Annotated in this window: 50 protein-coding genes and 1 riboswitch (2 of these 51 only partly in view); of the genes, 14 read left to right on the top strand and 36 right to left on the bottom strand. The window is 74.7% G+C overall.

Going from position 1 to position 56,222, the window contains the following annotated elements:
• Together ACGFI9_RS13345 and ACGFI9_RS13340 are read left to right on the top strand one after the other, a co-directional pair.
• Nucleotides 1-3,336: the 3' portion of an ATP-dependent helicase gene (locus ACGFI9_RS13345; RefSeq protein ID WP_393178213.1), read on the top strand. 1,278 nt of this gene lie to the left of the window's left edge; only the last 3,336 of its 4,614 coding nucleotides appear in the window; its start codon lies beyond the left edge, outside the window; its stop codon occupies nt 3,334-3,336.
• 541 nt (nt 3,337-3,877) lie between these two features.
• Nucleotides 3,878-4,399: a GNAT family N-acetyltransferase gene (locus ACGFI9_RS13340; protein ID WP_393178212.1), complete on the top strand. Its 522-nt coding sequence runs from the start codon at nt 3,878-3,880 to the stop codon at nt 4,397-4,399.
• Here the strand turns inward: ACGFI9_RS13340 and ACGFI9_RS13335 are convergent.
• Nucleotides 4,369-4,917 (bottom strand): hypothetical protein, encoded by a 549-nt coding sequence (locus tag ACGFI9_RS13335; protein ID WP_393178211.1) that lies wholly within the window; start codon nt 4,915-4,917, stop codon nt 4,369-4,371. The two genes, ACGFI9_RS13340 and ACGFI9_RS13335, sit on opposite strands and share 31 nt — an antisense overlap.
• 98 nt (nt 4,918-5,015) lie before the next feature.
• On the opposite strand from ACGFI9_RS13335, the gene ACGFI9_RS13330 reads away from it, so the two are divergent.
• From ACGFI9_RS13330 to ACGFI9_RS13320, 3 genes are all read left to right on the top strand, one after another.
• Nucleotides 5,016-5,810: an S-adenosyl-l-methionine hydroxide adenosyltransferase family protein gene (locus ACGFI9_RS13330; protein WP_393178210.1), complete on the top strand. Its 795-nt coding sequence runs from the start codon at nt 5,016-5,018 to the stop codon at nt 5,808-5,810.
• A 70-nt stretch (nt 5,811-5,880) separates the two neighbouring features.
• Nucleotides 5,881-6,843, top strand: coding sequence for a zinc finger domain-containing protein (locus ACGFI9_RS13325; protein ID WP_393178209.1), 963 nt, complete (start codon nt 5,881-5,883; stop codon nt 6,841-6,843).
• A 183-nt stretch (nt 6,844-7,026) separates the two neighbouring features.
• Complete coding sequence (locus ACGFI9_RS13320; RefSeq protein ID WP_393178208.1) at nt 7,027-10,644, top strand: fibronectin type III domain-containing protein; 3,618 nt, start codon at nt 7,027-7,029, stop codon at nt 10,642-10,644.
• Between the two features lie 8 nt (nt 10,645-10,652).
• On the opposite strand, the gene ACGFI9_RS13315 is transcribed toward ACGFI9_RS13320, so the two are convergent.
• The 7 genes from ACGFI9_RS13315 to ACGFI9_RS13285 form a co-directional block, all read right to left on the bottom strand.
• Entirely contained in the window at nt 10,653-11,423 is a 771-nt protein-coding gene (locus tag ACGFI9_RS13315; protein ID WP_393178207.1) for a hypothetical protein, read from the bottom strand.
• Between the two features lie 21 nt (nt 11,424-11,444).
• Nucleotides 11,445-12,305, bottom strand: coding sequence for a PspA/IM30 family protein (locus tag ACGFI9_RS13310; protein ID WP_393178206.1), 861 nt, complete (start codon nt 12,303-12,305; stop codon nt 11,445-11,447).
• A 173-nt stretch (nt 12,306-12,478) separates the two neighbouring features.
• Entirely contained in the window at nt 12,479-12,928 is a 450-nt protein-coding gene (locus ACGFI9_RS13305; protein ID WP_393178205.1) for a helix-turn-helix domain-containing protein, read from the bottom strand.
• A 226-nt stretch (nt 12,929-13,154) separates the two neighbouring features.
• A complete protein-coding gene (locus tag ACGFI9_RS13300) occupies nt 13,155-13,736 on the bottom strand; it encodes a CinA family protein (RefSeq protein WP_393178204.1) in 582 nt (193 codons plus the stop codon).
• A gap of 71 nt (nt 13,737-13,807) precedes the next feature.
• Nucleotides 13,808-14,386, bottom strand: coding sequence for a CDP-diacylglycerol--glycerol-3-phosphate 3-phosphatidyltransferase (pgsA, locus tag ACGFI9_RS13295; RefSeq protein WP_393178203.1), 579 nt, complete (start codon nt 14,384-14,386; stop codon nt 13,808-13,810).
• A gap of 47 nt (nt 14,387-14,433) precedes the next feature.
• A complete protein-coding gene (rimO, locus tag ACGFI9_RS13290) occupies nt 14,434-15,933 on the bottom strand; it encodes a 30S ribosomal protein S12 methylthiotransferase RimO (protein WP_393178202.1) in 1,500 nt (499 codons plus the stop codon).
• Between the two features lie 121 nt (nt 15,934-16,054).
• Nucleotides 16,055-16,978: an ornithine cyclodeaminase family protein gene (locus ACGFI9_RS13285; protein ID WP_393178469.1), complete on the bottom strand. Its 924-nt coding sequence runs from the start codon at nt 16,976-16,978 to the stop codon at nt 16,055-16,057.
• A gap of 95 nt (nt 16,979-17,073) precedes the next feature.
• Nucleotides 17,074-17,138, top strand: a riboswitch (guanidine-III (ykkC-III) riboswitch).
• 53 nt (nt 17,139-17,191) lie between these two features.
• Here ACGFI9_RS13285 and ACGFI9_RS13280 point away from each other — a divergent pair.
• Nucleotides 17,192-17,506, top strand: a complete 315-nt coding sequence (locus ACGFI9_RS13280; protein ID WP_393178200.1) for a DMT family transporter — start codon at nt 17,192-17,194, stop codon at nt 17,504-17,506.
• Between the two features lie 115 nt (nt 17,507-17,621).
• The gene (locus ACGFI9_RS13275) at nt 17,622-17,861 is read left to right on the top strand and encodes a hypothetical protein (RefSeq protein WP_393178199.1); all 240 of its coding nucleotides are present in this window, start codon (nt 17,622-17,624) and stop codon (nt 17,859-17,861) included.
• 65 nt (nt 17,862-17,926) lie between these two features.
• Here the strand turns inward: ACGFI9_RS13275 and ACGFI9_RS13270 are convergent, their stop codons facing one another.
• Nucleotides 17,927-20,383, bottom strand: coding sequence for a DNA translocase FtsK 4TM domain-containing protein (locus ACGFI9_RS13270; RefSeq protein WP_393178198.1), 2,457 nt, complete (start codon nt 20,381-20,383; stop codon nt 17,927-17,929).
• A 113-nt stretch (nt 20,384-20,496) separates the two neighbouring features.
• Between ACGFI9_RS13270 and ACGFI9_RS13265 the strand changes: the two genes are divergently transcribed.
• Both ACGFI9_RS13265 and ACGFI9_RS13260 read left to right on the top strand, forming a co-directional pair.
• On the top strand, nt 20,497-20,976 hold the full coding sequence (locus tag ACGFI9_RS13265) for a YbjN domain-containing protein (RefSeq protein WP_393178197.1): 480 nt from the start codon (nt 20,497-20,499) through the stop codon (nt 20,974-20,976).
• Entirely contained in the window at nt 20,973-22,553 is a 1,581-nt protein-coding gene (locus ACGFI9_RS13260) for a YbjN domain-containing protein (protein ID WP_393178195.1), read from the top strand. Before ACGFI9_RS13265 ends, ACGFI9_RS13260 begins: the two co-directional genes overlap by 4 nt.
• A gap of 78 nt (nt 22,554-22,631) precedes the next feature.
• Here the strand turns inward: ACGFI9_RS13260 and ACGFI9_RS13255 are convergent, their stop codons facing one another.
• The 6 genes from ACGFI9_RS13255 to ACGFI9_RS13230 form a co-directional block, all read right to left on the bottom strand.
• A complete protein-coding gene (locus ACGFI9_RS13255; protein ID WP_393178194.1) occupies nt 22,632-23,816 on the bottom strand; it encodes a S1 family peptidase in 1,185 nt (394 codons plus the stop codon).
• A gap of 184 nt (nt 23,817-24,000) precedes the next feature.
• Entirely contained in the window at nt 24,001-25,689 is a 1,689-nt protein-coding gene (locus tag ACGFI9_RS13250; protein WP_393178193.1) for a ribonuclease J, read from the bottom strand.
• 52 nt (nt 25,690-25,741) lie between these two features.
• Nucleotides 25,742-26,668, bottom strand: a complete 927-nt coding sequence (dapA, locus tag ACGFI9_RS13245) for a 4-hydroxy-tetrahydrodipicolinate synthase (RefSeq protein WP_393178192.1) — start codon at nt 26,666-26,668, stop codon at nt 25,742-25,744.
• A 53-nt stretch (nt 26,669-26,721) separates the two neighbouring features.
• Entirely contained in the window at nt 26,722-27,459 is a 738-nt protein-coding gene (gene thyX, locus ACGFI9_RS13240) for an FAD-dependent thymidylate synthase (protein WP_393178468.1), read from the bottom strand.
• A gap of 77 nt (nt 27,460-27,536) precedes the next feature.
• Nucleotides 27,537-28,136 (bottom strand): DUF2752 domain-containing protein, encoded by a 600-nt coding sequence (locus ACGFI9_RS13235; protein ID WP_393178191.1) that lies wholly within the window; start codon nt 28,134-28,136, stop codon nt 27,537-27,539.
• Nucleotides 28,126-29,355, bottom strand: a complete 1,230-nt coding sequence (locus ACGFI9_RS13230) for a winged helix-turn-helix domain-containing protein (RefSeq protein WP_393178190.1) — start codon at nt 29,353-29,355, stop codon at nt 28,126-28,128. Before ACGFI9_RS13230 ends, ACGFI9_RS13235 begins: the two co-directional genes overlap by 11 nt.
• A gap of 79 nt (nt 29,356-29,434) precedes the next feature.
• On the opposite strand from ACGFI9_RS13230, the gene ACGFI9_RS13225 reads away from it, so the two are divergent.
• On the top strand, nt 29,435-29,986 hold the full coding sequence (locus ACGFI9_RS13225; protein ID WP_393178189.1) for a GNAT family N-acetyltransferase: 552 nt from the start codon (nt 29,435-29,437) through the stop codon (nt 29,984-29,986).
• On the opposite strand, the gene ACGFI9_RS13220 is transcribed toward ACGFI9_RS13225, so the two are convergent.
• Complete coding sequence (locus ACGFI9_RS13220) at nt 29,885-31,195, bottom strand: glycosyltransferase 87 family protein (protein ID WP_393178188.1); 1,311 nt, start codon at nt 31,193-31,195, stop codon at nt 29,885-29,887. The two genes, ACGFI9_RS13225 and ACGFI9_RS13220, sit on opposite strands and share 102 nt — an antisense overlap.
• Before the next feature lie 35 nt (nt 31,196-31,230).
• On the opposite strand from ACGFI9_RS13220, the gene ACGFI9_RS13215 reads away from it, so the two are divergent.
• Complete coding sequence (locus ACGFI9_RS13215; protein ID WP_393178187.1) at nt 31,231-31,809, top strand: GNAT family N-acetyltransferase; 579 nt, start codon at nt 31,231-31,233, stop codon at nt 31,807-31,809.
• A 20-nt stretch (nt 31,810-31,829) separates the two neighbouring features.
• Here the strand turns inward: ACGFI9_RS13215 and ACGFI9_RS13210 are convergent, their stop codons facing one another.
• The 4 genes from ACGFI9_RS13210 to ACGFI9_RS13195 form a co-directional block, all read right to left on the bottom strand.
• Nucleotides 31,830-32,717: a carbohydrate ABC transporter permease gene (locus tag ACGFI9_RS13210; RefSeq protein WP_393178186.1), complete on the bottom strand. Its 888-nt coding sequence runs from the start codon at nt 32,715-32,717 to the stop codon at nt 31,830-31,832.
• 1 nt (nt 32,718) lies between these two features.
• A complete protein-coding gene (locus tag ACGFI9_RS13205) occupies nt 32,719-33,837 on the bottom strand; it encodes a carbohydrate ABC transporter permease (RefSeq protein WP_393178185.1) in 1,119 nt (372 codons plus the stop codon).
• 77 nt (nt 33,838-33,914) lie between these two features.
• Nucleotides 33,915-35,162, bottom strand: a complete 1,248-nt coding sequence (locus ACGFI9_RS13200; RefSeq protein WP_393178184.1) for an extracellular solute-binding protein — start codon at nt 35,160-35,162, stop codon at nt 33,915-33,917.
• A gap of 26 nt (nt 35,163-35,188) precedes the next feature.
• Nucleotides 35,189-36,166: a LacI family DNA-binding transcriptional regulator gene (locus ACGFI9_RS13195; RefSeq protein WP_393178183.1), complete on the bottom strand. Its 978-nt coding sequence runs from the start codon at nt 36,164-36,166 to the stop codon at nt 35,189-35,191.
• A gap of 157 nt (nt 36,167-36,323) precedes the next feature.
• Between ACGFI9_RS13195 and ACGFI9_RS13190 the strand changes: the two genes are divergently transcribed.
• The gene (locus ACGFI9_RS13190; RefSeq protein ID WP_393178182.1) at nt 36,324-38,444 is read left to right on the top strand and encodes a glycogen debranching N-terminal domain-containing protein; all 2,121 of its coding nucleotides are present in this window, start codon (nt 36,324-36,326) and stop codon (nt 38,442-38,444) included.
• Between the two features lie 50 nt (nt 38,445-38,494).
• On the opposite strand, the gene ACGFI9_RS13185 is transcribed toward ACGFI9_RS13190, so the two are convergent.
• The 8 genes from ACGFI9_RS13185 to truB all read right to left on the bottom strand — a co-directional run bounded on the left by ACGFI9_RS13185 (nt 38,495) and on the right by truB (nt 47,668).
• Nucleotides 38,495-38,974, bottom strand: a complete 480-nt coding sequence (locus ACGFI9_RS13185) for a GNAT family N-acetyltransferase (protein WP_393178181.1) — start codon at nt 38,972-38,974, stop codon at nt 38,495-38,497.
• A 177-nt stretch (nt 38,975-39,151) separates the two neighbouring features.
• Nucleotides 39,152-40,078: a helix-turn-helix domain-containing protein gene (locus tag ACGFI9_RS13180; RefSeq protein WP_393178180.1), complete on the bottom strand. Its 927-nt coding sequence runs from the start codon at nt 40,076-40,078 to the stop codon at nt 39,152-39,154.
• Nucleotides 40,079-40,233: 155 nt separating this feature from the next.
• Nucleotides 40,234-41,007, bottom strand: coding sequence for a 4-hydroxy-tetrahydrodipicolinate reductase (dapB, locus tag ACGFI9_RS13175; RefSeq protein ID WP_393178179.1), 774 nt, complete (start codon nt 41,005-41,007; stop codon nt 40,234-40,236).
• 150 nt (nt 41,008-41,157) lie between these two features.
• The gene (locus ACGFI9_RS13170; protein ID WP_393178178.1) at nt 41,158-42,522 is read right to left on the bottom strand and encodes a M16 family metallopeptidase; all 1,365 of its coding nucleotides are present in this window, start codon (nt 42,520-42,522) and stop codon (nt 41,158-41,160) included.
• 188 nt (nt 42,523-42,710) lie between these two features.
• A complete protein-coding gene (locus ACGFI9_RS13165; RefSeq protein WP_393178177.1) occupies nt 42,711-45,077 on the bottom strand; it encodes a polyribonucleotide nucleotidyltransferase in 2,367 nt (788 codons plus the stop codon).
• Between the two features lie 222 nt (nt 45,078-45,299).
• On the bottom strand, nt 45,300-45,569 hold the full coding sequence (gene rpsO / locus ACGFI9_RS13160; RefSeq protein ID WP_393178176.1) for a 30S ribosomal protein S15: 270 nt from the start codon (nt 45,567-45,569) through the stop codon (nt 45,300-45,302).
• A gap of 243 nt (nt 45,570-45,812) precedes the next feature.
• Complete coding sequence (locus ACGFI9_RS13155) at nt 45,813-46,739, bottom strand: bifunctional riboflavin kinase/FAD synthetase (protein WP_393178175.1); 927 nt, start codon at nt 46,737-46,739, stop codon at nt 45,813-45,815.
• A 44-nt stretch (nt 46,740-46,783) separates the two neighbouring features.
• On the bottom strand, nt 46,784-47,668 hold the full coding sequence (gene truB, locus ACGFI9_RS13150; protein WP_393178174.1) for a tRNA pseudouridine(55) synthase TruB: 885 nt from the start codon (nt 47,666-47,668) through the stop codon (nt 46,784-46,786).
• 109 nt (nt 47,669-47,777) lie between these two features.
• On the opposite strand from truB, the gene ACGFI9_RS13145 reads away from it, so the two are divergent.
• Together ACGFI9_RS13145 and ACGFI9_RS13140 are read left to right on the top strand one after the other, a co-directional pair.
• Nucleotides 47,778-48,809 (top strand): hypothetical protein, encoded by a 1,032-nt coding sequence (locus ACGFI9_RS13145; RefSeq protein ID WP_393178173.1) that lies wholly within the window; start codon nt 47,778-47,780, stop codon nt 48,807-48,809.
• A gap of 158 nt (nt 48,810-48,967) precedes the next feature.
• Nucleotides 48,968-50,008, top strand: coding sequence for a hypothetical protein (locus ACGFI9_RS13140; RefSeq protein ID WP_393178172.1), 1,041 nt, complete (start codon nt 48,968-48,970; stop codon nt 50,006-50,008).
• A gap of 64 nt (nt 50,009-50,072) precedes the next feature.
• Here the strand turns inward: ACGFI9_RS13140 and ACGFI9_RS13135 are convergent, their stop codons facing one another.
• From ACGFI9_RS13135 to ACGFI9_RS13100, 8 genes are all read right to left on the bottom strand, one after another.
• Complete coding sequence (locus ACGFI9_RS13135) at nt 50,073-51,395, bottom strand: MATE family efflux transporter (RefSeq protein ID WP_393178171.1); 1,323 nt, start codon at nt 51,393-51,395, stop codon at nt 50,073-50,075.
• 240 nt (nt 51,396-51,635) lie between these two features.
• On the bottom strand, nt 51,636-52,154 hold the full coding sequence (locus ACGFI9_RS13130) for an AAA family ATPase (RefSeq protein ID WP_393178170.1): 519 nt from the start codon (nt 52,152-52,154) through the stop codon (nt 51,636-51,638).
• Between the two features lie 514 nt (nt 52,155-52,668).
• A complete protein-coding gene (locus ACGFI9_RS13125) occupies nt 52,669-52,878 on the bottom strand; it encodes a DUF6186 family protein (RefSeq protein ID WP_172968016.1) in 210 nt (69 codons plus the stop codon).
• Complete coding sequence (locus ACGFI9_RS13120; RefSeq protein WP_393178169.1) at nt 52,878-53,285, bottom strand: hypothetical protein; 408 nt, start codon at nt 53,283-53,285, stop codon at nt 52,878-52,880. The genes ACGFI9_RS13125 and ACGFI9_RS13120 overlap by 1 nt, the downstream gene beginning before the upstream one ends.
• Nucleotides 53,286-53,350: 65 nt before the next feature.
• Nucleotides 53,351-54,397, bottom strand: a complete 1,047-nt coding sequence (locus tag ACGFI9_RS13115; protein WP_393178168.1) for a bifunctional oligoribonuclease/PAP phosphatase NrnA — start codon at nt 54,395-54,397, stop codon at nt 53,351-53,353.
• On the bottom strand, nt 54,394-54,867 hold the full coding sequence (rbfA, locus tag ACGFI9_RS13110) for a 30S ribosome-binding factor RbfA (RefSeq protein WP_393178167.1): 474 nt from the start codon (nt 54,865-54,867) through the stop codon (nt 54,394-54,396). Before rbfA ends, ACGFI9_RS13115 begins: the two co-directional genes overlap by 4 nt.
• A 284-nt stretch (nt 54,868-55,151) precedes the next feature.
• The gene (locus ACGFI9_RS13105) at nt 55,152-55,445 is read right to left on the bottom strand and encodes a DUF503 domain-containing protein (RefSeq protein ID WP_393178166.1); all 294 of its coding nucleotides are present in this window, start codon (nt 55,443-55,445) and stop codon (nt 55,152-55,154) included.
• Nucleotides 55,446-55,478: 33 nt separating this feature from the next.
• Nucleotides 55,479-56,222, bottom strand: the 3' portion of a protein-coding gene (locus ACGFI9_RS13100; protein ID WP_393178165.1) for a TRM11 family SAM-dependent methyltransferase. It continues 312 nt past the right edge of the window; 744 of the gene's 1,056 nt are visible here — the last part of the coding sequence; its start codon lies beyond the right edge, outside the window; the stop codon is at nt 55,479-55,481.

The raw sequence follows: 56,222 nt of genomic DNA, 5'->3' as shown, positions 1-56,222 counted from the left end.
CGGGCCGGGCACCAGGTCGGGGCGGTCTCCCGGGGCGTGGTCTTCCCCAAGCACCGCGGCGACCTGCTCTCCTGCACGGTGGTCGCGGAACGGATGGCCGACGGCGCCATCGAGGAGCTGCACTACCCGCGCAACCCCCTCGACGTGCTGGCCCAGCAGATCGTCGCGATGGTGGCCCTGGAGCCGTGGCGGCTCGGCGACCTCGCGGTGCTGGTCCGCCGGGCCGCCCCCTTCGCCGAGCTGCCCGACTCGGCGCTGCACGCGGTGCTCGACATGCTCTCCGGGCGCTACCCGTCGACCGCCTTCGCCGAGCTGCGCCCCCGGCTGGTCTGGGACCGGGCCACCGACGTGCTCACCGGCCGGCCCGGCGCGCAACGGCTCGCGGTCACCAGCGGCGGCACCATCCCCGACCGGGGACTGTTCGGCGTCTTCCTGGCCGGCGCCGAGCGCGCCGCCCGGGTCGGCGAGCTGGACGAGGAGATGGTCTACGAGTCCCGGGTGGGCGACGTGTTCCTGCTCGGCTCGTCCTCCTGGCGGATCGAGGAGATCACCCCCGACCGGGTGCTGGTCTCCCCCGCCCCCGGCCAGGCCGCCCGGATGCCGTTCTGGAAGGGCGACCAGCTCGGCCGGCCGGTCGAGCTGGGCCGGGCCATCGGCGCCCGGGTCCGGGCGCTGCTGCGCCAGGGCGACGACGACGCCGTCGCCGCGCTGCGGGCCGGCGGGCTGGACGACTGGGCCGCCGGCAACCTGATGGCCTACCTGCGCGAGCAGAAGGCGGCCACCCGCTCGCTGCCGGACGACCGGACGGTGGTGGTCGAGCGGTTCCGCGACGAGCTGGGCGACTGGCGGCTGGCCGTGCACTCCGTGCTCGGCGCCCGGGTCAACGGCCCGTGGGCGCTCGCCATCGGCCGTCGCCTCGCCGAGCGCTACGGCGTGGACGCCCAGGTCATGCCCTCCGACGACGGCATCGTGGTCCGGCTGCCGGACACCGCCGACGAGCCGCCCGGCGCCGACGTGGTGGTCTTCGAGCCCGACGAGATCGCCCAGCTCGTCGAGGAGTCCGTCGGCACCTCCGCGCTCTTCGCCGCCCGGTTCCGCGAGTGCGCGGCCCGCTCCCTGCTGCTGCCCCGCCGCGACCCGCGCCGCCGGCAGCCGCTCTGGCAGCAGCGCCAGCGCGCCGCCCAGCTCCTCGACGTGGCCCGCGAGTACGCCGACTTCCCGGTCACCCTGGAGGCCGCCCGGGAATGCCTCCAGGACGTCTTCGACCAGCCGGCCCTCGCCGAGCTGATGCGCGACCTGGCCGCCCGCAAGGTCCGCCTGGTCGAGGTCGAGTCCGAACGCCCGTCGCCGTTCGCCCGCTCGCTGCTCTTCGGGTACGTCGGCGCGTTCCTCTACGAGGGCGACGCACCGCTGGCCGAGCGCCGGGCCGCCGCGCTCGCCCTCGACTCGGCCCTGCTCGGCGAGCTGCTCGGCCGGGTCGACCTGCGGGAGCTGCTCGACCCGGCGGTGCTCGCCGAGACCGAGCGTCAGCTGCGCTGGCGTACCGAGCAGCGCCGCCCGCGCGACGCCGAGGACGTGGTCGAGCTGCTCCGGGTGGTCGGTGACCTGAGCGAGCCGGAGCTGGCCGAGCGGGGCGTGCCGGGGGCGTGGCTGACCGAGCTGGAGGCGGCCCGCCGGGTGCTGCGGGTCCGGATCGCCGGCGAGGAGCGCTGGGTGGTCGTGGAGGACGCGGCCCGGCTGCGCGACGCGCTGGGCGTGGCGCTGCCGGTCGGGGTGGCCGAGGCCTACCTGGCGCCGGTCGCCGACCCCCTCGGCGACCTGGTCGCCCGGTACGCCCGCACCCACGGCCCGTTCGCGGCGGCCACCTGCGCCGCCCGGTTCGGGCTCGGGGTGTACGTCGTCGAGCAGGCGCTGCGCCGGCTCGCCGGCAGCGGCCGGGTGGTCTCCGGCGAGTTCGCCCCGGACAGCGTCGGCACGCAGTGGTGCGACGCCGAGGTGCTGCGCCTGCTGCGCCGCCGTTCCCTGGCCGCGCTGCGCCGGGAGATCGAGCCGGTGCCGCCGCGGACGCTCGCCGGGTTCCTGCCCCGGTGGCAGCAGGTCGGCTCGACGGCCCGGGGCGTGGAGGCCCTCGCCGCCACCCTCGAGCAGTTGCAGGGCGTCCCGGTGCCCGCGTCCGCGCTGGAACGGCTGGTGCTGCCGGCCCGGGTGGCCGACTACTCCCCCGCCCAGCTCGACGAGCTGTGCGCCAGCGGTGAGGTGGTCTGGGCCGGCTCCGGGGCGATCTCCGGCGGGGACGGCTGGGTCACCCTGGCGTACGCGGACGCCGCCCCGCTGCTGCTGCCGCCGCCGGACGAGGCGCTGGCGCTGACCCCGCTGCACGAGGCCGTGCTGGACGCGCTCGGCGACGGGCAGGCGCTCTTCTTCCGCTCCCTCTCCGACCGGGTCGGGTCAGGCGACGACACCGCCCTGGCAGCCGCGATCTGGGACCTGGTCTGGGCCGGGCACCTGACCAACGACACCCTCGCCCCGCTGCGGGCGGTGCTCGGCGGGGGCGGCGCCCACCGCGCCCGGCCCGCCGCGCCGCGGACCCGCTACCGCCGGCCCGGCCGCGTCGCGCTGCCCAGCCGCGGCGGTCCGCCCACCGTGGCCGGGCGTTGGTCCCGGCTGCCCGAGCGCGACCTCGACCCGACCCGGCGGGCCACCGCCCTCGCCGATCTGCTGCTGGAGCGGCACGGCGTGGTCACCCGGGGCGCGGTCATCGCCGAGCAGGTGACCGGCGGCTTCGCCGCCGTCTACCCGGTGCTGTCCGCACTCGAGGAACGCGGGGCGGCCCGGCGCGGCTACTTCGTCGAGGGGCTGGGCGCGGCCCAGTTCGCGGTGCCCGGCGCGGTCGACCGGCTGCGCGCCCTGGCCGAGCCGTCCGACGAGAGTCGGGGGCGGGGCGGGCCGACCCTGGTGCTCGCCGCCACCGACCCGGCCAACCCGTACGGCGCGGCGCTGCCCTGGCCGGAACGGGTGGTCGACTCGGGCGACGGCACGGCCCCAGCCACCGGCCACCGGGCCGGGCGCAAGGCCGGCGCGCTGGTCGTGCTGGTCGGCGGGGACCTGGTGCTCTACGTGGAACGGGGCGGGCGGACCATCCTCTCCTTCACCGACGACCCCGATGCCCTCGCCGCCGCCGGCAAGGCGCTCGCGGACGCGGTCCACTCCGGGGCGCTCGGCGCGATCTCGGTGGAGCGCGCCGACGGCGAGGCGGTGCACTCCTCGCCGCTGCGCGACGCGCTGACCGCCGCCGGCTTCCGCGCCACCCCCCGCGGCCTCCGCTTCCGCGGCTGACCCCACCTCGCCGCCGCACCGCTCACGCCTCACCCCGCTGGGCCCAGCCCACCTCGTGCGACATCCCATACCCGCACCCCGCCCGGCCACCTCGTGCCACACCCCGTACACCCCGCACCCCGCCCCCGCCCCCGCGCCCCGCGCCGGGCACGGGCACGGGCACGGGCACGGGCACGGGCACGGGCACGGGCGCCGGGAGATCTTGGACGGAAATGGCCCCTATAGGGGCCGATTCCTACCAAGATCTCCGAGCTGTCCTACCACCCGGACAAGCGTCCTGCCAGATGGACGCGCGACGGAACGATGGATGACGCGGAGGGGGGACGCGGAGGGCCGGCACGGAGAGCCGGCGGGGGGCGCGAGGGGGGGGCGGGGAGCCGGCATGGAAAGCGGGCGCGGGGGCGTCGGCGCGAGCTGTTGGCACTCGCCCGGTCCTGGGGCGAGGCCGATCGGGCGGCGGCCGGCTTGCCCGAAAACCGCGCGGAGCGGGCGGGCCGCGGCGGCTAGGGTGTGCCCGGCCGAGGAGGAGGGGGACGGTCCGATGGCCGGGATCCAGGTACGCCCCGCGGAGTCGCGCGACCGCGAGGACGTGGCGGCGCTGCACGACCGGGAGTGGGGCGGCCCGTACGTGGTGGTCCACGACACCCGCTACGACCTGCGGGAGCTACCCACGCTGGTGGCGGTGGACGGCGCGGGCGACCTGGCCGGGGCGCTGGTGCACCGGCTCGCCGACGACGGGCTGGAGGTGGTCAGCCTGGTCGCCACCAGCCCGGGCCTGGGCGTCGGCAGCGCCCTGCTGGCCGCTGCCGAGGCGGTCGCGGTGGCCGCCGGGGCGGCGCGGTTGTGGTTGGTGACCACCAACGACAATCTGGCCGCGCTCCGCTTCTACCAGCGTCGCGGGCTGCGCATCGTGGCGGTGGACGCCGGCGCGGTGGACCGGGCCCGCGAGCGGAAGCCGACCATCCCCCGGATCGGGGAGGACGGCATTCCGCTCCACGACGAGCTGCGGCTGGAGCGCCGGCTGACCCCGGCTCAGGCGAGCTTGGCGAGCACCGCGTCGTAGCGCTTCCGCTCGGTCGCGGAGGTCTTCGTGCCGAGGTAGTTGAGCACCACCGCGCCCTTGCGGTACGCGTCGTTCCCCCAGATCTCGGTCTGATTGCTGGCGGTCGCCTCGTCCGGGAAGACGTACACCGAGACGGCGTCCGTGGCGACCAGTTGGGCGCAGCCGATGCCGACGCCGTCCGGCCCGCACTCCCGGGACCGGTCCCGGATGTTCGGCACCGCGAGGCCGGCCGCCTTGAACGCGTCGACCACGCTGCGGGCGGACGGCGTGCCGGCGGCCTTGGTCGGCATGGTGAACGGCGGGGTGGACGCGCTCTCCGTCGGCCGGCCCGTCGGGCGTGCCGCCGCGGCGCCGCCCGGTGCCTCGGTCGGCGCGGCCGCACTGGTGGCCGGCGCCGGGGACCGGCCGTCCGCCCAGGTGCCGCCGTCCTGATCGGCGGAGTCCTCGCCGCAGGCGGTGAGGCCGAGTGCGATGAGGACGGTGGCGGCGGTCGACAGCAGGCGAAGACGGTTCGTCACCTTGGCAGTCTGCCGAACGGCGGGAGGGGCCGGCACCGGCCGGTCGGTCCATCACGGATGCCGGTCCGTGGCCCACGGCCACCCGCTAGCCTTCCGGCATGGCCCCGACCGCCTGGATCTCGCTGACCACCGACTACGGGCTGACCGACGGTTTCGTGGCGGCCTGCCACGGGGTGATCGCCCGGCTCGCCCCGACGGTCCGGGTGATCGACGTGACCCATCTGGTGCCGCCGGGGGACGTCCGGCGGGGCGCCGCGGTGCTCGCCCAGACCGTGCCGCACCTGCCGTACGCCGTCCACGTCGGAGTGGTCGACCCGGGCGTGGGCACCGCGCGCCGCGGAATCGCCCTGGTCACCCCCGGCGGGCTGCTGGTGGGGCCGGACAACGGGCTGCTGCTGCCGGCCGCCGCCGCGCTCGGCGGCGTCACCTCGGCGGTGGAGCTGACCGATCCGGGCTGGCTGGCGCCCGAGGTGTCCCGCACCTTCCACGGCCGGGACGTCTTCGCCCCCGTGGCGGCGCGGCTGGCCGGCGGCGGGTCACCGGCCGACGCCGGCCCGGCGGTGGACCCGGCGACGCTGGTCCGGCTGCCGGCGCCGGTGCTGCGCCGGGAGGCCGGTGGGTTCACCGCCGAGGTGCTCACCGTGGACCATTTCGGCAACGTGCAGCTCGCCGCCGAACCGGCGCTGCTCGACGAGGTCGGGCCGGCACCGCTCGTCGCCGGCCAGCCGGCCGTACGCGGGCGGACCTTCGGTGACGCGCCCGCCGGTGAGCTGGTGCTCTTCGTCGACTCGGCCGGCCTGGTCGCGGTGGCCGTCAACGGTGGCCGGGCCGCCGACCTGCTCGCCCTCGCCCCCGGCGACCTGCTCACCGTCCGCGCACCCGACGCCGACTGATCCCACGAACGCTCCGACGGGGCGTTTGTCGGGATACCCGGGCATGTCGCGGGTGAGGGAGGATGGACGGGTGCCCGAAGGCGACACCGTGTGGAACACCGCCCGCGTCCTGCAGCGCGCCCTGGCCGGCGCCCGGCTGACCGGGTCCGACTTCCGGGTGCCGCAGCTCGCCACGACCGACCTCACCGGCTGGACCGTCCGCGAGTCGGCCAGCCGGGGCAAGCACCTGCTGCTCCGGCTCACCGCCCCGCCGGGGGCCGCGATGCCGCCCCGGGCCGCCGCCGCGTCCAAGGCCGCCGCACCGCGCGCGGCCACCGCCGGGCCGGCGGCCGCCGCATCGCCCGAGACCGCCGCACCGCGGGTAGCCGCCGCCGGGTCGGCGGCCGCCGCACCGCCGGGCAAGCCCGCCGGCGCGACCGGGTCCGGGCGGGACTGGACGTTGCACTCGCACCTGCGGATGGACGGCGCCTGGCGGGCGTACGCCCCGGGCGAGCGGTGGGCCGCCCGGCCGGCGCACCTGATCCGGGCGGTGCTCCGCTCCCCCGGGGCGGTCGCGGTCGGCTACCACCTGCACGAGCTGGCCCTGGTCCCGACCGCCGAGGAGGCGTCGCTGGTCGGCGAGCTCGGGCCGGACCTGCTCGGGCCGGACTGGGACCCGGACGAGGCGGTCCGCCGGCTGGCCGCGCACCCGGACGAGACCATCGGCGAGGCGCTCCTGGACCAGCGCAACCTGGCCGGGGTGGGCAACCTCTACAAGTGCGAGGTGCTCTTCCTGCGCGGCCTCTCCCCGTGGACCCCGGTCCGCGCGGTGCCCGACCTGGCCGGCACGGTCAGCCTCGCCCAGCGGCTGCTGGCCGCGAACCGGGGGCGCTGGACGCAGAGCACCACCGGCTCCCTGCACCGAGGGCAGACCAGCTACGTGTACGGCCGCCGCGCCCAGCCGTGCCGGCGCTGCGGCACCGCCATCCGTAAGGAGGAGCTGGGCGACCGGGTCACCTACTGGTGCCCGACCTGCCAGCCGGAACGCCCCTGACACCGTCCGGTTCCGTGGAACTTCCACGAACCGGCAAGATCCCCCCGAGATACGGACGATTGGGTACTTCCCTCCCCGCCAACCGGCGTCGCATGCTGCGGTGGAGTGCTCACCGATCGTCAGCAGCGCGTACGCCCGCCACGCCGGGGTGGTGGCCGGCGCGCCCCGATCCCGGGGAGAGCCATGGCCCTGTTCCGCAGATTCCGGCCGGGCTGGGCGGACCGCGCCGCCCGGACCGCCGAGGACCACGCGCCGACGGTGCCCGCCGCCCGGGCGGCGGCGGACGAAACCGGGCCGACCCCGACGCCGACCAGCCTGGACCCGGCGGCCGTGCCCCGCTGCTTCGGCCCGGTGCCCAACTTCGCCGGGTCGCCGCTGCCGGCCCTGGACAGCGACGGACGACCGGTGCCGGGGACCGGCATCCGCAAGTTCGTCGACGCGCTGCCGGTGCCCGGCCCGCTGGGCACCCCCGGGCTCGGGACGCGGCTGCCGGTGGCGGTGCCCGACACCATCACCTGGCCGGGCTGCGACTACTACGAGATCGGGCTGCAGGAGTACACCCAGCGACTGCACCGGGACCTGCCGGCCACCCGGCTGCGCGGCTACCGCCAGCTCAACCTGGGCACCGACCCCGCCGGGCACAACACGGTCAGCCCGCCCGACCGGCCCTGGCACCTCGGACCGGTGATCATGGCGCGGCAGGGGCGGCCGGTCCGGATCAAGTTCATCAACCAACTCCCCACCGGACGGGCCGGCGAACTCTTCCTGCCGGTCGACGAGACCCTCGACGGGGCCGGCGTCGGGCCGCTGGACGGTCCGGCGCCGTACCCGCAGAACCGGGCGGTGCCGCACCTGGCCGGGGCGCAGACCGCCTGGATCAGCGCCGGCAACCCCTGGCAGTGGGTCACCCCGGCCGGCGAGATCACCCCGTACCCGACCGGGGTGGGGGTCACACCGGTGCCGGACATGCCGCCGCCGGGCGCCGGGGCCACCACGCTGTACTTCCCGAACGACCAGAGCGGCCGGCTGATGTGGCTGCACGACAACACCCTCGGCCTGTCCCGGCTCACCGTCTACTCCGGACAGCTCACGCTGTATCTGCTCACCGACCCGGCGGAGGAACGGCTGGTCGAGGAGGGGGTGCTCCCCGCCGACCAGCTCCCGCTGGTCATCCAGGACAAGACCTTCGTGCCGGACGACGCCCAGCTCGCCGCGCAGGACCCGACCTGGGACCGGGAGCGCTGGGGGGCCAAGGGCAGCCTCTGGCACCCGCACGTCTACCAGCCGCGGCAGAACCCGTACCGGAGCACCGGCGGCAACCCCACCGGCCGCTGGGACTACGGCCCGTGGACGCACGACCCGGACGGCGGGGCCAGCCCGTGGGTGGCCCCGGTGCCGAACCCGCACCACGACCCGGTCGCGGAGCCGGACGAGCCACCCTTCGCGCCGGGCGTCCCGCACCCGTCGGCGGTGCCCGAGGCGTACGGGGACACGCCGCTGGTCAACGGGGTCGCCTACCCGTACCTGGAGGTGGCGCCGCAGGCGTACCGGTTCCGCATCCTCAACGCCTGCGCGGACCGCAGCCTGAACCTCCAGCTCTACCGGGCCTGCGCGGACGAGCCGATGTGGACCGACGACGGCGAGCCGGCCGAGCCGGAGGCCGGCGAGGTGCCGATGGTGGAGGCGGTCCGCGCGGCGGGCCGCCCCGCGCACTGGCCCACCGACGGACGCGAGGGCGGGGTGCCCGACCCGCGGGCCGCCGGCCCCGAGCTGATCCGGATCGGCAACGAGTGCGGGCTGCTGCCCGCGCCGGTCGTGCTGACCAACCAGCCGGTCGGCTTCCGGTACGACCGGCAGGACCCAACCGTGCTCAACGTGGACGGGCACACCCTGCTGCTCGCCCCCGGCGAACGGGCCGACGTGGTGGTGGACTTCGCCACCGTCCCGCCGGGCAGCACCCTGATCCTCTACAACGACTGCCCGGCCCCGCTGCCCCGGTTCGACCCCCGCTACGACCACCACACCGACGCCCCGGATCGCACCGCGACCGGCGGGCAGCCCGCCGCCCGGCCCGGGTACGGCCCGAACACCCGCACCCTGCTCCAGTTCCGGGTGGCCGGCACACCGGCCGCGCCGTACGACCGGGATCGGCTGGCCGCCCGCCTCCCCGGCGCGTACGCGGAGAGCCAACGGCCGCCGATCGTGCCGCAGCCGGCCTACGACGCGGCCTTCGGCACCCGTACGCCCCGGGAGACCATGGTGCCGGCGCGTGCCACGTCGGTCACCTTCACCCCGGCCGGGGCGGTCGCCCCGGTGACCCTGCCGCTCCTCGTGAAGTCGGTCGGGCAGGTCTTCGAGCCCCGGCACGGCCGCGCGGTGGGCCGGCTCGGCGTCGGCCATCCACTCGCCGGCCCGGTCACCCCGGGCACCCTGCCGCTCGGGCCGGTGGACCCGGCCACCGAGGTGCTGTACGCGACCGACCCCACCGCACCGGTCGGCGGGCCGACCGACGGCACCCAGCTCTGGCGGATCGTGGGCGACGCGCCGCGTACCCACCCGGTGCACGTCGAGGGCTGCGACCTGCAACTGGTCAACCGGGTCGGCTGGGACGGCACGATCCGCCCGCCCGACCCGGACGAGCTGGGCTGGAAGGAGACCGTCCGGGTCAACCCGCGGGAGGACGTGATCGTGGCGCTGCGCCCGGTCCCGCCCAGCCTGCCGTTCAAGATCGGCGACAGCGTACGGCTGCTCGACCCGGCCCGGCCGGCCGGCGTACGGCTCGACGCCAGCCCGGTGAGCCCGGTCGACGGACGGCCGGCGACCGTGGTCAACCAACTGGCCAACCTGGGCTGGGAGTACCGCTGGCAGACCCGGGCGGCGGGGCTGCGCGACCAGGGCATGAGCCGGCCGCTGGTGCTGCGGGTCGCGCCCAAGGCACCGACCGGGCTGACCGCCACCCCGGCACCCGGGTCGGCCACCGCGCTGCCGGCCATCGCGCTGGCCTGGACCGGCAACGGCAGCCGCCCGCCCGCCACCAGCCACCTGCTGCAACGGGCCACCGACGCGAGCTTCACCACCGGGCTGACCGAGATCACCGTGGCCGCCACCGCCACCCGGTACACCGACGCGACCGTGACGCCCGGGGTCACCTACCACTACCGGATCCGGGCGGAGAACACCGTCAGCTGCTCGGCCTGGTCGAACAGCATCCCGGCCGCGGTGCAGCTCACCTCGCCGACGAGGCTGACCGCGGCGGTGCCGCCGGCCGCGCCGCTGCGGGTCGCGCTGCGCTGGGCCAACCGGTCGTTCGCCACGGGGGTGGACGTGCAGCGGGCGACCAACCCGACCTTCACCAGCGGGCCCGGAACCACGGCGATCGTGGTCGGGGACGTCCACGTCGACCCGGCGGTCGCCCCGGACACCACGTACTACTACCGGGTCCGCACCACCTACCTGGGCGCGGCGTCACCCTGGTCCACGGTGGCCACCGTGACCACCCCGCCCCGGCCGGTGGCGCCGACCGCGGTGACCGCCACCGCCACCACGCCCGCCCCGGACACCGCCACGGTGATCCTCAACTGGTCGGCCGGCACCCCCACCGGCCCGGGCTCCGGCTTCGTCGTGCAGCGGGCCACCGACCCGGCGTTCGGCCGCGGGGTGGAGAGCTTCACCGTCACCGGCCGGGGGTTCACCAACACCGGGCTGGCCCGGGGCGTCACCTACCACTACCGGATCCGCGCGTACAACGTGGTCGGCACCTCCGGCTGGACCGCTCCCGTCCCCGTCACCACCCCGGACTGAGCCGGAGCTCAGGGGGCGCGGAGGGGGGCGCCGGGGGTGCGGAGTTCGGCCAGCGCCGACGCCACACCGTGCAGGAGGTCGGTGGCCTCGGTGAGCCGGGCGGCGGCCGGGTGCTCGGTGGTCGGGCGGGCGTCCTCCGCCACGTAGCCGGCGGCGGCCACCACCAGCCGCTCGTACGCGGCCACCCCGTCTTCGAGCTGGGCGGTCAGGGTGGCATGCACCTGGGCCAGCGGCCCGTGGGGGGCGAGGTTGAGGGCCCGTTCCACGCCGGCCACCCGGGTGGCCAGGTCACGCAGCGAGCGGTCGGCCTCGGCGGCCTCGCGGACCGCCGGCTCGGCCGGCCCGGTGAGCCGGCCGGCCAGCCCGGCCAGGGTGAGCGACGCCCGGTCCAGGCGGGCCCACGCCCGGGAGGCCGTGGTGCCGCGCAACGCCAGGCGGGACCGGACCCGGCGCACCTCGGCGAGGACGCCCGGGCCGATGGGCAGCCGCTCCACGGCGGCGACCAGCCGGGCGCGGGAGCGGGCGGCGGCCTCGGCCGGGTCGAGCGCCGGCGGCGCCGGCACCGCGGCGAGGGCCCGCAGGTCGACCCAGCGCCACGCGGCGATCGCGACGGCGCTGCCCGCGGCGCCGGCCCAGGCCGCGTCCGGCAGGCCGAGCCCGGCGTACGGGGTCAGCACCGCCGCGGCACCGCCCAGCCCGCCGGCCAGGACGCTCCAGCGGCGCGCGGAGCGCCGCAACCGGCGCAGCCGACGGAAGTGTCGGGCCCGCTCGTCCGCCATGGTCCTCTCCCCGCCTCTGGATCAGCTGGTGGTGCTCTCCCCGGTGCCGCGCTCCCGGCTCATGCTGGCCCGGATCTCGTCGAGCCGGGCCGCGGCCGCCGGGTCGGCGGTCGGGGCCGGCTGCCCCACCGCCGGGCGCTCCTGCCGCCCGGCGAGCTGCTCGCCGGCCATGCTCGACCGGATCTGCTCCAGTCTCGCCGATCCGGCCGAGTCGAGCGTCGCCTTCTGGATCTCCAGCATCCGGCCCTCGACCGAGTTGCCGGCCAGCTCGGCCCGGCCCATCGCGTCGGCGTACCGGCGCTCGATGCGGTCCCGGACCTCGTTGAGCGACGGGGTGCTGCCGGGCGCGGTGAGCGCGGACATCGACTCCAGCGAGCGGGCCACGCTCTCCTGCATCTTGGCCTGCTCCAGCTGGCTGAGCAGCTTGGTCCGCTCGGCCAGCTTCTGCTGGAGGATCATCGAGTTGTTCTCGACCGCCTTGCGCGCCTGGGCGGCCGCGCCCAGCGCCTGGTCGTGCAGGGTCTTGAGGTCCTCGGTGGCCTGCTCGGCGGAGACCAGCTGGGTGGCGAGCAGCTGCGCGGACTGCTCGTACCGGCCCGCCTCGGCCTCGTCGCCCCGGGCGCGGGCCTGGTCGGCCAGGACCAGCGCCTGCCGGGCGTTCGCCTGGAGCTGCTCGACCTCGGTCATCTGCCGGGACAGCTTCATCTCCAGCTGGCGCTGGTTGCCGATCACCGCGGCCGCCTGCTGGACCAGCGCCTGGTGCTGCCGCTGGGCCTCCTCGATGGCCTGCTGGATCTGCACCTTAGGGTCGGCGTGCTCGTCGATCTTCGCGCCGAAGAGCGCCATCAGGTATTTCCAACCCTTGACGAACGGGTTCGCCATCTCCGCGTTGTCCCCTCAGTAGCGTCGCGCCGCCGCGACCGGGCCGGGCGGAGTCGACCGGTGGGTCGCGCGGTGTGCCTTCATCGTCCCAGCCGGACGCCAGCCCGGCACCCGGACGACCCTGATCAACAGTACGCGGCGGTCGCCACCGGAGACCACGCCGTGACGCGGGGTCAGGCGGCGCAGACCACGTCCCGGTCGGCGGGGCGGACCCGGGTGCTGCGCAGCGTCGCCTTGAGCGGCCCGTCCTGCCGGACCTGCACCGACACCGACCCGTCGGCGGAGACCTGGCGGACGCTCCGGTTGGTCGCCTTGCGGACCGCAGCCGGGGCGACCGGGGTCGGCTCGACCGGCTCGTCCACCACCGGCACCAGCACGCCCGGCATCTGCTCGGCCAGGGCGACCGTGTCGCTGACCTCGCGGAGCAGCTCGGAGAGGCGGGCGCCGAGCGCGTCGCAGATCGCGGCCAGCAGCTCGCTGGAGGGTTCCTTCTGGCCGCGCTCGATCTCGGAGAGGTAACCGAGGCTCACGTTGGCGGCGGAGGAGACCTCGCGGAGGGTGCGGTGCTGCCCCTGCCGGCGCGCCCGCAGTGCGTCACCGATCACCCGGCGTAGCAGGACCATCGCACCTCCCCCTGACGGGACCACCATCTCCGGCCGGCCGTGCCGCGCCGGGCGCGACGGGCCGCCCCCGACGCCGGCGTCGTCCGCCGGAGCCTTCCCGCAACCGTACCCGTTGCACGGCCCGCCGACATCCCGCCCCACCCCTTGAATTGCCCGGTTCCGGTCACCGGGGTGGTTCGGGGCCGCCCGCCCGGCGCGCCTGCGGTCGGGCGTGTCGTCGCCCGACTCACCGTCGGCCGGCCCCGGCCGGGTCGCCGGCGTCGGCCGGTGCGGTCCCGGCCCGATCGTCCGGTTCGGGCTCGCCCGCCGCGGCCTGGATCCGCTCGGCGAGCAGCCGCAGCGCCTCGATCACGGCGGCGTTACGGATGTGGTCCCGCCCGCCGTCGAGGTCGAGCCGGCGGACCCGGGTGCCGCCGGGTCCGGCGGCGGCGACGTACACCAGGCCGACGGGCTTGCCGTCCTGCGGTTCCGGCCCGGCCACGCCGGTGGTGGCCAGCCCCCAGTCGGCGCCGCAGCGGCGGCGGGCGCCCTCGGCGAGCGCGGCGGCCACGTCCGGGTCGACCGGTCCGCGCTCCGCGAGCAGGTCCGCCGGTACGCCGGCCAGCTCCGCCTTCAGCTCCGTGGCGTAGACCACCAGGCCACCCCGGTAGATGCCGCTCACCCCGGCGATCTCCACGATCGAGTTGGCCAGCGCTCCGCCGGTCAACGACTCGACGGTGGCCAGCGTCTCGTGCCGTTCGTGCAGGCTGTGCACCACGAACGCGGCCCGACTCTCCTCGGCCCGCTGGTGCGTCGCGTCCATACCCATGGTCAACACCTCTTCCCCGCGCGGCCCGCCGTACTCATCCTCGCAGCCGGATCCGGTCGCCTGCCCGCCGGTCAGCCGGTGGGGCGGCGGAGCCGGAGGGCCTGGGCGATGTAGTCGAACCCGGTGACCACGGTCACCACGACCGCCGCGCCCATGATCCACGGGCCGACGACGGCCAGCGCGGCGGGCATCGGCCACAGGTACCAGGTGATGGCGAGGATCTGGAGCGCCGTCTTGATCTTGCCGCCCCGGCTGGCGGCGATCACGCCATGCCGGATGACCCAGAACCGGAGCGCGGTGATGCCCAGCTCGCGGGTGAGGATCACCACGGTCACCCACCAGGGCAGCCGGTCGTAGACGGAGAGCAGCACCAGCGCGGCGCCGGTGAGCGCCTTGTCGGCGATCGGGTCGGCGACCTTGCCCAGCGAGGTGACCAGCGCGAACCGGCGGGCGATCCAGCCGTCCACCAGGTCGGTGGCCGAGGCGACCACGAAGATCAGGCACGCGGCCATCCGCCAGCCGGCGTGGCTCATCCCCGAGGCGACGACGGTGACTGCGAAGACCGGCACCAGCACCAGCCGCACCGCGGTCAACAGGTTCGCCGCGTTGAGCAGGGGCACCGGGGCCACGGTCGAGTCCGCCCCGGTCATGCCTGGCACCGCGTCACGTGGCTCCCCCGCTCCGTCCGGGCCCGTCGTCACCGTGCCGCGCCGGGCGCCGCCGAGATCATCTCATCCGGTACGGCGACCAGGTCGACACCCTCGGTCGCGGTGACCGTGGCACGCACCAGGTCGCCGGGGCGCAGCGCGGCCAGGTCGACCCCGCCGTCCGCCGGTGCGACCAGGGTGGTGGAGCCGTCGACCTCGGGCGCCTGGTGGGCCGCCCGCCCCTCGACCACGCCGTCGCCGACCGAGTCGACCAGCACCTCGACCGTCGTGCCGAGCCGCTCCTCGGCCCGCTGCGAGCAGAGCTCGTCGGCGAGCGCGGCGAGCTTGTCGTACCGCCGCTTGATCGTGGCGGCGGAGACCTTGCCGGGCAGGCCGGCGGCCTCGGTGCCGTCCTCGTCGCTGTAGTCGAACACGCCGATGGCGTCCAGCCGCGCCTCGGTCAGGAACCGGACCAGCTCGGTGACGTCCTGCCGGGTCTCACCCGGGAAGCCGACGATGAAGTTGCTGCGCGCGCCGGCCTCCGGGGCCAGGGCCCGGGCGGAGGCGAGCAGCTCCAGGAAACGGTCGGTGGAACCGAACCGGCGCATCCGGCGCAGCACCGGCTCGCTGGAGTGCTGGAAGGACAGGTCGAAGTACGGCGCCACGCCGGGCGTGGTGGCGATCACCTCGACCAGGCCGGGCCGGGTCTCGGCGGGCTGGAGGTAGCTGGCCCGCACCCGGACGATCCCGTCGATCGCGGCGAGCTGCGGCAGCAGCTTCTCCAGTGCCCGCGGGTCGCCCAGGTCCTTGCCGTACGAGGTGGAGTTCTCGCTGACCAGCACCAGCTCCCGGACGCCGGTCTTGGCCAGCCACTCGGCCTCGGCGAGCAGCTCGTCCGGCGTACGCGAGACGAACGCCCCGCGGAATGCCGGGATGGCGCAGAACGCGCAGCGCCGGTCGCAGCCGCTGGCCAGCTTGAGCGAGGCGACCGGCCCGGTGTCGAGCCGGTGCCGCAGCACCTGCCGCAGGTGCGCCGGGGTGTGCTCGTCGGCCTCGGCGGCGACCCGGGTCGGGGTGCCGTGGCCGGGCAGCGACACCGCCGCCTCGCGCCGCTTCACCGGGGTGAGCGGCAGCAGCTCGCGGCGGTCCCGCGGGGTGTGCGCGTCGATCGCGTCACCGGCGACGACCGCGTTCAGCCGGGCGGAGATGTCCGGGTAGTCGTCGAAGCTCAGCACCGCCTGCGCCTCGGGGAGGCTCTCGGCCAGCTCCCGGCCGTACCGCTCGGCCATGCAGCCGGCGGCGACCACCTTCGCGCCGGTGTCGGCGGCGGCGAGCAGCGTCTGGATCGAGTCCTGCTTGGCCTTCTCCACGAAGCCGCAGGTGTTCACGAGCACCACGTCGGCGCCCTCGCCGTCGGTGGTCACCTGCCAGCCGTCGGCGTGCAGCCGGGCGGCCAGCTCCTCCGAGTCGACCTCGTTACGGGCACAGCCCAGGGTCAGCAGGGCGACCCGACGGCCGTCGGCGGCTGAAGGAGAGGTGGCAGACACCATCCGAGGGTACCGGGCCGCGCCGGGTGCCCCGCGACGGCCGCCGCGGCGGCGCGAGTCGCGGCAGGTCGCGGTGTCCGGGCAGCGGGAAGGGCCGACCTGCCGCATCCCGCTCGAGCGGCGGTCAGCGGGTGGGCGCGCCCACCCGGGCCAGCCGGTCGAGCAGGAAGACCTCGGTGCCGGCCAGGCCGGTGGAGCAGAAGACCGAGATCTGGTCCGGGTGGGTCCGACCCGGGACCGCCCCCGCCAGCACCGCGCCCAGGTCGCCCAGCCGGCCGGCGTACGGCTCGACGGCGGTCAGCATCGGCGGGGCGTACGCGGCGGCCTGCGCCGGCGAGTCGGTGACCAGCACGTCGGCGGCGTCCAGCAGGTCGCGGCCGAACTCGTGCCGGTTGACCTGCTTGAAGCCGACGGTGTTGACATGGGTGCCCGGGGCGAGGTCGGCCGCGTCGAGCACCGGGGTGGTGCTGGTGGTGGCGAGCACCACCACGTCCCGCTGCCGGACCGCCTCGGCGGCCGAGCCGACCGCGCGGGCGGGCACGCCCAGCTCGGCCCGGACCCGAGCGGCGAACGCCTCCCGGCGGGTCGCCGAGCGGCTGTGCACGGTCACCTCGCGCAGCGGGCGGACCGCGGCGGCGGCCCAGACCTGGGTCCACGCCTGGCGACCGGAGCCGACCACGCCGAGGGTGCCCGCGTCCGGGCGGGCCAGGACGTCCACCGCCACCCCGCCCAGTCCCCCGGTACGCCGGGAGCCCAGCTCCTCGCCGACGGCGATGGCGCGTACCGCGCCGGTCCGCGCGTCGTGCAGCACGACCAGCTGCCCGCTCTCCGGGTGCCCGAACGTGTCGTACGACCGGAAGCCGTACCACTCACCGGTGAGGTGGCCGGCGGTGAGCACCATCCGGCCGCCGCCGAGCGGGGCCGACGCCCGGGGCGGGGCGATCAGCCGGCCCTCGTACGCGGCCAGCAGGGCGTCCCGCATGGCGGCGACGGTGAGCGGAGCGTCCACCGCGGCGGCCACGTCCTCGTCGGAGAAGAGCACGGTCATGACGACCATGGTGCAACCTGAAGTTCGCGTTAACTCCACCGATCGTGGGGTACCTCACCGCGCCGCCCGGCCGGCGGTGGCGGTGCTACCGTCGGCCTCGGCGGTTGCCCACCGCCCCGGACGAGTGGTGGCGTACCCGGTCAGGCCAAGACGCCCCGTGTGACCACCCGTCCCGGCCCCGGCGGCCGGGCCCGTCCGTCGAAGGTGATCGTCATGGCCTGGATCGTGCTGGTGCTCTCCGGACTGCTGGAGACCGTGTGGGCGGTCGCCCTGGACCGCAGCGCCGGCTTCAGCCGTCCCCTCCCCTCGGCCGTCTTCGCCGGCTCGCTGGTGGCGAGCATGGCCGGCCTGGCGTACGCGCTGCGCGACATCCCGGTCGGCACCGGCTACGCGGTCTGGGTCGGCATCGGCGCGGCGGGCACCGCCCTGGTCGGCATGGTCGCGCTGCACGAACCGGCCACCCTGCCCCGGATCGGCTGCCTGCTGCTGGTGGTCGCCGGTGTGGTCGGCCTGAAGATCTTCCACTGACCGGTCGGTCCGGAAGCGGCCCCGCCGGGCGCTACCGGCCCGGAAGCGTGGCGCGGGCAGGAAATGGGTAGACCCCGGGACATCCCACCCGAGGGCCTACTTCACGGAGGACACCATGGCCGACATGCCCGCCACCACCAGACCGCGCGGCAACGCCGCGCGCATCTGCACGATCCTGGGTTTCGTCTTCGCCGTCATCGCCATCTTCTTCCCGTTCCTCGGCCTGGTCGGGCTGATCCTCGGCATCGTCGGCGCGGTGCTCGGCGACAAGCCACTCGGCTGGTACGCCGCCGGGGCGAGCGTCGTCGGCGCCATCCTCGGCATGGTGCTCGCCGCCGTGGTGCTGAACTCCTGACCGACCCGGAGCACGACAAGGGCCCGCCGGCATCCCGGCGGGCCCTCGTCACGTCACCGCCCGGCCTACTCCCCGGCGCCGCGCAGGCCGGCCAGGACCTCCTCCAACTCGTCCGGCTTGACCAGCACGTCGCGGGCCTTGGAACCCTCCGACGGGCCGACCACGCCCCGGGTCTCCATCAGGTCCATCAACCGGCCCGCCTTGGCGAAGCCGACCCGCAGCTTGCGCTGGAGCATCGAGGTCGAGCCGAACTGCGAGGTGACCACCAGCTCCACCGCCTGCACCAGCAGGTCCAGGTCCTCGCCGATGTCCTCGTCGATCTTCTTCTTGCTGTCCTGCGCGACCGTCAGCACGTCCGAGCGGAACTCCGGCTCGCGCTGGTCCTTGCAGAACTTCACCACGTCGTGGATCTCGCGCTCGGTCACCCAGGCGCCCTGGATGCGGATCGGCTTCGACGCGCCCATCGGCAGGAACAGGCCGTCACCCCGGCCGAGCAGCTTCTCCGCGCCCGGCTGGTCGAGGATGACCCGCGAGTCGGCCAGGGACGAGGTGGCGAACGCGAGCCGGGACGGCACGTTCGCCTTGATCAGGCCGGTGACCACGTCCACCGAGGGGCGCTGGGTGGCGAGCACCAGGTGGATGCCGGCGGCCCGGGCGAGCTGGGTGATGCGGACGATGGAGTCCTCCACGTCGCGCGGCGCGACCATCATCAGGTCGGCCAGCTCGTCCACGATCACCAGCAGGTACGGGTACGGCCGCAGTTCCCGCTCGCTGCCCGGCGGCGCCTTGATCTCGCCGTTGCGCACCTTCCGGTTGAAGTCGTCGATGTGCCGGACCCCGTTGGCGGCGAGGTCGTCGTAGCGCATGTCCATCTCGCGGACGACCCACTCCAGCGAGTCGGCCGCCTTCTTCGGGTTGGTCACGATCGGGGTGACCAGGTGCGGGATGCCCTCGTAGCCGGTCAGCTCGACCCGCTTCGGGTCGACCAGCAGCAGCCGCACCTCGTCCGGGGTGGCCCGGGTCAAGATGGACACGAGCAGGGTGTTGAGGCAGCTCGACTTTCCGGCACCGGTGGCCCCGGCGATGAGGATGTGCGGCATCTTCGCGAGGTTGGCCACCACGTAGCCGCCCTCGATGTCCTTGCCGAGCGCCACCACCATCGGATGGTGGTCGCTGGTGGCCGCCCGCGAGCGGAGCACGTCGCCGAGCGCCACGTTCTCCGGGTCGGTGTTGGGGATCTCCACGCCCACCGCGCTCTTGCCCGGGATCGGGCTGAGGATCCGCACGTCCGGCGACTTCACCGCGTACGCGATGTTGCGGGAGAGCTGGGTGATCCGCTCGACCTTGACGCCCGGGCCGAGCTCGACCTCGTACCGGGTGACCGTCGGGCCCCGGGTGAAGCCGGTGACCGCCGCGTCCACGTCGAACTGCTCGAAGACGCCGGTCAGCGCGGCGATCACCTCGTCGTTGGCCTTGCTCCGGGTCTTCGGCGCGGCGCCGCTGCCCAGCATGTTGGCCGGCGGCAGGGTGTAGTCGCCGGCCAGCCCGGTGAGCGCGAGCTGCTCGGCCCGGGTGGGCAGCGGCGAGTGCTCCGGCGGCTCGACCGGCTTGCGGCTGGCCGGCACCTTGTTCGGCGGCTTGCGCGGCAGCACCAGGGTGTCCTGCAGGTCCGCGCCGTCGAGGTCGTCGAGGTCCGCCGGGTCCAGCGGCGGGGGCAGGCGCTTGGCCGGTCGCTTGCGGGCCGGCTTGGGCGCGGCCTCGGCCTCGGTCTCGGCGTCCTCCGTGGGCGACGCGACCAGGGTGCCGGCGAGCAGGCCGAGCCGCTCCGGGATCTTGTTGATCGGGGTCGCGGTGACCACCAGCAGGCCGAAGACCAGCAGCAGGACGAGCAGGGGCACCGCCACCCAGGCGGTGACCGCGGCCTCCAGCAGGTCGCCGACGCCGGCCCCGATCAGGCCGCCCGCGTAGTCGCGCTGCACCGCGTCGACCGGCTCCTGTCCGATGTGCAGCATCGCCGCGGTGGCGAGCAGCATCGAGCCCCAGCCGACCAGGCCACGGCCGCGGTGCGCGGGGTCGGCCTGGGTACGCAGCAGCCGCCAGGCGCCGATCATCAGCAGCACCGGCACCACGATCGCGATCGCGCCGAGGAAGAGCCGGACGGTGTCGGCCAGCCGGGCGCCGACCGGCCCGGCCTTGCCGAACCAGATGGCCACCGCGCTGAGCAGGGCCAGGCCGAACAGGAGCAGCCCCGCGCCGTCGCGGCGGTGCTCCGGGTCCAGGTCCCGGGCCGAGGCGGCCTGCCGGCCGGCGGCCCGGACCGCCCAGCCCAGGCCGTGCGCCAGCCCCATCCACAGGGCGCCGACCGCGCGTCCGACGTAGACCGCCGGGCCGGGCCGGGCCGCCGGTCGCCGCCGGGGAGCCGCCTTGGTGGCCTTGCGGGCCGACTGGCGGGCACGGCTGTTCGTGGTGCCGCGCGGCGACGCGCCGCGCCGCCGGCTCGCCTGAGAGGTACGGCCCGCCATAGAGTCACCGTAACGGCGGGACCCGGCAGATCGCCGCTTTTCCGGGTCGTGTCCGCGCGTCGCACCACCGACCGCGCCGCCGGGTGTGTTATTCGCCTCAGAAGGGATGCCCCATGGCGTCGCCGGAGATCGAGGACGGTCCGGACGGCCCCCTGGCCGGACACCCGCAGGCGCTGCGGCCGCTGACCGGCGAGCTGATCGCCGCCGTGCTGGCCGCCCGAGGGTACGCGGTGGCCGAGGACGCCGACGGCGACCTGGTCGGCCGCTGGGCGGAGAGCCTGATCTGGTTCCACCGCCGGGGCACCGACGGGGAGCTGCTCCAGATCCGTACCGTCGCCGCGCACCGCTTCGGCATCGAGCGGGTGCCCGCCCTGCACGCGTTCTGCAACTCGTGGAACCACGACCGGCTCTGGCCGAAGGCGTTCGTGCACGTCGCCGACGACGGGCTGGCCCAGGTCTGCGGCGAGGTGATCACCGATCTGGAACGCGGGGTCACCCCGCACCAGCTCGACCAGCTGATCGACTGCGGCATCTCCACCGGCTGTCAACTGGCCGCCGCCGTGGGCAGCCTGCCCGGCGGGTCGGTCCGGTGACCACCTCCCGGGACCGGGGGCTGGCCGACGCCCTCGCCGACGCCCTCGACCGGCCCGACGGCGAGGCCCGCTGCGCCGAGCTGGACCGGATCGCCGCGCGCGCCGACGCGACCGGCGACGCGCGTACCGGGCTGGCGGCGCGGTTCGCGCTGATCGAGGCGTACCTGCACCTGGGCGAGCGGTGGCGGCTGGTCGAGCCGGTCCGCCGCTGCCTGGCCACCATGGACCGGATGCCCGAGCTGCGCGAAGCCCGCCCCGGCGACGTCGAGCGGCTGCACCGGCACCAGCGGCAGGCGGTGGAGGCGCTCTTCGGCACCCCCCGGGTCGGCCTGGACCAGGCCCGGTCCCTGTTGGACGATCTCGCCGACCGGCTGGGCGCCGACGCCGAGCCGGTGGCCGAGCTGCGCTGCCGGCTCGCCGACCACCTCGGTGACGAGCCGACCGCCCGGCGGGAGTACGACCGCTGGGGCGTCGCCGTGCCCCATCCGGCCGCCGGCTGCCCCGGCTGCGCCCCGGCCCGCCGCGCGGACCTGCTGGCCGGCTGGGGCGAGCCGGCCGAGGCCCTGGCCGCGCTGGCTCCGGTGCACGCCGGCGAGGTGGACTGCACCGACCAGCCGGAGCGGGCGCTGGTCGCGGGGCTGCTGCCGTGGCTGCGCACCGGCGAGGTGGCGCGGGCGGCCCGGGCGCACGTCCGGGCGTACCGCCGGCACCGGCGGGAGCGGGCGGCGTTTCCGCTGCTCGCCGCGCACCTGCGCTACTGCGCGCTGGGCGGGCACCTGGCGTACGGGCTGGACGTGCTGGCCGAGCAGCTGCCCAGGCTGGACCACCCGGCGGACGACCTGTCCGCGATGGAGTTCGCCGCCGCCGGGTCGCTGCTCTGCGCGCTCGCCGTCGAGGCCGGCCTCGGCGGGCGGCGGATCCACCGGCCCGGGCACGATGCCCGGCCGGCGGCCGAGGTGGAGGTGGCCACCCTCGGCGGGCAGTTGCAGACCCTCGCCACCACCCTCGCCGGCAGCTTCGACGCCCGCAACGGCACCGGCCACCAGTCCGGCCGGATCGCCTCCTGGCTGGCCGAGCGGCCGCTCGCCGAGCCGGTGCCGCTGCCGGCCGAGGACGAGGTGGACGAGGGCGACGACGACCCGGCCGACCCGGAGCCGCCGGGCGAGGAGGACGTCACCCCGCTGAGCCTGGCGCTGCTCACCGCCGCCCTGGACGCCCGGGGCGACGGGTACGCGGTGGAGCCGGACGGCACGGTGGTCGGGCGCTGGGGCGCGGCGGTGATCCAGTTCCGCCGGCTCGGGGAGCAGGGGGAGATCCTGCACGCCCGGGCGGTGGCGACCCGGCGGCTGCCGGCCACCCGCCGGGCCGAGGCGTACGCGTTCTGCAACGCCTGGAACCACGACCGGCTGCTGCCGGCCGCGTACGTGCACGACCCGGGCGACGGCGCGCTGGTGCTGGCCGCCGACGTCACCACCGACCTGGCGCACGGGGTGGCCCCGGCGCAGCTCGTCGTGCTGGTCACCGCGGCGGTGAGCACCGGGGTCGCGTACGCCGAGGCGGTCGCCGCGCTGCCCTGACCATGCGGCCCCGGTCACCGGGCGGTGGTGACCGGGGCCGCGGTCCGGGGGCCGCCGGGCGGGCGGCCCGGCGGAGCCTCAGGCGGCGGCGAACCGCCGGCCGTTCGCGGTGACCAGGATCAGGTTGTTGCGCTGCAGGATCTCGTTGACCGGCTGGAAGAAGGTCACCCCGCCACGGGTGCAGTCGCCGGAGCCGCCGGAGGTGACCCCCTGCGCCTGGTCGCCGGAGAGCCACGCGCCGCCGGAGTCGCCCGGCTCGGCGCAGACGTTCGTCCGGGTCAGCCCGGTGACCGTCCCCTCCGGATAGTTCACCGTGGCGTTCCGGGCCTGGATGACCCCGCAGTGGGTGCCGGTGGTCGAGCCGGACCGACAGACCGACGCGCCGACCGGGGCCTCGGTGGACCCGTTCACCGGGACCGTGCCGCCGTTGAAGTCGTTCACCACGCCCTGCGGCGTCCAGTCGCCGTTGACCTCGACGAACGCCCAGTCGTCCCCGGGGAACGAGGATGCTCGGAAGGTGCCCTGGGTGACCCGGTTCGCGCCGGTGGTCCGGTCGCCGGGCCGGCCGCAGTGCCCGGCGGTGACGAAGCCGCCGACCACGGAGAAGCCGACCGAGCAGCGGCCGGCGTCGTTGATGAAGTACGCGTCGCCGCCCCGGACGTCGAAGAGCGGGCGGGGCGCCTCGTCCGCCGTCCGCACCCGTACCGCGCCGGCGGGCGTGCCGCTGGCCTGGGCGAACCGGCGACCGGACGCCTCCGCGCCGGGCCGGGCGAGCACCACCACCGAGTTGGTGGCCACGTCGACGTACCAGCCGGCGAGGTCGGAGCCGGCCCGGCCGCCGGCCGCGTCGAGCCGGGTCTTCACCGCGTCCAGTTCGGCGACGCCCCGGTCGACCGGTTTCGGCACCGCGCCCGCGGCCGTCACCCGGGCGGCCTGCGCCGGGTCGGCCACCGCCACGTTCAGCGTGGTCCCGTCGGGGCTGAGCCAGCTGCCGCCGTAGTCGGCGCCGAGCTCGGCGCGGAGTCTGGTGACCGTGCCGGCGGCCCACCGCTCGGTCTTCAGCCGCCGGACCGCCTGGTCCCGGGTCAGCGAGAGGTCCCGGCCCAGCGCGTCCAGCACCTCGGGCGCCACCCCGTCGGACACCGCGGGCGCCGTCCGCCGGGTCGTCGGGTTCTCCCCGGCGAACGACGGCAGGGTCACCGCCGCCGCCGCGCCCGCCGCCGCCACCAGTACGCCGATGGCTGTCATCCGTCTGCGGTCCATCCGCCACGCTCCTCCCGGCCGGCGCGGGTACGCCAGCCGCACCGGAGTACGGGGCTGGTCGCCGATCGGTTGAAACCGGCCGGGCGAGTTCGGCGGAGCGTGACGGGGCCGCCTCGGGGCGTACCCGGGAAACGGCGACGCCGGCCCACCGCGGACGGTGGACCGGCGTGCGGAGCTGCCCCGGTCAGACCTCGACGACGGTCGGGACGATCATCGGCCGGCGGCGGTACGCGTCGTTGACCCAGCGCCCGACGGTACGGCGGACGATCTGCTGGAGCTGGTGCGGGTCGGTGATGCCGTCCGCGGCGGCGCGGTTCAGCGCCTCGGTGACCAGCGGGATCACCGGGCTGAACGCCTCCGGGTCCTCGGAGAAGCCCTTCGCGGAGACGGTCGGGCCGCCGACCACCTTGCCGGTGACCGAGTCGACCACCACGGTGGCGGCGATGAAGCCGCCGTCGCCGAGGATCCGCCGCTCGGTCAGCAGCGACTCGCTGACGTCGCCGACGGCGAGACCGTCGACGTAGACGTACCGGCTCTTCACGTGGCCGACCAGGCTGGCCCGCCCGTCGACCAGGTCGACGACGTCGCCGTCCTCGCAGAGCACCACCCGGTCCGGCGCGACGCCGGACTCGATGCCGAGCCGGGCGTGCGCCCGCAGGTGCCGCCACTCGCCGTGCACCGGCATCAGGTTGCTCGGACGGGTGACGTTGAGCAGGTAGAGCAGCTCGCCGGCGGGGGCGTGCCCGGAGACGTGCACCTTGGCCACGTCCTTGTGGATCACCGTCGCGCCGGCCCGGGCCAGCCGGTTGATCACCCGGTAGACCGAGGTCTCGTTGCCCGGCACGAGCGAGCTGGCCAGCACCACGGTGTCGCCCGGGGCGATGGTGATGTGCCGGTGGTCGCCGCTGGCCATCCGGCCCAGCGCGCTCATCGGCTCGCCCTGCGAGCCGGTGGACATCAGCACGATCTGCTCGGGCGGCAGGGTGGTGGCCTCCTCCAGGCCGACCACCAGGCCGGGCGGGATGTTGAGCAGGCCGAGGTCGCGGGCGATGCCCATATTGCGGACCATCGACCGGCCGATCAGCGCCACCTTGCGGCCGTGCTCGACGGCCGAGTCGAAGACCTGCTGCACCCGGTGCACGTGCGAGGCGAACGAGGCGACGATGATCCGGCCCCGGGCCTTGGCGAAGATCGAGTCGAGAACCGGCCCGATCTCCCGCTCCGGGGTGACGAAGCCGGGGATCTCCGCGTTGGTGGAGTCGGACAGCAGCAGGTCCACGCCCTCGGCGCCGAGCCGGGCGAACCCGGCCAGGTCGGTGATCCGGCCGTCCAGCGGGAGCTGGTCCATCTTGAAGTCGCCGGTGTGCAGGACCAGGCCGGCCCCGGTGCGGATGGCCACCGCGAGGGCGTCCGGGATGGAGTGGTTGACCGCGAAGAACTCGCACTCGAACGGGCCGAGCCGCTCCCGCCGCCCCTCGGCGACGGTCAGCGTGTACGGCTGGATCCGCCGCTCGGCCAGCTTCGCCTCGACCAGGGCCAGGGTGAACTGCGAGCCGACCAGCGGGATGTCCGCCTTGTGGGCGAGCAGGTAGGGCACCGCGCCGATGTGGTCCTCGTGGCCGTGGGTCAGCACGATCGCCTGGACGTCGTCGAGCCGGTCCAGGATCGGCCCGAAGTCGGGGAGGATCAGGTCCACGCCCGGCTGCTCGACGTCGGGGAAGAGCACCCCGCAGTCGACGATCAGCAGCTTGCCGTCGTACTCGAAGACGGTCATGTTCCGGCCGATGGCGCCCAGTCCACCGAGCGGGATGATCCGCAGACCGCCCTCCGGCAGCGGCGGGGGAAGTTCACCCTCGATGTGCGCCTCGGTCACGCGTCCACCTCATTCTGCGACGCCGTCACCCGGCGTCCGTCGTGTCGTTCGATCATTCAGGAAGGGGCAGGCCCGCGGCGGCGCAGTCGGCGCGCAGCTGGGCCAGTTCGTCCGCCGTGGCGTCCACCAGCGGGGACCGCACCGGGCCGGCCGGCAGCCCCTTGGCCGCCAGGCCCGCCTTCACCAGGATCACGCCCTGGGTGCGGAAGATGCCGGTGTACAGGGGCAGCAGTTGCCGGTGCAGCGCCAGCGCGGTGGCGGTGTCCCCCGCCTCGTACGCCTCGATCATCTGCTTGGTCTGCGCACCGGTGAAGTGCGTCGAGGTGCCGACCACGCCGACCGCGCCGACCGCGAGGGCGGGCAGGGTCAGCGAGTCCTCGCCGCTGTAGTAGGCCAGGTCGCTGCGGCTGAGCACCCAGGAGGTGGCGGTGAGGTCGCCCTTGGCGTCCTTGACCGCGACGATCCGGCCGTGCTCGGCCAGCTTGACCAGGGTGTCGGTGGCGATCGCGGTGCCGGCCCGGTGCGGGATGTCGTACAGCATGACCGGCAGCCCGGTGGCGTCGGCGACCGCGGTGAAGTGGCGCAGCAGTCCGCTCTGCGGCGGCTTGTTGTAGTACGGGGTGACCACCAGCAGGCCGTGCGCGCCGGCCTTCTCCGCCTGCACCGCCAGCTCGACGGTGTGCCGGGTGTCGTTGGTGCCGACCCCCGCGAGGATCCTGGCCCGGTCGCCGACCGCCTCCACCACGGCGCGGATCAGGGACTCCTTCTCCGCGTCGGTGGTGGTCGGCGACTCGCCGGTGGTGCCGTTGAGCACCAGCGCGTCGTTGCCCTGCTCGTCGACGAGATGCCGGGCCAGCCGGACGGCACCGTCCAGGTCCAGGGACCCGTCGGCGGTGAACGGCGTCACCATGGCCGTGATCAGTCGCCCGAACGGGCGCGACGCGCCTCGTTCGCGGGCGGCAGGGTGGTCGTGCGTCATGTTCACAACCTAGCGGACGACCACCGGGGGCCCGGCGGCGAAGGGCGCAGGAGTCACTCGGCGTGCGGGCTGGCCGCCACCTCGGTGCCGTCGGGCAGCGTGGAGATCACGAAGTCGGCGAAGACGTTCGGCGCGACCCCCTGGAGCTGCCGCAGGCACTCCACGGCCAGCTCGCGGATCTCCACGTCGGCGTGCTCGGTGGCGCGCATCTTGATGAAGTGCCGCCAGGCCCGGTAGTTGCCGGTGACCACGATCCGGGTCTCGGTGGCGTTGGGCAGCACCGCGCGGGCCGCCTGCCGGGCCTGCTTGCGGCGCAGCGTCGGGTTGGGCTCGTCGACGAAGCGGGCCTCCAGTCCCTCCAGCAGCTCGGCGTACGCCCGGACGGCCGCCTCGCTCGCCTCGACGAACTTCTTGTGCAGCTCCGGGTCCTCGGCGATCACCGCCGGCTCGACCATGGCCGCGTCCCGCTCCGGGACGTACCGCTGGGAGAGCTGGGAGTACGAGAAGTGCCGGTGCCGGATCAGCTCGTGGGTGAAGGACCGGGAGACCCCGCTGAAGTAGAAGCTCACGGAGCCGTGCTCCAGCACGGAGAGGTGGCCGACCTCCAGGATGTGCGCCAGGTAGCCGGCGTTGGTGGCGGTGGCCGGGTTCGGCTTCTTCCAGCTCTGGTAGCAGGCCCGGCCGGCGAACTCGGCGAGGGCCTGACCGCCCTCCGCGTCGGTCGACCACGGCACGTCGTCCGGGGCCTGGAACTGGGTCCACGCGATCAGCTTGACCTGGGGCTGCACCATCTCCGGCATTCCTGCGACTGTAGTGGCCGGTGGGCCTCCGGGGAAACTTGGGCGCGCGGACGTGAAACCGCGCACCTTCAGACGTAGAGCGAGGTGAACGGGGCCCAGGGCAGGTTGCGGGCCACCGAGAAGGCGAACCAGATCGCCAGGAAGCCGCCGATCACCTTGGGGCTGACCCGCAGCTCCGGCAGCCGCCAGCCGAACGCCCGGTTCCCGGCCCAGGTGACGAAGAGGTACGCCAGGAAGGGCAGCGAGAAGACGAAGAGGAAGTGGTGCCGGGCGGCGGCCGGCAGGTCACCGTGCAGCACGTACCAGAGGGCGCGGGTGCCGCCGCAGCCCGGGCAGTCCAGCCCGGTGGTGAGCTTCAGCAGGCAGGTAGGGCGGGCGTCCGGGTCGCTGTGCGTGGGGTCGCTGAGCAGCGCGTACGCCATGCCCAGCCCGACGCAGCCGAGCGCCGCCAGCGGCACCGCCCAGCGGGGGGCGCGGGCGTGCATCCGCAGCACCAGGCGGGTGAGCCGGTCCGGCTCGACCGGCTGGTAGGCCGCCCCGGCGGGCCAGATCGGCGACCCGGCGGGCGCGTCGTGCGGCCCCGGGAGGGCGGCGTGCGGGACGGGGACCGTCTGCGGGTCGGCCGGGGCGCCGGGCCGGTCAACGCTCGTCACGCGCTCACCGTACACCCGCCACGCCCACCAGCGCGGCGGCCAGCGGGACCGCCAGGTCGCCGGCCTCCGGCGGGGCGACCGCGTCCAGGCCGAGCCAGCCGGCGAGCCGGTAGAGCTCGGCGGCCAGGGCCACCGCCGTCTCCCCCGGATCCGCGCCCGGCTCCCGCCAGGCGGCCGGCACCAGCAGCGCCCCGGCCTTCCGGTCGGCCTTGAGGTCGACCCGGGCGGTGAACCGCTCGCCCTGCAGGAACGGCAGCACGTAGTAGCCGTACACCCGCTGCGGGGCGGGCACGTAGATCTCGATGCGGTAGGTGAAGCCGAAGAGCCGCTCCGCGCGGCCCCGCTCCCAGACCACCGGGTCGAACGGGCTGACCAGGGTGTGGCCGCGCACCCACCGGGGCAGCCGGGCCTGGGCGTGCAGGTAGGCCGGTTGGCGCCAGCCCTGGACGGTGACCGGGGTCAGCTCGCCCGCCTCGACCAGCTCGGCGACCGCCCGGCGGGCGCCGGCCACCGGCAGCCGGAAGTAGTCGCGCAGCTCCGGCTCGGCGGCCACGCCGAGCGACCGGGCGGCGATCGCGACCAGGGCGCGGTGGCCGTCGGCCTCGGTCGGGGTCGGGGCGTCGAGCACGGCCGCCGGCAGCACCCGCTCGGGCAGGTCGTAGCGGCGGGCGAAGGAGGGGGTGCGGTCGGCGGCGGTCACCTCGCCGGCCCAGAACAGGTATTCCAGGGCCCGCTTGACGGTCGACCAGTTCCAGCCCCAGTTGCCGGTCTCCCGCGGGGCGTCGTGCTCGATCTCGGCGGCGGTGAGCGGCCCCCGGGCGGCCACCTCGTCGCGGACCCAGGCGACCAGCTCGGGCTGCTCCTGGGCGATCCGGCGCATCCATCCCCACGCCTCGTCGCGGGCCCGGGCCATCCGCCAGCGCAGCGCCGGGTGCAGGCCGACCGGCACCAGCGACGCCTCGTGCCCCCAGTATTCGAAGAGCTCGCGGGGGCGCCGGTAGGCGGCGGTGTCGAGCAGCGCGGTCGGGTAGGGCCCGAGCCGGCTGTAGAGGGGCAGGTAGTGCGCGCGCTGCAGGACGTTGACCGAGTCCATCTGGATCAGGCCGACCCGGTCCAGCACCCGGCGCAGGTGGCGGCGGGTGGGCACGCCGGTGGGCGCCGGGTCGGTGAAGCCCTGGGCGGCGAGCGCGATCCGCCGGGCCTGGGCGAGCGAGAGCGATTCCGGTGCGGCCATCGTCGGCGACCCTAATCCACCGGTACGACACGACGACCGGAGGCTGGATCCGCCGCCCATTGGGGCATAGAACGGACGGATGCTCACCATTCGGCGGGAGGAGCCGGACGACGCGGAGGCGGTCGCCCGGGTGCACGTACACAGCTGGCAGGCCGGCTACGCCGGGATCATGCCGGACGAGGTGCTGGGGCGGCTCAACCCGGCCGCGTGGGCGCAGCGCCGGCGCGACCTGGGCACCGCCGACCCGGAGCACCCGTTCACCACGCTGCTGGCCGAGGCCGGCGGGACGCTCGCCGGGTTCACCACCTTCGGGCCGTACCGGAACAACCAGGACCGGGGCGACCTCGACCCGGCGTACGGGGAGATCCTGGCGATCTACCTGGAGCCGGCGTGGTGGGGCAGCGGGGCCGGGCGGGCGCTGCTCGCGGCGGCCCGGGCCGGCCTGGCCGAGCGGGGCTGGACCGAGTACCGGCTCTGGGTGCTCGCCGACAACGCCCGGGCCCGCCGGTTCTACGAGCGGGCCGGCCTGTCACCCGACGGCGCGGAGTCCACCTACCCGGTGCCGCTCTCCGGCGGGCGCGACCCGGTCCCGCTCCGGGAGCTGCGGTACGCCGCCCGCCTCGACGGCTGACCCGGCCGGGCCGTCCCGCCGGGCGGCACCGCCGCCGGTCGGCGTGGCCCAGCGGCGGATCGGCAGCCCGAGCAGCAGCGCCAGGCTGATCCAGACGTAGGTGTTGCTGCCGAGGAAGCCGCCGACGCCGGTGAAGTCCTCCTCCCAGGCCCAGACGATCCGGCTGATCAGGAAGGCGTACCCGACGAGCGCGGCGGCCAGCAGCAGCCACCGCCGACCGCTGCGCGCGGGGGCCGCCATGCCGTTGTCGACCAGCAGGATCAGCGCGGGCAGCAGCCAGACCAGGTGGTGCACCCAGGTCACCGGGCTGACCAGACACATGGCGGCGCCGGTCAGCGCCAGGCCGGTGACCTCGTCACCGGCGGCCACGGCGGCCCGGGAGCGCCACACCCAGACGGCCAGGACGGCGAGCACCAGGGCCAGCCAGGCGAGGGTGCTCGGGTGTTCCGGGTGCAGCCGGGCCACCATGCCGCGCAGCGACTGGTTGGAGACGAAGGCCAGCTCGCCCACCCGGTCGGTGTTCCAGAGCGCCTCGGTCCAGAACTCCCGGGAGGCGTCGGGGAAGAGCGCGCCGGCGACCAGGGTCGCCCCGGCCGCCGCGCCCATCGCGGTGAACGCCGCCCGCCAGCGCCCGGTGACCAGCAGGTAGACGATGAAGATGCCCGGGGTCAACTTGATCGCGGTGGCCAGGCCGACGCCGACCCCGGCCCACCGGTTGCCGGCCGGCAGCAGCCGCAGCAGGTCCACCGCCACCAGGAAGAGCAGCAGCATGTTGACCTGGCCGAAGTTGACCGTCTCCCGCATCGGCTCGAACGCGGCGACCAGGCAGAGCGCGACCGCGAGGGCGAACCAGCGGGTCCAGCCGGCGCGGCGGGCGACCGGGTCGACCAGCCACCAGATGACCACCGTGCCGGCCAGCACGGTGATGACCACGCTGACCGTGATCGCGGCCAGCCACGGCAGGTACGCCATCGGCAGCATGACCAGCGCGGCGAACGGCGGGTAGGTGAAGCCGTACTGGGTGCCGGGCTTGAGGAAGTCGTAGATCTCCCCGCCGTCGTGCACCCACCAGGTCAGCGCGCCGTAGTAGACCCGCAGGTCGAAGAAGCCGTGCCGCACGGCAGCCACCGAGAGGAAGGCGGTCACCGCCGCGGCGAGCACGGCCACCGCGACGACCTGCCCGATCGTGCGCCGGGCACCCTGCGCCACCGTCGCCTCCCTCGCCCTGCGTAGGCTCACGTGCCATGGCTCTCGGGTACGTCCGCCCCGCGCGTCCGGAGGACGCTGGCGAGATCGCACGCATCCAGCTCGCGACCTGGCGGGTCGCGTACCGCCGGATCCTGCCCCGGCACGTCCTCGACAACCTGGACGAGGGATACCTCGCCCGGCGGTGGAGCGCCGCGGTGCAGGAGCCGCCCTCGGGCGCGCACCGCGTGCTGGTCGCCGTCGAACAGGCCGAGCAATCGTATCTGGTGGGGTTCGTGGCTTCCGGTCCGGCCGACGCCGAGGCGCTCGCCCCGGGCGAGCCGGCCGACGCCCTGACCGGCGGCGTGGCGGCGGTGACCGACCTGCTGGTCGAGCCGCGCTGGGGCCGCCGCGGGCACGGCAGCCGGCTGCTCGCCGCCGCCGTCGACCTGTGGCGGGAAGACGGGTTCGACCGGGCGGTGGCCTGGGCGTTCGACGGCGACGCGGCGACCCGGAAGTTCCTCACCAGCACCGGCTGGGAGCCGGACGGCGCGGCCCGCGCCCTGGACGTGGAAGACATGCTGGTCCCCCAGCTCCGCCTGCACGTCGCCGTCCCGACCGAGCCGGCCGCTTCCTGAGGTACGCGCGCCCGCGCCGGTCAGCCCTTGTCCGCGCCCTCGTTGGCGTCGCGGACGAAGTAGCGCTGGAAGACCACGAAGAGCACCGCCACCGGGATGGTGGCCAGCAGCGCGGCGCCGAGCTTCAGCGGGTACTGGGTGCCCTTGCCGAGCGAGCCGCTGACCAGGTCGGCCAGCCCGCGGGGCAGGGTGAACAGGGCCGGGTCCTGGACCGAGACCAGGCTGTGCGGGAACTCGTTCCAGGAGCCCTGGAAGGACAGGATGGTCAGGGTGATCAGGGCGGGCTTCGCGGTCGGCAGCACCACCGACCAGAAGGTGCGGAACACCCCCGCCCCGTCGATCCGGGCCGCCTCCTCGATGCTCACCGGGACCGACTCGAAGAACTGCTTCATGATGAACACCCCGGCCGCGTCGGCCAGCAGCGGCACCACCAGGCCCGCGTAGCTGTCGTAGAGGCCGAGCTGCTTGAGCACCAGGAACTTGGGGATCAGCAGCACCACGCCGGGCACCGCCATCACCGCGATGACCGCGGCGAACAGCCCGGCCCGGCCGCGGAAGCGCAGCCGGGCCAGCGCGTACCCGGCGAGCGAGTCGAAGAACACCCGGCCGAGCGTGACCAGCACGGTGACCAGCAGCGAGTTGCCGAGCCAGAGCGGGAAGTTGGTGCCGGCGAAGATCCGCTCGAAGCCGGCCAGCGACACCGGGTCCGGCACCGGCGACAGCGGGTTCGCCGCCGCGTCCGGCTCGGTCTTGAACGAGTTGCCGAGCTGGATGACGAACGGGTAGAGGAAGACCAGCCCGAAGAAGATCAGGACCGCGTACCCCAGGAAGCGGTTGACCCGGGCGCGCGGCCCGCGGTCGGCGCGGCGGGCGACGGGCGCCGCCCGCCGGTCGGTCAGCACGGCCATGTCAGGACCCCTCCGGTACGCGGCGCCGCCACCGCCGGCCGCGCCGGGGCTCGTCCCGGTCGGCCATCACCCGGCGCTGGAACAGGGTGAGCAGGATGATGATCAGGAACAGCACGAACGAGATGGCCGCGCCCGAGCCGTAGTCGAAGTCCCGGAACGCGGTCCGGTACGACAGGTAGGCCGGGGTGAGCGTGGTCTTGGCCGGGTCGCCCTGGCTCATCACGTACACCTGGTCGAAGACCTGCCAGGAGCCGATCAGGCCGAGGGTGAGCACCAGGAAGGTGGTCGGCTTGATCAGCGGCAGGGTGACGTACCGGAACCGCTGCCACCGGGTCGCCCCGTCCAGGGTGCTGGCCTCGTCGAGCGTCACCGGGACGTTCTGCAGCGCGGCGAGGAACATCAGCATGAACGTGCCCGAGGTCGTCCAGATCACCAGGCAGATGATCGAGACCATCGCGACGCTCGGCCCGGAGAGCCAGTCCCACCAGGTCAGCCCGAACGGGCCACCGGAGGTGAGCGCGCCGGGCGGGGAGTCCACCCCGACGGCGCCGAGCAGCAGGTGCAGCACGCCGCGGGAGTCGGCGAACCACTCCGGGCCGTCGATGCCGAAGAAGCCGAGCAGGTTGTTGACCGCGCCCGAGTTGGCGAACAGGAACAGGAACACCACGCTGATCGCCACCGAGCTGGTGACCGACGGGAAGTAGAAGGCGCTGCAGAAGAAGCCCTTCCCCTTGAGCATCCGGTTGTTCACGATCAGCGCGAGCCCGAGGGCCAGCGCGGTCTGCACCGGCACCACGATGCCCACGTAGTACGTGTTGTTGCGGATGCTGGTCATGAAGTCGCGGCGGTCGAGCCCGTCCTCGGTGAACAGCCGGGTGTAGTTGTCGGCGCCGACGAACGGCACGTCCCGGGTGAACGGGCTGCCCTGGCCGTTCCAGTCGGTGAGGCTCACCCAGAGCGCCATCAGGATCGGCAGCAGCAGGAAGAGCCCGAGGATCACGATCACCGGCGCGACGAAGAGCCAACCGGCGATGTTCTCGTTGCCGCGGATGCCGCGACCCGTTCGTCGTGGTGGCTTCGCCCGCGCGGTGGCCGGGGCGCTCAGCGCCTCCGTTGCCATCTCCCCTCCCTCCGTCAGGGTGGAAGGAAGGGCCCCTGTGAACAGACGGCTGTCAACCAGGGGCCCCTCCGTTCACCTCAGCCGCCGAGCGCCGCCTTGGCGTTCTTGTCGAAGTTCGCCAGGATCGTCTTCGGGTCGCCGGTGGCCAGGCCCTGCAGGCCGGCCTCGAGGTCCCGCAGGACGCTGTCCATCTTCGGGGCGTTCACCGGGCCCTGGGCGTACGCGGCACCCTCGATGAACGGCTTGTCGGCCGGGAACGCGCCGGTGTACTGGTCGCGGACGGACTGCCGGGACGGCATCACGCCGAACGCCTTGGCGAAGGCGATCTGCTGGTCACCCGCCGTCATCGCCTCGACGAACTTGATCGCCTGCTCCTTGTACTCGGACTTCGCCGCGATGCCCCAGCACTGGGTGAAGGAGAGGGTGCCCTGCCCCTTCGGGCCGGCCGGCAGCGGGACGACCTTGTACTTCACGTTCGGGAAGTCGTTCTGCAGGGCGCCCTTGATCCAGTTGCCCTCGATGGTCATGACGGCCTTGCCCTTGCCGAACGCCTCGCCGGACCAGCCGGCGTCGAGCTGCTTCGGGAACTTCGCGTAGCCGTTCGTGAGCAGGGACTTGACGTACTGGAGGGCCTGGAGGTTCTCCGGGGTGTCCGCGGTGGGCTGCTTGCCGTCCTTGCTCATCAGCCAGCCGCCGTTCTGCACCATGAAGGCGCCGATCCGGTCCCGGGTGTCGCCCAGCGCGAGCGCCACCAGTCCCTTGGCCTTGATCTTCTGGCTGGCCGCGGTGAGCTGGTCCCAGGTGGTGGGGATGTCGGCGTCGGTCAGGCCGGCCTTGGTCCAGAGGTCGGTGTTGATCTCCAGGGCCAGGGTGGAGAAGTCCTTCGGCGCGCAGTAGAGCTTGCCGTCGTAGGTGAACGTGGTGCGCAGGCTCTCGTAGAAGTCGTCCTTGTTGCTGACCTTGTCGCCGTACGGCTCCAGCGCGCCCACGCTGGCGTAGTCGGCGAAGCGGCTGGCGTCGACGTAGAACACGTCCGGCGGGGTGCCGCCGGCCAGGGCCTGGCCGAGCTGCTGGGTGAGGTCCTGGGCCGGGGTGACGGTGGCCGTGTTGCCGCTCGCGGAGGCCCACTTGGCCGCGGCCTCCTGCACCGCCTTGGTCTCGGCGTCGCCGGAGGAGCCGATCAGGATCTGGAGGCTGGCCGGGCCGCTGGACTGCTTGGTGTCGCCCGCCTTGTCGTCGAAGCCGCTGCCGCAGGCCGCGGTGCCGAAGAGGGCGGCCGCGGCGAGACCGGCCACCGCGGCCCGGGTGAGGGTGCGTGGTGTCATCTGACTCTCCTGGTGGGGGATGTGGGTCACGCGGTGTGCCGGAGCACGAGCGTGGGGGTGAGCAGCACGTGGGGGTCGGTGGGCTGGCCGTCGAGCAGGCCGGTGAGCAGCTCGACGCAGCGGGCGGCGGCGATCGCGAGCGGCTGGCTGAGGCTGGTCAGCCCGACGGCGGCGGCCACCGGGGTGTCGTCGAAGCCGATGACGGCGACCGGCGCCGCCGCGTCCCGGACGGCCTGGAGCGCGCCGAGCGCGAGCGAGTCGCTGGCGCAGACCACCGCGGTCGGCGGGTCGTCGTGGGCGAGTAGGTCGCGCATCTCCCGCTCGCCCTCGGCGATGCCGTCCTCAGTCGCCCGGTCCGGTGCGGCGCCGGCCAGACCGGCGGCCGCCAGGGTGGTACGCCAGCCGGCGCGCCGGTCGTCGCCGACGCCGGAGCCCTCGGGCCAGCCGAGGAAGGCGATCCGGCGGTGGCCGGTGTCGAGGAGCCGGCGGGTGGCCTGCGCGGTGCCGGCGGCCCCGTCGACGTCGACCCAGGGGTGCGCCTGGGGGGCGTCCCAGGGCCGGCCGAAGGTCACGAAGGGCACCTGGCGCTCGGCGAGCCAGGCGGTGCGCGGGTCGCCGTGCTTGGTGCCGGTGAGCACGAACGCGTCCAGGTCGTACGCGCCGAGCAGGTCGTCGTAGGTGCTGATCTCGTGGTCGTCGTCGCGGGCGGTGTAGAGCAGGACCCGGTAGCCGGCGGCGTCGGCGGTCTCGGTGAGGCCGTGCAGGAACCGGTCGAGCACCGAGCCGTTGATCCCGTCCCGGGTGGGTTCGATGCGGACCGCGATGAGTCGGGACCGGCCGGTACGCATCTGCCGGGCGGCCTGGTTGGCCCGGTAGCCGAGCGCGGCGATGGCCTCCTGCACCCGCTGCCGGGTCTCCTCGCGGACGATGTGCGGCGCGTTGAGCACGTTGGAGACCGTCTGCCGGCTCACCTGGGCGTGCCGAGCCACCGTCGCGATGGTCACCTTTTCAGCCACTAAATCCCTCTCACAGCCTTGAACGTTCCAACTCCGATACGGCAGGATTAGATCGTTCAAAGTTTCTGGAATGTTTCGCACTTTGCACCGGGCCGGCGGCTTCTGTCAAGACGTGCCGGCCACGATCAGCACCAGGAGTTCCCCCTTGTCCGAACGCCACCTGCAACCCCTGCTGCACGACCTGGTCGGGGTGGTGCACGCCCCCACCAGCACGCTGGGCGACACGGCGGGTCAGATCCGGCCGAGCGGCGTCCAGGGCGTCTTCCACGCCGACGCCCGCGTGCTCTCCCGCGCCGAGCTGCGCGTCGACGACCGGGAACCGGAGGCGCTGACCCGCGGGGCGGCCGGGCCGCACGGCGCCCGCTTCGTCAGCCTGGCCCGCTGGCTCGGCGACCCCACCCCCGACCCGACCGTCCGGATCGACCGGACCCGCCAGGCCGGCCCGCACGGCATCACCGAGGAGATCGTCGTCTCCTCCACCGCCGCGGCCCCGGTCCACGCCACGCTCAGCATCGACCTCGGCTGCGACCTCGCCCCGATCGAGCTGGTCAAGTCCGGCGGCAGCGGCGCGCCGCTGGAGGCCAAGGCCGGCGAGCCCGGCCAGGTCCAGTGGGCGGCCGAGGGCGTCACCGTGACGGTGACCGGCGAGGCCGCCACCGTGGACGCCGCCGGCGAGCGGGCCACCGCGCCCCGGTTGAGCTGGCCGCTCACGGTCGCGCCCGACACCGCCGTGACGCTGCGCTGGCGGCTCGCGGTCACCGACCCGAAGGCCGTGGTGGCCGCCCCGCCCGCCGGCCCCGGCTGGTCCGTCCCGGAGGTGCGCGCCGACGACCGCCGGCTGGTCCGGCTGCTCGACCGCGCCCTGGCCGACCTGCGCGGGCTGCGGCTGGCCGACCCCGCGCACCCCGAGGACGTCTTCCTCGGCGCCGGGGTGCCCTGGTTCCTCACCCTGTTCGGCCGGGACAGCCTCTGGGCCGCCCGGATGCTGCTGCCGCTCGGCACCGACCTGGCCGCCGGCACCCTGCGGGTGCTCGCCCGCCGGCAGGGCACCCGGGTCGACCCGGCCACCGGCGAGGCGCCCGGCAAGATCCTGCACGAGCTGCGCCGGCACGAGTTCACCCTGGCCGACGAGGGGCTGCGGCTGCCGCCGGCTTACTACGGCACGGTCGACGCCACCATGCTCTGGGTCAACCTGCTGCACGACGCCTGGCGCTGGGGTCTCCCCGCCGAGCAGGTCGAACCCCTGCTGCCGCACCTGGAGGCCGCGCTCGGCTGGCTCGCCGAGCACGCCGACGCCGACGGCGACGGCTTCGTCGAGTACGTGGACACCACCGGCCACGGCCTGGCCAACCAGGGCTGGAAGGACTCCGGCGACTCGATCCGCTTCCGCGACGGCCGGCTGGCCGCCCCGCCCATCGTGCTGGCCGAGGTGCAGGGGTACGCGTACGAGGCGGCGGTCAACGGCGCCGACCTGCTCGACGCCTTCGGCCGCCCCGGCGGCGACCGCTGGCGCGGGTACGCCGACCGGCTCGCCCGCCGGTTCCGCCAGGCGTTCTGGGTCGACGGCCGGTACGGGCCCCAGCCCGCGCTGGCGCTGGACCGGGACAAGCGGCCGGTGGACTCGCTGACCAGCAACATCGGTCACCTGCTCGGCACCGGGCTGCTGTCGGCCGACGAGTCGGCGCAGGTCGCGGCGCTGCTGTCCACCGAGGCCCTGGCCGGCGGCTTCGGGCTGCGCACCATGTCCACCGACGACGCCGGGTTCAGCCCGCTGTCGTACCACTGCGGCTCGATCTGGGCGCACGACACCGCGATCGTGCTCGGCGGGCTGGCCCGGGCCGGGCACCGGGACGCCGCGCTCCGCCTCGCCGACGGCCTGCTCGGCGCCGCCGAGGCGTTCGACTTCCGCCTCCCCGAGCTGTACGGCGGGGACGACCGGTCGGCGCTCGGCCGCCCGGTGCCGTACCCGGCGGCCTGCCACCCGCAGGCCTGGTCGGCGGCGGCCGCCGTGCTGCTGCTCCAGGCCGGGGTGGGGCTCTACCCGGACGTGCCGGGCGGGCGGGTGCGGCTGGACCCGCTGGCCGGCCCCGACCTGGGCGCCCTATCCGCCGAGGGCCTCCGGATCGCCGGCACCCCCGTCACCGTGACCGTCGACCGCGAAGGCCACCCCACGATCACCAACCTCCCCGATGCCCTGACCCTGACCCACCCCCACCTCCCCACCCCCCGCCGTCCCACCGAAACCCCCTCCCCCACGGCGAGTTGACCAAGGAGTTTGCGTCGCGGCGCGGCCGATTTCTGACGCGAACTCCTTGATCAACAGACGGGGCAGGAGCGGGGGAGTTCGGCGACGAGTTCGGTGTCCTCCATCGCGCCGGTGGGGTGGAAGCCGAGGGAGCGGTAGAGGGTGGCCGCCGGGGTGTTGTCCGGGTGGTAGCTCAGGCGGATCGGTTCACCCGCTTCCGCGAGCCAGTTCGTGAGGGTCCGGACGGCGGCCCGCCCCACCCCGCGGTCCTGCTCGGCGGCGTCGATCACCATGCCGCCGAGCCAGCGCGAGCCGTCGTCGTCCACGCCCCACATGACGTGCCCGACGACCGTCTCGTCCGCGTACACGGCGAGCGAGGTCCAGACGTCCGAGCGCATGGTCAGCACCAGGTAGCGGGCGGCCAGCGCCGGCACGAAGCCCCGCTGGTCGTCCCGGGGCGCGACGTCCGCCACCGCCCGCCAGTTGTCGTCGTCGACCGGCCGCAGGGTCACCCGGCGGCCGGCGCGGTCACGCAGCCCGGAATCGATCACGGCGGTCAGCCTAGGTTCGGCCCGCTCGCTCGGCCATCTGTTTCGCCGGAGCCGGAGCGGCCGAACCGCCGGGGCGGCCCGCTCGACTTCACGTCGCCGAGGTGGCGGTATCGACGGTTCACGGATACCGCCACCTCGGCGAGCCGGAGTCGATCATCGGGACGGACGGGCGCCTCGTCAGCCGGCCGCCGCGGCGTCCAGGAAGGGGCGCGGGTCGCCCGCGCCGAGATCCGTGATCCCCGCCGTGTGCAGGGCGCCGATGGCGAGGGTACGCCGGACGGCGGCGAAGGTGATCACGTGACCGATGGTCCCGCCCAGCGTGTGAGTGGTCGGCGGCGAGCACGTGGTGTCGACGAAGGTGTCGGCCAGGGTGCCGGCGGCCAGCGTCCGCGCCACGAAGGCCCGCCAGTCGCGGCCCGCGACGGCGTGCCGGGCGGCCAGCCCGGCCACCGAACGGTCGCTCTCGTCCGGCCACTCGCCGCCGCGCAGCGCCGAGAGCCAGTGCTCCTCCTGGGTGACCATCGCGTTGATCAGTGACCGGAGGGTCGGCTGGTCGTCGATGGTCTCCACCGACACGCTGACCGGCCGGTCGAGCACCTCGTCGTGGAGGGTGCCGGCGCGGTCGATGATCGCGGTGAGGGTCTGTACGTGGTGGTCGACCAGGTGCTGGAGAACGTTCATGGGAGTCTCCTGACGTGCCGCCGGCAGCCGCAGGCCGCCGGGAGGCTGGAAGTGGACGCCGCTGGGGCAGGGCAGCTCCAGCTCGCGGAAGGTGAGCGGCGGGCGGCGCCGGAGCACGCTCGGCGCCACCCGGTACGACCGCTGGAACGCGCGGGTGAACGCCTCGTGCGAGCCGTACCCGGCCTCGACGGCGATGTCGAGGACGGTCCGGTCGCTGGTGGTGAGCCGGTGTGCGGCGCGTTCCAGCAGCAGCCGGCGACGCAGGGCGCCCGGCGGCTCGCCCGTGGCGGCGGCGACCAGCCGGTCGAAGTGGAACCGGGACAGGTGGGCCCGGGCCGCGACATCCGTCGCGCTGACGGTCGGGTCGTCGAGCGCGACCTGGAGCCAGTCGAGGATTCCGGTGAGCCCGTCCGTCGAGGTCATGGGTACAGCCTGCACCGGGTGGCGGGCACCGTGCCTGATCGCCGTTGCGGACCTGCGCCCGGCCCGCCGCGGTGCCCGGGACGCGCGACGGCCGGCCGCCCCGAGGGGTACGGCCGGCCGGCATCGGGTCCACCCGCGCGGGCGGGCGGGGTGGTTCAGTCGAGCAGGGCGTCCAGGCCGACGGTGAGGCCGGGCCGGTTGCGCACCGCGCGGACGGCGAGCAGCACGCCGGGCATGAACGAGGCGCGGTCCAGCGAGTCGTGCCGGATGGTCAGCGTCTCGCCGGTGGTGCCGAAGAGCACCTCCTGGTGAGCGACCAGGCCGGCCGCCCGGACGGCGTGTACGCGTACGCCGTCGATCTCGGCGCCCCGGGCGCCCGGCACCTCGTCCTTGGTGGCGTCCGGCGCGGGGCCGAGACCGGCCTCGGCGCGGGCCTGCGCGATCAGCCGCGCGGTGTGCGTGGCGGTGCCGCTGGGCGCGTCCAGCTTGCGCGGGTGGTGCTGCTCGATGATCTCGACCGACTCGAAGTGCCGGGCCGCCTTCGCGGCGAACTGCATCATCAGCACCGCGCCGATGCCGAAGTTGGGGGCGATCACCACGCCCACCCCGGGCTTGCGCTCCAACCAGCCGCGCACCTGGTCGAGCCGCTGCCCGGTGAAGCCGGTGGTGCCCACCACCGCGCTGATGCCCTGGTCGATGCACCACTGCAGGTTGTCCATGACGACGTCGGGAGTGGTGAAGTCGACGACCACCTCGGCGCCGGCGCCGGCGAGGTCGGCCAGCCGGTCGCGCTGGTCGACCGTCGCGACCAGGTCCATGTCGGCGGCCGCGCCGACCGCCTTGCAGACCTCCATGCCCATCCGTCCCTGGGCGCCCAGCACACCGACCCGGATCGGCTCGGTGGGGTTCTTCTCCTGCTCGTCAGTCACGGGGCACAACCTATCCCAATCGGGACGTCGTCCCCCCGTCGGACCGGCGGCCGTCCCACCGGACGAGCATGATCGACTCGGGCTGCGGCAGCCGGCGGCCTCCCGAGCGACGGACCGCCCGACCGCCGCATCCCGCCCTGGCGGTACCGGTCAGACGAAGGCGGACCTGTCGAACGGGCCGACCACGGCGAGCGACATCGGCCGGCCGAGCAGGTCGGCGGCGAGCGCGTTCACCTCGTCGAGGGTCACCGCGTCGACCCGGGCGAGCAGCTCGTCCACCGGCATCAGGTTGCCGTAGAGCAGCTCGCCCTTGGCCAGCCGGCTCATCCGGGAACCGGTGTCCTCCAGGCCGAGGACGAAGGAGCCCTTGCTCATCCCCTTGCCGCGGGCCAGCTCGGCCTCGGTGATGCCGCCGGCGGCCACCTTCGCCAGCTCGGCCCGGGTCAGCTCCAGCACCTCGTCCACCTTGCCCGGCGCGCAGCCGGCGTAGACCGCGAACAGCCCGCTGTCGGCGTACTGGCTGGCGTACGAGTAGACCGAGTAGGCCAGGCCGCGCTGCTCGCGGATCTCCTGGAACAGCCGGCTGGACATGCCGCCGCCGAGGACGTTGTTGAGCACGCCGAGGGCGAAGCGCCGCTCGTCGAGGCGGTCGATGCCGGGGCAGCCGAGGATGACGTGCGCCTGCTCGGTCTCCTTCGGCTCGACCAGGGTGGCGGCCGGCTTCGTGCGTACCGCCGGGGTGGCCGGCCGGTACGCGGCCGGCACCGCCGGGTCGGTGTCCAGCGGGGTGCCGCGCAGCGCCTGCCGGACCAGCTTGACCACGGCGGCGTGGTCGAGGTTCCCGGCGGCGGCGATGACGATCTCCGGGGCGGTGTAGTGGCGGCGGTAGAAGTTCTGGATCTGCCGCCGGGTCATCGGGGTGACCGTGTCCTCGGTGCCGGAGATCAGCCGGCCGAGGGGATGGTCGCCGTAGACGGCGCGGGCGAAGAGGTCGTGCACCTCGTCGCCGGGCTCGTCGTCGTGCATGGCGATCTCTTCGAGGATGACGCCGCGCTCGGTCTCCACGTCGGCGGCGGCCAGCACCGAGTCGGCGACCAGGTCGCACATGACGTCGATGGCCAGCGGCAGGTCCTCGTCCAGCACGCGGGCGTAGTAGCAGGTGTATTCCTTCGTGGTGAAGGCGTTGGTCTCGCCGCCCACCGCCTCGATCTCGGCCGAGATGTCCAGCGCGGTGCGCTTGCGGGTGCCCTTGAAGAGCAGGTGCTCCAGGAAGTGCGCCGCGCCGGCCTGCGGCCCGGTCTCGTCCCGGGAGCCGACGGCGACCCAGATGCCGAACGAGACGCTGCGCATCGCCGGGATCGCCTCGGTGAGCACGCGCAGCCCGCTGGGCAGGACGGTACGGCGTACGGTGCCGCCCAGCGGGTCCTCGCTCAGCGTGCGGGTGACCGCCCGGGTCGCGCCGCCGGCGGACCGGACGGCCCCGGTCGCGTGCCGGACGGCGCCGGACGACGCCACCCCCCGTCGAGCCGCAGGGAAAGACGAACGCCGGGTCCGGCTCACGAAAACCTGCTTCCAGTTCGACGAGGGGTGGGTGGTGCGTGGTCATCAGCCACGACGCCGGCTCGGCGCGACCTGCGCCGCGCCGGCCTCGAGTCGTGGACCGGCCGGGCGACGCCGTCGACGTCGCCCGGCCGGTTGGTGGATCAGCTGTGCCGGGTCCGGCGACGCGGGCGGGACTCGCCGCCGCCCTCGCCACCCTCGCCGCGCTCCGGGCGCGGGCCGCGCTCGCCGCGCTCCCGGTCGCCCCGGTCACGCGGACCGCGGTCGCCGCCGCGGTCCCGGCCGGCCGGGCGCTCGCCACCGGCGGCCTCACCGGCGGCCGGCGCCTCGGCGCCCTCCGGGCGGACCTTGTCCAGGTAGATCTTGCCGCGCTGGTCGATGTCGGCGATCTCCACCTCGACCTTGTCGCCGACGTTGAGGAAGTCCTCGACCTTCTCGACCCGCTTGCCGTCGCCCACCTTGGAGATGTGCAGCAGGCCGTCCCGGCCCGGCAGCAGCGAGATGAAGGCGCCGAACGCGGCGGTCTTCACCACGGTGCCGAGGAACCGGTCGCCCACCTTCGGCAGGGTCGGGTTGGCGATCGCGTTGATCCGCTCGACCGCGGCCTGGGCCGACGGGCCGTTGGTCGCGCCGACGTAGATCGTGCCGTCGTCCTCGATGGAGATCTCGGCGCCGGTCTCGTCCTGGATGGCGTTGATGGTCTGGCCCTTCGGGCCGATCACCATGCCGATCTTGTCGACCGGGATCTTGACGGTGGTGACCCGCGGGGCGTAGTCCGACATCTCGGCCGGGGCCTCGATGGCCCGCTGCATCACGTCGAGGATGGTCTGCCGGGCCTCGTGCGCCTGCTGGAGCGCGGCGGCCAGCACGTCCGACGGGATGCCGTCGAGCTTGGTGTCGAGCTGGAGCGCGGTGACGAACTCCCGGGTGCCGGCGACCTTGAAGTCCATGTCACCGAACGCGTCCTCGGCGCCGAGGATGTCGGTCAGCGTCACGTACTGGGTCTTGCCCTCGACCTCGTCGGAGATCAGGCCCATGGCGATGCCGGCGACCGGCGCCTTCAGCGGCACACCGGCCGACAGCAGGCCCAGCGTCGAGGCGCAGACCGAGCCCATCGAGGTGGAGCCGTTGGAGCCGAGCGCCTCGGAGACCTGCCGGATGGCGTACGGGAACTCCTCGCGGGACGGCAGCACCGGGATCAGCGCCCGCTCGGCCAGCGCGCCGTGGCCGATCTCGCGCCGCTTCGGCGAGCCGACCCGGCCGGTCTCACCGGTGGAGTACGGCGGGAAGTTGTAGTTGTGCATGTAGCGCTTGGACTTCTCCGGGGAGAGGGTGTCCAGCGACTGCTCCATGCGCAGCATGTTCAGCGTGGTGACGCCCAGGATCTGGGTCTCGCCCCGCTCGAACAGCGCCGAGCCGTGCACCCGCGGCAGCACGCCGACCTCGGCGGTCAGCGGGCGGATGTCGCGCGGGCCGCGGCCGTCGATGCGGACCTGCTCGCGCAGCACCCGGCTGCGGACCTCGGACTTGGTCAGCGAGCGGAACGCGGCGGAGAGCTCCTTCTCCCGGCCCTCGAAGCGCGGGCCGAGCTCCTCGGCGACCTTGACCTTGATCCGGTCCAGGGCCTCCTCGCGGTCGTGCTTGCCGGCGATCTTCAGCGCCTCGGCGACGTCGGCGCGGGCGACCTCGGCCACCGCGTCGTACGCGTCGTCCTGGTAGTCGAGGAAGATCGGGAACTCGACGGTGGGCTTGGCGGCCACCTCGGCCAGCTCGCTCTGCGCCCGGCACAGCTCCCGGATCGCCGGCTTGGCGGCCTCCAGGCCGCTGGCCACGACCTCCTCGGTCGGCGCGGTGGCCCCACCGGCGACCAGCTTCACGGTGTGCTCGGTGGCCTCGGCCTCGACCATCATGATCGCGACGTCGCCGTCCGGCAGGGCCCGACCGGCCACCACCATGTCGAAGGTGGCCCGCTCCAGCTCCTCGTAGGTCGGGAAGGCGACCCACTGGCCGTCGACGTGCGCCATCCGGGTGGCCCCGATCGGGCCGGAGAACGGCAGGCCGGAGAGCTTGGTCGACATCGAGGCGGCGTTGATCGCCACCACGTCGTACGGGTGCTGCGGGTCGAGCGCCAGGACGGTCTCGACGACCTGGACCTCGTTGCGCAGGCCCTTGACGAAGGACGGGCGCAGCGGACGGTCGATCAGCCGGCAGGTGAGGATCGCGTCCTCGCTGGGGCGGCCCTCGCGGCGGAAGAACGAGCCGGGGATCCGGCCCGCGGCGTACATCCGCTCCTCGACGTCGACGGTCAGCGGGAAGAAGTCGAACTGCTCCCGGGGCTGCTTGCTGGCCGTGGTCGCGGAGAGGACGACGGTCTCGCCCAGCTGGGCGATGACGGAGCCGGCGGCCTGACGGGCCAGCCGGCCGGTGGAGAAGGTGATCTCCCGGGTGCCGAACGCGCCGTTGTCGATGACGGCGGTACGGGCTTCGGTGCCGAGTCGGTTCTCGGTCATGGTGCGGCAATGCTCCTTCGCATCGGGGGGCCCACGACGCGGGAGCTGCTCGGACGGCCGGTCTTCGATCGAAGCGCCCGGGTGACCGGCGGATGCCGGGGTGCCCGGGGGCCACTACCGGAGACCGGTACGCCGACCGGCTCCCTCTCGGGTGGTCGCGTGGCCCGGTTTTCCTGTGGTACCGGAACGGGGGAGCGGCCGAGCGGCCACTCCCCCGTCAGGTCACCGGCGCAGGCCGAGTCGCTCGATGAGCGACCGGTAGCGGTTGATGTCCTTCTTCTGGACGTAGTTGAGCAGCCGACGGCGACGGCCGACCAGCAGCAGCAGCCCGCGGCGGCTGTGGTGGTCGTGCTTGTGCACCTTCAGGTGCTCGGTGAGCTCGGCGATCCGCTTGGTGAGGACCGCGACCTGCACCTCCGGCGAACCGGTGTCGCCCTCGGAGGTCGCGTACTCCGCGCGGATCTTGGCCTTGGTGTCCTGGTCGAGCGCCATGTTCTCCCTGTTTCGTGGGTGGTTCGATGAGGTCCGTCGGAGCGGTCGGAGCGACCGGGGGACGGACCGGTTCCTCGCACCCGCGGCGTCGTGCAGGCAGGCGAGGCCCCGCGTCGGTCAGCCGACGTCCCTGCCAGACTACCAGCCCGGTCGGGAACCGCCGGGTGAAGGGCCGCACGACGCCGCCCCGGGGCGGCGCGCCGGGGGGCAGCCCAACCGCCGCCCGGGCGGGCGCGCCGCGGCTCAGCCCACCGCCCGGCGGGTCCGCTCGACGTCCTCGGCGATCTGCGCCACCAACGGCTCGATCGAGTCGTACGTCCGTTGTTCCCGCAGGTGTGCCACGAAGTCCAGAGCCAGCCGCTCGCCGTACAGGTCGCCGGTGAAGTCCAGCACGAAGGCCTCCACCCGGCGCTCCCGCCCGGAGAAGGTCGGGTTGGTGCCGATCGAGACGGCCGCGGCGAGCGGCTCCCGGCCCCGGCGTACCAGCCGGGCGGCGTAGACGCCGTCGGCGGGGACCGCCGCGTACCGGTGGGTCAGCAGGTTGGCGGTGGGATAGCCCAGCTCGCGTCCGCGCTGGTCGCCGCGGACCACCACGCCCTCCACCCGGTGCGGCCGGCCCAGCGCGGCGGCCGCCGCGGCCACGTCGCCCGCGTCGACACAGGAGCGGATGTACGTGGAGGAGAAGACCGTGCCGGCCTCGGCCACCAGCGGGGCGCCCTCCACCCCGAAGCCGAACGTGCGGCCCAGCCGCTCCAGCAGGGCCACGTCGCCGGCCGCCTTGTGCCCGAAGCGGAAGTTGGCCCCGACCACCACCAGCGCGGCGTGCAGGTGCTCGACCAGGATGTCGTGCACGAACGCCTCGGCCGGCAGTCGGGAGAACTCCGGGGTGAACGGCACCACGCAGAGCACGTCGACGCCGAGCGCCTCGATCAGCTCGGCCTTGCGGGCCGGCTCGGTGAGCACCGCCGGGTGCGAGCCGGGGCGCACCACCTCGGCCGGGTGCGGGTCGAAGGTGACCACGACCGACTTGACGCCCAGCTCCCGGGCGCGCGCCACGGCGTGGCCGATGGTGGCCTGGTGTCCCTTGTGCACCCCGTCGAAGACGCCGATGGTGACCACCGAACGGCCCCAGCCGCCGGGTGCCGCCTCGTACCCCCGCCACCGTTGCATGCCCGCTCCTCCCCTGCTCGCCACAGTGCTCCGCGCCGCCGCCGTCAGGCCGGGGCGAGCACGATCTCCGCGCGCGCCCGCCCGTCCCGCTCGCTGACGATAGCGATCAACCCGCCGTCCGGCCCGAAGACCGCGTACGGCCCGGTGATGCCGGCCGGGTCCAGCGGACCGCCGTGCGAGAGAATCTTCGCCTCCTCCGGCGTGGCGTCCCGGCGCGGGAAGAAGCGGTCGGCGGCGGCGTCCAGCGGCAGGTTGACCACCTCGGGCGCGCGCTGCTCCAGCGCGTCGAGGGTGGCCGCCTCGGCCAGCGTGAAGCCGCCGACCGCGGTCCGGTGCAGCGCGGTCAGGTGGCCGCCGACCCCGAGCGCCAGGCCCGCGTCCCGGGCGATGGCCCGGATGTACGTCCCGGACGAGCAGGTCACGTCCACGTCCACGTCCACCACGTCCGGGCTGTCGCGGCGGATCGCCAGCACGTCCAGCCGGGAGACGGTGACCCGGCGGGCGGGCAGCTCGACGCTCTCCCCCTCGCGGACCCGCTTGTACGCCCGCTCACCGTTGATCTTGATGGCGCTCACCGCGCTCGGCACCTGGTCGATCTCGCCGGTGAGCGCGGCGAGCGCGGCGACCACCGCCTCGTCGGTCACCCCCGTGGTGGGGGTGGTGGCGATCACGTCGCCCTCGGCGTCGTCGGTGACGGTGGCCTGACCGAGCCGGATCGTCGCGGTGTAGCTCTTGCCGGCGCCGATCACGTAGGTGAGCAGCCGGGTCGCCCGGCCGACGCCGATCACCAGCACCCCGGTGGCCATCGGGTCCAGCGTGCCGCCGTGCCCCACCCGCCGGGTACGCGCCAGCCGCCGGATGCGCGCCACCACGTCGTGCGACGTCATGCCGCCGGGCTTGTCGACCACGATCAGACCGTCTGTGCTCACGGCCGCCAAGCCTGCCAGATTCCGCTTCCGATCCGGCCGGGGGATACCGCGCGGAGCGACAAGATGTGACACTCACGGACATCTCGCCCACTCGTCCTCGGGGGTCGCGATGACCGACGATCGGCAGAACTCCGCACCACCGCACAACCCCGCCCCGGCGCCCGGCCACCGGGCCGGGCCGGCGACCGCCCCGGAGTGGCCGCGCCCGGCGACCGGCCCGCAGTGGCCGCCCCAGCCGGACGTCGCCGCCGGCTCGGCCCGGGGCGGCCGACTGCGGAGCTGGCTGAGCCCGCGCTCCGGCAACCTGCTGACCGTCGTGACGGTGCTGCTGACGCTCGCCTTCGTCGGGGTGGTCGGCGTCGCCGTGCTGGTGTCGATGCCGCCGGCCCGGGGGCGGCCGGTGGTCTTCCCGGCGATCAGCCGGCCACCCGTCGAGCCGGCCCGCACCTCCGCGTCGCCGCCCGCCGCGACCGGCCCGTTCGACGGCACCCCGGCCGCCGCGTTCCGGCAAGGGCAGGCGGGGATCGCTCTGCCGGCCGCGAAGCGGACCGGCCCGTTCACCGAGAAGCAGGTGGCGGCCGCCCTGGCGAAGGTCCGGACGGCTCTGGTGACGGCGCGGCTGGACCGCCGGTTCATGACCACCACCGACCCGGAACCGTTGGTCCGGCAGTTCGCCCGGGATGCCCGCGCCGACCTGCGCAAGGACTTCACCTCGGACACCTTCGCCGCGTACGCCACCCGGCTGGCGCCCGGCGCCCGGCTCACCGCCGACCAGCCCCGGGTGAAGGGGCGGATCAGCTACCGGTCCACCAAGGACGCCGACGGCATCCGGATCCTGGCGGTCACCACCAACTTCGTCTGGGCGTACGCCTTCCCGACCAGCAGCACCGTGCCGGGCGACGGGTTGGTCGTGGTGCACGACACGGTCGTCTGGAGCGTGCCGCATCCCGACGACGTCAGCGGCAGTTCGAACGGGCTGTGGATCGAGGACGCGGACTCCTACGCCGCCAACATCGACTGCGCGGCCTTCGCCAAGGGCCTGCTCAAGCCGGGCGCGCGCAGCCTGAGCGGTCCGGACGACCCGGACCCGGACGCGGTCTTCGATCCGGACGCCACGCTGGACCTCCCGGACAGCTGCTGAGGCGTACCGGAAACGGGGCGGCGGGACGGCCGTCGGCCGATGGGCCCACGAGGACAGCTTGGCCCGACCGGAACGTCCCTCTTCGCCACCCAGGGCAGCGCGATGACCGCGCCGGTGCGATCATGCGGTGCCCCGCCGTACCGTCCCTGGGAACCACGATGACCGACCACGGCCCGACCCCCGAAGCGCCGCGCCTCCCCGACCCGCCACGCCTCCCCGACCCGCCACGCCGCCCTGACCCGTGGACGGCACCCGCCGACGGGCTGGGCACGGTCCCGGACTGGCTCCGCCATCCGCAGCCTGACGCCGAGCCGAGCGCCGCTGACCGCCGCCGGATCTGGCTGAGCCGGCACTCCGTCAAGCTGCTCGGCGGCGCGGCGGCGCTGCTGCTGCTCACCTTCTTCGGGCTCGTCGGCACCGTCGGCTACCGGGCCGTCCAGCGCTGGGGCGAGCCCTCGGCGGCCTACCCGACGATCAGCCAGCCGCCCGGTGAGCAGGCCGTCACCTCGGCGTCGCCGCCCCCGGCGACCGGCCCGTTCGACGGCACCCCGGCGGCGGCGTTCCCCGAGGGTACGGCGGGGATCGCCCTGCCTGCCGCGAAGCGAACCGGCCCGTTCACCCAGAAGCAGGTGGCAGCCGCCCTGGCGAAGGTCCGGACGGCCCTGGTGACCGCGCGGCTGGACCGCCGGTTCGCGACCACGAAGGACCCGGAGCCCTTCATCCGGCAGTTCGCCCCGGACGCCCGGGCCGACCTGCGCAAGGACTTCGCCTCCGACACCTTCGCCACCTACGCCACCAAGCTGACGCCCGGGGCCCGGATGACCGGCGACCAGCCCCGGGCCAAAGGACGGATCAGCTACCGGGCCACGAAGGACGCCAGCGGCATCCGCATCCTGGAGGTCACCACCAACTTCGTCTGGGCGTACGCCTTCCCGACCAGCAGCACGGTGCCAGGGGACGGGGTGGTCGTGGTGCACGACACGGTGGTGTGGAGCGTGCCGCACCCGGACGACGTGGACCGCAGCTCGAACGGCCTGTGGATCGAGGAGGCGAATTCGTACGCCTCCAACATCGACTGCGCCGCGTTCGACAAGGGCCTGCTCGACCTGGGCACGCCCAGCTTCGGCGGCCCCGACGATCCGGACCCGGACGCGGTCTTCGATCCGGACAAGACGCTCGACCTGCCGGACACCTGCTGACCACGGCCGGAAACCGACCAGGTCCGAACGAGCGGATGACTGGACGGCCGGTGTCCGCCGGCCGTCAGCGGACCGCGCCGACCACCGCCCACCCGCCGGAGCGCAGCCGCAGCAGCAGCGCGACCAGCCGGAGCACCACGAACAGGGTCAGCCCGGCCCAGATCCCGCCGAGGCCGAGGTCGAACCCGTAGGCCAGCCAGATGGCCGGCAGGAAGCCGCCCAGCGCCGCCACGATGGTGAGGTTACGCAGGTAGCGGACGTCCCCGGCGCCGATCAGCACCCCGTCGAGGGCGAACACCACGCCGCCGATCGGCTGGAGCGCGACGAACCACGGCCAGGCGAGCATCGCCTGCTCGCGTACCTGCGGGTCGGAGCTGAACCAGGACGGCACCAGGCCGGCGCCGGCGGCGATCAGCACCGCGAAGGCCACGCCGCAGAGGCCGCCGAGCAGGGCGATCCGGCGGGCGAGGGCGCGGGCGCCGGCCGCGTCGCCGGCGCCGAGCGCCGCGCCGATCAGCGCCTGCGCGGCGATCGCGAGGGCGTCCAGCACCAGGGCGGTGAAGAACCACAGTTGTACGGCGATCTGGTGGGCGCCGACCGCGGCGGCGCCGAACCGGGCCGCGACCGCGGTGGCGGAGAGGAAGCTCGCCTGGAAGGCGACGCCCCGGATGAGCAGGTCCCGGCTGAGCACGAGCTGCTGGCGGATCATCCGGGGCCGGGGGCGCAGGGAGATCCGCTCGCGCACCAGCGCCGCCGCGAAGAGGCTGCCGGAGAGGGTCTGCGCGACGGCGTTCGCCACCGCCGAGCCGGCCAGCCCGAGCCCGACCGGGTAGACCAGCAGCGGGCAGAGCAGCGCGGAGAGCAGGTTGGGCGCGAGCACGAAGAGCAGCGGGCGGCGGGTGTCCTGGATGCCGCGCAGCCAGCCGTTGCCGGCGGCGGCCAGCAGCAGGCCGGGCGCGCCGAGCGCCGCGATCCGCAGCCAGTTCGCGGCGGCGTCGGCCACCTCGCCGGGGCCGCCGACGAGGGTACGCGCCAGCCACCCGCCGCCGACGCCGATGGCGAGCGCCACCAGCACCCCGACGGTCAACGCGAGCCAGGACGCCTGGACGCCCTCGGCCACCGCGGCGGCCCGGTCGCCCGAGCCGAACCGGCGGGCCGACCGCCCCGTGGTGCCGTACGCGACGACGGTGCCGAGCCAGGCGGTCAGCGTCATCACCGTGCCGCCGACGGCGAGCGCGGCGAGCGGTACGCGGCCCAGGTGCCCGACCACCGCCGTGTCCACCAGGACGTAGAGCGGCTCGGCGGCGAGCACCACGAGGGCCGGAAGGGCGAGCGCGGCGATCCGCCGGGGCGAGGCGGCGGGGGCGGGGGCGACGGTCTGACTCATCGCCGCCGATCCTGGCACGCGCAAGGTAAGGGATGCAAGCGCCTACATCACTTACCTGCCCCCCACCGCGACGGCCCACCCCGAGCGCGTCGGACGGCGGGGCCATGACCCGCGGCGGCCGCTGGCGGCGGTGACGGACGACCTGCCCCGGCCAGCCCAGGATTTGCTCGATGCTGGAAGTAGTGGGTTCGGGCACGGCGGGAGGCCACTACTTCCCGGATCGAGCGTGACGAGCAGCGATCAGCGCGGAGCCGCGGGGAGGGTGGCGAGGAAGCGGCGGGTGTCGGCGGCGGTGCGCAGGCGGAGCACCGGGAGGTCCGGCGCGATCGCGCGGGCCGCGGCCAGGACGCGGGGGCGGGAGCGGCGGGGATAGCGCCAGAGGTAGCGGAGAAACGGCAGGTCGATCTGCTCGGGGCAGCCCTCGGGGAGGTCGGGCCGGGACGTGGCGCGATGCGTCCAGCGGCGGCGGAGCACCCGGGCGAGGCAGCGCAGCCGGGACGGGTCGCAGAGCACCAGCAGGTCCGCGCGGGGCAGCCGCAGGTCGAGACTGCTGCCGTAGTTGCCGTCCAGCACCCAGGCCGGGCGGGCGGCGAGCACGGCCACTTCGGCGCGGAATTCGGCGTCGGAGGCGGGAACCCAGCCCGGCCGCCAGTAGTGCCGGTCGAGGTGGATCAGGGGAAGGTCGAGCCGCCGGGCGATCTCGCGGGCCAGCGTGGTCTTGCCGGCGCCCGGACTGCCGACGATCAGGATGCGGCGCACCGGGGGGCGGTAGCGCCGGGCGTGGGGTAAGGGGAAGCGGGTGACCGGTGCGGCGGTGACGTCGTCCCCGGCGTCACCGCCGGACGGCCTGCGGCGGTGACTTCAGCTCGGCGCGTCTGGTGCCGCGCTGCGACCTGAAGCCCGTCGTCACTGACGGGTGTCCATCGAGGTCTGCAGCGCGCGGCGCATCTGCTCGCGCGCCTCGTCGGTGCTGGTCTCGGTCTGCGGCTTGCGCTTGGTGGCCATGGGAGTGTCCTTCCAGGGTGTGCCTGCTGGGCGCCGGGCAGCGGTCCGGGATCACCGGAGCGGCTCGCCTGGCAGCGTGAAGCCCGGGTCGGTCTGACCCTGGAGGGAGGCGGCACCGGGTGTGGGCCACCGCCCGTGACCAGCGCCGGAAAGCGCCGGTCCCGCACTTAAGTTAACGTTCATTTTCCACATGCTGCCCGGTGTTCCCGCGATGCGGACACGGATGGGGACGGGCCGGCGCGGCGCCTCCCGCTCGCTGGAGCCGTCGTCAGCGGGCCAGGAAGTGCCAGCCCAGCCACCACCAGAAGCCGAAGAGACCGATCCGGCCCACCGGCACCGGACCGACCTCGTAGCGCATCACGAAGGCGCAGACATCGGCCAGGGACGGGATCCGTGAACCCTCCCGCCGGGCGGCCCACTCGACGGCGGCGAAGAGCAGCAGCGCGGCCAGGAAACCGCCGATCGCCAGCGCGCGCATCATCGGCGGACCAGCCCCCAGAACGCGGACAGCCAGGCGAACCAGGCCGCCGAGCGGACCAGGTGATCCTCCAGCAGCGGGTCGGCCAGCCGGGAGAAGGTGGGAAACTCGTCCCCCACCGACAGCACGAAGGTCGCCCCCTCGAACACGCCGAAGACGGTGACCGGCAGCAGCCACCAGACCGCGCCCCGGGGCAGCCGGCGCGGGGCGGCCCGGCGGGGCACCCGGTTGTTGAGGCCGATCCAGATCAGCGCGCCGCCGGTGCCGAGGGTGTAGAGGTTGGCCTGGGCGGAGAAGGACGGCAGCTGCCCGCCGACCAGGGAGAGGCAGATCAGCACCGGCACGGAGACGACCGGACGGTCCCAGGCTCGGGGCGCCTCGACGGTGAGCTCTCGGGGGTGATCCATCTCCCGATTGTCCCCACCGTCACGGAGCGCGGGAAGACCGGCACGCCCCGGAATGATCCCTGAGCTCAGCCGGTCAGCAGGGCCCCGGCCAGCTCGCCGCGGATCCGGTCCACCACCTCGTCGACGGTGCCCCGCCCGGTGAACCCGGCCGCGAACCGGTGGCCGCCGCCGCCGAGCGCCACCGCCACCGCGCTGACGTCCACCGCGCCCTTGCTGCGCAGCGACACCGCCCACTCGGCCGCCGACACCTGCTTCAGCACGCAGCTCACGTCCGCCTCGGCCGTGCAGCGGACCGAGTCGATCAGCGCCTCCAGCACGTACGCCGGCTGGTCGTGCCGGGCCAGGTCGGCCTGGGTGGCGTACGTCCAGACCAGCCCGCGCCCGGCGGCGGCCGCCGGCTCCAGCCGGGCGCGGACCAGCACCTCGCCGAAGAGCCGGACCGCGCCGAACGGCCGGGTGTCGAAGATCCGCCGCGAGATGTCCCCCGGGCGGATGCCGGTGGCCAGCAACCGGGCCGCCATCGCGTGCACCGCCGGGGTGGTGGCCTCGAAGCGGAAGGAGCCGGTGTCGGTGCTCAGCGCGACGTAGAGGCAGGTCGCGATCTCCGCGTCCAGCGGCACGCCGAGCCGGTCCAGCAGCCCCTCGGCGACCACCGAGGTGGCCGCCGCGTGCGGGTCGACCAGGTGGATGCCGCCGAACCGGGTGTTCGAGGCGTGGTGGTCCAGCACCAGCGCGACGCCCGCCTTGTCCAGCCGGTCGACCAGGACACCCAGCCGGGACTCGCTCGCCGCGTCGAAGCAGATCACCAGGTCCGGATCCGGGTACACGTCGTCCTGCGGGACCAGCAGGTCCAGCCCAGGCAGCCAGCGGAACGGCTCGGGCACCTCCGACGGCCCGGGGAAGGTCGCCTGGAGGTGCCGGACGCCGAACCGGCGCAGGCCCAGCCCGAAGCCGAGCATGCTGCCCAGCGCGTCGCCGTCCGGGTTGACGTGGCAGATCAGCAGCACCCGGGCATCGGCCGGCAGGCCGCGCACCGCCGCGACGGCGGCCGCCCAGTCGGTGTCGGTCGGGCCGGCACCGACCGGCGCGCCGCCCTCGGCGGGAGCGGTCACCGGCTTTCGCCGCCGCGCGGCTCGTCGTCCTCGGCCTCGTCGCCCTCGTCCTCGGCGTCCAGCCGGTACGGCTGGGCCTCACCCGCGTACTGCGCCTTGGCGGCCAACCGCTGCACCTCGGCGTCGGCGGTACGGGCTGCGGCGAGCAGGTCGTCGATGTGCTTGACCTGGTCCTGCACGTCGTCCAGGACGAAGGTGAGGGTCGGCGAGTGGCGCAGCCCGAGCGCCTTGCCGACCGTGCTGCGCAGCATGCCCTTGGCGCTCTCCAGCGCGGCGGCGGTGCTGGCCTGGGCCGCCGCGTCGCCGAGCACGGTGTAGAAGACGGTGGCGTCGCGCAGGTCGGCGGTGATCCGGGCGTCGGTGATGGTGATCATGCCGAGCCGGGGGTCCTTGATCTGGCTCCGCACCACCGACGCGACCAGTTCACGGATGCGCTCCGCGTGCCGGCGTACCTTGGCCGGATCCGTCATGTCCCCCACCTCCAGGATCACCCTGCTCCCTACGACGGCTCCAGCTCGGCGCGTCTGACGCCGCGCCGCCACGACGACCTCAGTTCCGTGCGTCTGACGCCGCGACCTGAAGCCGTCGCTGGAGCCGTCGGCCGGAGACGACGGCGTGGTGCCGCCGGGTCCGACCGCCCAACAACTCGAACACTACCCGCGCGATCGTGGCCCTCGCGGCGGGGCCGCCGCTGCGAGGAAGGGCCCCTGTCAACGCCTGCTGCGGGTAAAGGTGGCCCTTCCCCACCTGCCGGTCAGTCCTCCTCGCCGTAGAGGCGGCGGCGGACCGAGAGCAGCTCGGTCTCCGGGCGGGCGGCCACCAGGCGCTCGCAGGTGTCGAGCACCTCCCGGACGTGCGCCGCCTCGGCGGCCACCACGGCCACCCCGATCTGGGCCCGGCCGTGCAGGTCGAGCGCGCCGACCTCGGCGGCGGACACCTCGAACCGGCGCAGCGCGGCGACGATCGGCCGGACGTACGACCGCTTGGCCTTCAGGGACCGGGAGTCCCCCGGCAGCAACAGGTCGAAGTGCGCGGTTCCCGTATACACGGCGAGCAACGGTACGGCAGCGCCGCCGTCCGGTCACCCGTTTTCGGCCGGGGCGACCGCCACCAGCACGTCCCGCTCGATCGCCTGGTCGACCCGGTGCGCCAGACCGAGGTAGCCCGGCCCGTCCACCACCCGCAGGCCGGCCCCGGCCAGCACCGCCTCGGCGGCGGCCCGGGGCGCCACGTGGGTGTTCCAGGACAGCCCGAGCGCCCCGCCCGGGCGCAGCAGTTCCCGCCAGACCGGCACGGCGGCGGTGAGCAGGTCCAGTGGGCTGCGGGACAGGCCCTGCTCGGTACGGCTGCCGTGGGCCACCCCGTACGGGGCGTCGGTCACGATCACGTCGGCACAGCGGGGGCGGAGCACCTCCCGGGCCCGGGTGGTGTCGGTGTGCAGCACGGTGACCCGCTGGGTGACCCCGGCCCGGTGCTCGTCCCGGGAGGGGGCCAGCACCGCCTCGAAGCGCCGGGCGACCAGCCTGCGGTCCCGGCGGACCGGCACCGTCTCGGCGGTGTGCTTGAGCCGCTTGCGCCGCAGCCAGGTACGCAGGAACGCCCCGTACGCGTCGACGTCCTTGCTGTCGTGCTCGACGCCGATGCCGTCGTAGCCGTACATCAGCGCCTGGTTGAGGGTGGTGCCCCGGCCGCAGAGCGGGTCGAGGACCACGAGTTGCCGGTCCAGCATCGCGCCGGCCGAGGCGGAGGCGAGCAGGGTGGCGTTGAGCAGCAGCCGGGTGAACTGCTCGTTGGTCTTGCCGGCGTACTTCGGGATGGTGATCAG

The organism is Micromonospora sp. NPDC048930, from assembly GCF_043197935.1.
In the GTDB taxonomy this organism is placed as follows: domain Bacteria; phylum Actinomycetota; class Actinomycetes; order Mycobacteriales; family Micromonosporaceae; genus Micromonospora.
The sequence above is the reverse complement of the archived record's forward strand: the minus strand, read 5'-3'. Positions and strand labels throughout refer to the sequence as shown.

Excerpts from the sequence above, each read along its gene's own strand:
- ACGFI9_RS13340 (WP_393178212.1), top strand. The coding sequence starts at position 3,878 with ATGGCCGGGATCCAGGTACGCCCCGCGGAGTCGCGCGACCGCGAGGAC.
- ACGFI9_RS13330 (WP_393178210.1), top strand. The coding sequence starts at position 5,016 with ATGGCCCCGACCGCCTGGATCTCGCTGACCACCGACTACGGGCTGACC.
- ACGFI9_RS13320 (WP_393178208.1), top strand. The coding sequence starts at position 7,027 with ATGGCCCTGTTCCGCAGATTCCGGCCGGGCTGGGCGGACCGCGCCGCC.
- ACGFI9_RS13315 (WP_393178207.1), bottom strand. The coding sequence starts at position 11,423 with ATGGCGGACGAGCGGGCCCGACACTTCCGTCGGCTGCGCCGGTTGCGG.
- ACGFI9_RS13310 (WP_393178206.1), bottom strand. The coding sequence starts at position 12,305 with ATGGCGAACCCGTTCGTCAAGGGTTGGAAATACCTGATGGCGCTCTTC.
- ACGFI9_RS13305 (WP_393178205.1), bottom strand. The coding sequence starts at position 12,928 with ATGGTCCTGCTACGCCGGGTGATCGGTGACGCACTGCGGGCGCGCCGG.
- ACGFI9_RS13300 (WP_393178204.1), bottom strand. The coding sequence starts at position 13,736 with ATGGGTATGGACGCGACGCACCAGCGGGCCGAGGAGAGTCGGGCCGCG.
- pgsA (WP_393178203.1), bottom strand. The coding sequence starts at position 14,386 with ATGACCGGGGCGGACTCGACCGTGGCCCCGGTGCCCCTGCTCAACGCG.
- rimO (WP_393178202.1), bottom strand. The coding sequence starts at position 15,933 with ATGGTGTCTGCCACCTCTCCTTCAGCCGCCGACGGCCGTCGGGTCGCC.
- ACGFI9_RS13285 (WP_393178469.1), bottom strand. The coding sequence starts at position 16,978 with ATGACCGTGCTCTTCTCCGACGAGGACGTGGCCGCCGCGGTGGACGCT.
- ACGFI9_RS13280 (WP_393178200.1), top strand. The coding sequence starts at position 17,192 with ATGGCCTGGATCGTGCTGGTGCTCTCCGGACTGCTGGAGACCGTGTGG.
- ACGFI9_RS13275 (WP_393178199.1), top strand. The coding sequence starts at position 17,622 with ATGGCCGACATGCCCGCCACCACCAGACCGCGCGGCAACGCCGCGCGC.
- ACGFI9_RS13270 (WP_393178198.1), bottom strand. The coding sequence starts at position 20,383 with ATGGCGGGCCGTACCTCTCAGGCGAGCCGGCGGCGCGGCGCGTCGCCG.
- ACGFI9_RS13265 (WP_393178197.1), top strand. The coding sequence starts at position 20,497 with ATGGCGTCGCCGGAGATCGAGGACGGTCCGGACGGCCCCCTGGCCGGA.
- ACGFI9_RS13255 (WP_393178194.1), bottom strand. The coding sequence starts at position 23,816 with ATGGACCGCAGACGGATGACAGCCATCGGCGTACTGGTGGCGGCGGCG.
- dapA (WP_393178192.1), bottom strand. The coding sequence starts at position 26,668 with ATGACGCACGACCACCCTGCCGCCCGCGAACGAGGCGCGTCGCGCCCG.
- thyX (WP_393178468.1), bottom strand. The coding sequence starts at position 27,459 with ATGGTGCAGCCCCAGGTCAAGCTGATCGCGTGGACCCAGTTCCAGGCC.
- ACGFI9_RS13230 (WP_393178190.1), bottom strand. The coding sequence starts at position 29,355 with ATGGCCGCACCGGAATCGCTCTCGCTCGCCCAGGCCCGGCGGATCGCG.
- ACGFI9_RS13225 (WP_393178189.1), top strand. The coding sequence starts at position 29,435 with ATGCTCACCATTCGGCGGGAGGAGCCGGACGACGCGGAGGCGGTCGCC.
- ACGFI9_RS13215 (WP_393178187.1), top strand. The coding sequence starts at position 31,231 with ATGGCTCTCGGGTACGTCCGCCCCGCGCGTCCGGAGGACGCTGGCGAG.
- ACGFI9_RS13210 (WP_393178186.1), bottom strand. The coding sequence starts at position 32,717 with ATGGCCGTGCTGACCGACCGGCGGGCGGCGCCCGTCGCCCGCCGCGCC.
- ACGFI9_RS13205 (WP_393178185.1), bottom strand. The coding sequence starts at position 33,837 with ATGGCAACGGAGGCGCTGAGCGCCCCGGCCACCGCGCGGGCGAAGCCA.
- ACGFI9_RS13200 (WP_393178184.1), bottom strand. The coding sequence starts at position 35,162 with ATGACACCACGCACCCTCACCCGGGCCGCGGTGGCCGGTCTCGCCGCG.
- ACGFI9_RS13180 (WP_393178180.1), bottom strand. The coding sequence starts at position 40,078 with ATGACCTCGACGGACGGGCTCACCGGAATCCTCGACTGGCTCCAGGTC.
- ACGFI9_RS13165 (WP_393178177.1), bottom strand. The coding sequence starts at position 45,077 with ATGACCGAGAACCGACTCGGCACCGAAGCCCGTACCGCCGTCATCGAC.
- rpsO (WP_393178176.1), bottom strand. The coding sequence starts at position 45,569 with ATGGCGCTCGACCAGGACACCAAGGCCAAGATCCGCGCGGAGTACGCG.
- ACGFI9_RS13155 (WP_393178175.1), bottom strand. The coding sequence starts at position 46,739 with ATGCAACGGTGGCGGGGGTACGAGGCGGCACCCGGCGGCTGGGGCCGT.
- ACGFI9_RS13145 (WP_393178173.1), top strand. The coding sequence starts at position 47,778 with ATGACCGACGATCGGCAGAACTCCGCACCACCGCACAACCCCGCCCCG.
- ACGFI9_RS13140 (WP_393178172.1), top strand. The coding sequence starts at position 48,968 with ATGACCGACCACGGCCCGACCCCCGAAGCGCCGCGCCTCCCCGACCCG.
- ACGFI9_RS13135 (WP_393178171.1), bottom strand. The coding sequence starts at position 51,395 with ATGAGTCAGACCGTCGCCCCCGCCCCCGCCGCCTCGCCCCGGCGGATC.
- ACGFI9_RS13125 (WP_172968016.1), bottom strand. The coding sequence starts at position 52,878 with ATGCGCGCGCTGGCGATCGGCGGTTTCCTGGCCGCGCTGCTGCTCTTC.
- ACGFI9_RS13120 (WP_393178169.1), bottom strand. The coding sequence starts at position 53,285 with ATGGATCACCCCCGAGAGCTCACCGTCGAGGCGCCCCGAGCCTGGGAC.
- rbfA (WP_393178167.1), bottom strand. The coding sequence starts at position 54,867 with ATGACGGATCCGGCCAAGGTACGCCGGCACGCGGAGCGCATCCGTGAA.